The organism is Kitasatospora sp. NPDC002040, assembly GCF_040296785.1.
Lineage (GTDB): Bacteria > Actinomycetota > Actinomycetes > Streptomycetales > Streptomycetaceae > Kitasatospora.
Genome location: NZ_JBEOXV010000002.1, coordinates 400,497 through 458,167, shown reverse-complemented (window position 1 = coordinate 458,167; position 57,671 = coordinate 400,497). Strand labels below are relative to the sequence as shown.

Sequence of the window (57,671 nt, the reverse complement as noted above, 5' to 3'; positions counted from 1 at the left end):
CGTCCTCGACGGCGGGCGCGGAACCGCCGCGCACTTCGGCCTGGTCGACCAGGTCGACCTGATCACCGTGACCTTCAGCAAGTCGCTCGCCTCGCTCGGCGGCGCCGTGGTCGGCAGCGAGGAGGTGATCCACTACCTCAAGCACCATGCCCGCAGCCTGATCTTCAGCGCCTCCGCCACCCCGGCCAGTGCCGCGGCCGCGCTGGCGGCACTGCGGATCCTGCGGGCCGAACCCTGGCGGGCGGAGAAGGCGCAGGAGAACGCCGCCTACGTCCGGCGCGGTCTGGCCCGACTGGGCGTCAGCTCCGGTGCCAGCAGCACGCCGGTCGTCCCGCTGCGCACCAGGGGAGTGGTGGAGACGCTGCTGCTCTGGCGCCGGCTGGTCGACCGGGGCGTCTACACCAACCCGGTGCTGCCGCCCGCCGCCTCGCCCCGGCTGCGGCTCAGCTTCATGGCCACCCACACCACCGACCACCTGGACCGGGTGCTGGAGGCGCTGGCGGCCGAGACCGACATGTTCCTCGGCCCGGACGAGCCCGACGGCCCGGGCCAGGACACCGACCCGGGCGAGGCCGCCGGGCTGGCCGAACTGGCGGCCGCGGCCCGGACCCGGCCGTGACCGTCATTCCACCGCCGGCCGGCCGGTGGCCGGGCCCGCTGGTCGCGGCCGCCTGCGCGGGTGCGGTGCTCGGCGCCGGGGCCACGCCGTCCCGGCCCGGCGCACCGGACTGGCTCTGGTGCGCGGCGGCGCTGCTCGGCCTGGTGCTCGCGCTCGGCCTGCTGCTGGTCGGCGTGGTCGGCCGTACCGACCCCCGGGTCGGTACGGCCGGGCTGCTGCTGCTCGGCGGGGCCGTCCCCGCCGCAACCACCCTGGACAGTCCGCTGCTCGCGGGCGCCGCCACCACCCTGGCGGTGCTCAGCGGGGCGGCCGCGGGTGCCCGGCCGGCCCGCTGGGCCGTCCTCGGCGGCGCGGTGGTCGGTGCGGTGGCGGGAGCCGCGGCGCCCGCGGTGGCGACCGCCGCCGCCGGGACGGTGGCCAGCACGTACGGGCTGCTGCTGCTTGCGGCGGCCGCCTGCGCGACCGACCTCACCGACGCCCGACCCTGATCCGCACCACCCGTCCCTACTCTCCGTCATGCCATTTCGCTGTCACGCCATTTCCGTGCCATCGCCCCGACCTGAGCCAAGGAGCCAGCCATGAGTCGCATCGGACTCGCCGCCCGCGCCCTGCGTCTGACCATCAGCCGCACGCACGCGGACCCCACCGCCGACTACGACGCCGCGAGCCCAAGCTATGACACCTACTTCAGCCCGGTGATGGGTGTCCACTCGCTCGCCGCGCTGGACGAGGTGCTGATCCGACCCGGCGACGATGTGCTCGAACTCGCCTGCGGGACCGGCCACCTGACCCAGGAGATCGTCCGGCGCCTGGGCGGCCGGGGCTCGGTCCGGGCGGTCGACAAGTCCCCCGGCATGCTGGCCGTCGCCCGGGCCAAGGTCGAACCGGAGGTGGAGCTCTCGCCGGGGATCGAACTCTCGCTGGAGGAAGGGGACATGGAGGAGTTCCTGCTGGCCCGGCCGACCGGCAGCGCGGACCTCGTGGTGATCGGCTGGGCGATCTGCTACAGCAAGCCGGCCCGGCTGCTGGAGCAGGTCAGGCGGGTGCTCAGGCCGGGCGGCCGGGTGGTGGTGATCGAGACCAGGGGCGATGCCCTGAAGACCCTGATCACCCAGCTGGAGAAGGTGTTCGCCGCCGACCCCTCGCTGCTGACCGGCCTGATCCGGGTCAGCCTGCCGAAGGACGCCGCCACCGTGGCCCGCTGGTTCGGCAAGGCCGGGCTGACCGTCGACGTCCAGCGGGACGGGCACCAGCTGCTGCCCGCCGAGACCCCCGAGGCGGCGCTGGAGTGGGTCCAGCGCTCCGGCGCCGCAGCCGGCTTCAAGGACGCCGTCGACCAGAGCCGGGAGCAGTACGCACTGGACCTGATCCGGGACGGGCTGGCCCGACAGGTCGCCCAGCACGGCCCGCTGGAGCTGCGGCACACCTTCGTGGTGGTCACCGGCCGCAGCCCCGGCGGCCCGGCAGACGGCAGCCCGGTCGGTGGCGGCTCGGCCGACGCGCACCGCAAGGAGGTCGGCAGCGCATGACCGGCACCATCGCCCCGTCCCCGCCGGACGCCGCCCACGGCGCGGCGCAGCCCCGGCTGCTGCGGACGGCCCGGCTGCTCACCGCCCGCCCGAAGACCGTGCTGGCGGTCTGGGTCCTGCTCATCGCGGTCTGCTTCCCGTTCGCCTCCCAGCTCAACGACGTGCTGACCAAGCAGGGTGCGTCCAAGCTCGTCCCCGGCACCAGCAGTGCCCGGGCCGACCAGCTGGTCGAGCGGTCGTTCCCGCACCGCTCGCAGCGCGAGTCCATCGTGGTGATCGCGGCGCCGGATGTCCGGTCAGCCGAACTACGGTCCCTGCTGGCCGAGTTGGACAGCAGGATCGCGGACCGGGTGCGCACCGGCGACGTCCGCCAGTCCTCCTCGGCCTACACCCTGTACCGCGACCTGACCGCCGACTTCCTGCGCGGACTGCGGGTCGAACTGGACCGGCAGGGCGTACCGGCCGACCCGGCCGCGCGGCGGTCCGCGCTGGACGCCGCGGTGGCGGCCGGTCGGGTGCCGGCCGGACTGGCCGCCCTGGCGGGCACCTCCCTGACCGCGGACGACCGGCAACTGACCGCCCTGGCAGCCGACTTCGCCCGGCGCGCGGACTGGCGCAACTTCCCGCTGCCGGTGCCGCCGGAGGCGGTCGGACGGCTGGTCGCCGAGGACGGCCGGGCCGCCCTGGTCTCGGTCAGCTTCACCGGCGGCGCCGGACACGACCCGGACGTGGACTGGCTGCGCGCCGCCGTCCGGGACGCCACCGGGGCGGCCGCCCCGGGCCCCGGGGTGGAGTCGCACGTCACCGGTGAGCTGGCCCTGATCCACGACACCTACAAGAAGGCCGAGGACGACAACGCGCTGATGGAGACGGTCGCCTACGCGATCATCCTGGTCGTCCTGCTGCTGTTCTTCCGCGCCGTGGTGCCCGCCGTGCTGACGGTGCTGGCGATCGGCCTGGCCACCACGGTCTCGCAGGCGGCGCTGTTCGCCCTCGGCCACGGGGTGACGCTCACCCAGTTCACCATCACCATCATGAACTTCGTGATGCTGGGTGCCGGGGTGGACTACAGCATGCTGCTCTCCTCCCGGTACCGGCAGGAGCGCCTGGCCGGCCGATCGCCGAAGGAGGCGGCGGTGCACGCCACCGCGCACGCGGGGGAGAGCATGCTGCTCGCGGCGGTCGCGGTGGTGCTGGCCTTCGGCGCCACCCTGCTCTCCCCGGTGGACTGGATCCCGCCGCTCGGCTACGGCGGTCTGATCGGCATCCCGATCGTGCTGCTGGCCGCGCTCACCCTGACGCCCAGTCTGCTGATGCTGCTCGGGGACCGGTTCTTCGCGCTCGGGCGCAGCCCGCTGGCCGACCTGGAGCACGGGAGCGCGCTCGGCCGCCACCTGGCCCGGGCCGCCGACCTGGCCCGCCGGCGGCGGGTGGCGATCGTGCTGGTGTTCGCCGTCGTGACGATCCCGTTCGCCGTGCTCACGGCCCAACACCGCTCCACCGCCGACCCGGTGGCGCTCAGCCCGGCCACCGACTCGCGGGCCGGCTTCGAGCTGGTGAACCGGGAGTGGGGCAGCGCGGCCGTGCTGCCCACGCTGATCCTGGCCCACCCGGCCGCCGGAGTGGTGGCCGGACAGCAGCTGACCGACCAGGGGCGGCAGGCGGTCGGCGCCCTCACCGAACGGCTCGCCGCCGACCCGGGCGTCTCCCGGGTGGACGCGGTGACCAGGCCGTTCGGCGCCCCGCTCCCGGCCGACCAGGTCGCGGCGCTGCCCGCCGAGCTTCGCCGCGACTACCTGGCCGACGACGGCAGCCTGCGGATCGTGGTGGAACTCGCCGACCCGCCCTACTCGGAGGCCGCCGTCCGCACGGTGGACCGGCTCCAGGCGGTGGCCGCGGCGGCGACCGACGTCGGCCGGCAGGAGGTCGGCGGCGCGACCCAGGTGGACCGGCAGTACGGGGCCGCGCTCACCTCCAGCTTCTGGCAGATGATCGGCCTGGTCTCGGTCGGTGTCTTCGTGATGCTGGTGATCGCACTGCGGTCGCTGCTGATACCGGTCCGGCTGATCCTCACCATCATGATGAGCAATGTCTGGGCGATCGGTCTGACGGTGCTGATCTTCCACTTCTGGCTCGACCGGGCGATCATCGACGACCTGCCGATCTTCCTGACCGTGCTGATGATGGGCCTCGGCATGGACTACGAGATCTTCCTGGTCACCCGGGTCCGCGACCTGGTGCGCGGCGGTGCCGACCAGGAGGCGGCCACCATCGGCGCGGTGGTGGACACCGGCCGGGTGATCAACGCGGCCGGGCTGGTGATGGCCGGCAGCCTCGGCACCATGGCGCTCTCCTCGACGGTGATGCTGCAGGAGTACGGCGTCGGCCTCGGCCTGGCCGTGCTGCTGGACGCCACGCTGATCCGGATGCTGTTCGTCCCGGCCACGCTGCTGCTGTTCCGGCGCTACAACTGGTGGCTGCCCTCGCTGCGGCGGCGGACACCGGCGAAGGCCGGGTGAGCCCGCGATGCCGCCGCCGCTGAGCACCCGTCAGCGGACGGTGCACCGGCTGCGGGAGCACCACCGCGCGGTGCCGGTGACCTCCGCCGTGCGGCTGTACGGGGTGCTGGCCGTGGTCCGGATCGGCGGGGCCTTCACCCTGCCGCTGATGGTGCTCTCGGTCGGGCTGAGCGCGCTGGCACTGCTGCTGCTGGACCGGAAGGACCGGGCGGAGGCGGGTGTCCGCGGGTTCCGGCCCTGGCCGGCCGTGGCGGGCACCGCCCTGGTGGTGCTGGCGTACGCCGACACGATGGCGGCCGCCCGGACGGCCTTCGGGCGGGGTGCGGACAACTGGACCGTCCTGGTGCCGGAGCTGTTCCGGCAGTTGGCCCCGGGCGCACCGGTGCTGGGCGCGGTGGCGATGGTGCTCTGCATGGGTGTCCTGGTGCCGCTGGTGGAGGAGGTCTGCTACCGGGGCGTGCTCTACCGCGCGGTGGAGCACGCCCGGGGCGGAGTGGTGGCGATCGCCACCACCTCGGCGGCCTGGGCGCTGGTGCACCTCGGCGACTACGGCCTCCAGCCGTTGAACGCCCGGGTGATCTGCGGGGTGCTGCCCTCGGTCTTTGTGATGGGCCTGGCGCTGGGGATCTGCCGGGCCTGGACCGGCTCCGCGCTGGCCTGCGCGGTGGCCCAGGGCACCGCCAATCTAGTGATGCTCGGCTGGGTGCTGTGGTTCCTCTGACGGACCGTCCGGAGTTCTCGACACATTCTCGAAGTGAGGGGCCATGGTGCGCATCACCGTCACCGGACCGATCGTGATCGACCAGCTGATGACCTATCCCGGGCAGTTCACGCATCTGCTGCTGCCGGACCAACTCGCCCACCTGTCCCTGTCGTTCCTGGTGGACGACCTCGGGGTGCACGAGGGCGGGGTGGCGGCCGACGTCGCGTACGGCCTGGCGGGTCTGGGCCACCGGCCGGTGCTGCTGGGCGCGGCCGGACGGGACTTCGGCACCTACCGGGCCAGGCTGGAGCGGGCCGGGGTGGACACCTCAGGGGTCCGGGTCTCGGAGCGGTCCGCCACCGCGCGGTTCACCAGCACCACCGACGCGGACCGGAACCGGATCTCCTCCTTCCACCCTGGTGCGTCGGGGGAGGAGGCCGGGGCGGACCCGGAGGGGTGGGCGGACGGCAGCGAACTGGTCTTCCTCGGCCCGGCCGGGCCCGGGCTGATGGCGGCCCGGGCCGGCGACTGCCGGCGGCTGGGGCTGCCGTTCGTGGTCGACCCGGCCGGGCGGAGCGCCGAGGTGGCCCGGTACGGCGCCGAGGCGGTCCTGGACGGGGCCGGCCACCTGGTCACCAACCGCCGCGAACGGGCCCAGCTGCTGGAGCACACCGGCCGGTCGGCCGAGGAGGTGCTCCGGCTGGTCGGCTGCTGGGTGACCACCCTCGGCCTGGACGGGGTCTGGATCGACTACGCCGACCGGCCCTCGGTGGCGGTCCCGGCGGTGCCGGCCGGGCCGAGGGCCGGGGGGACGAGCGGCGCGGGCGGTGCGTTCCGGGCCGGATTCCTGGCCGGGCTGGCCGAGGGGCTGGACGACGAGGCGGCCGCGCGGGCGGGCTGCCTGCTGGCGGTCTGCGCCCTGGAGTCGACGGGCAGTCAGGGGTACCGCCGCACGGCGGAGGAGCACCGCCGCCTGCTGGCCGGGGCGTACCCGGGGCCGGTGGAGCCGGACCCGGGTCCGCCGGTCAGGCGCCGGCCCGCCCGGTCCGCCGGAAGGTGAAGGCGAGCAGGGCGATGGTGAGCAGCAGCAGGATGCCGGACTCGACCAGCTGGATCGGCACCAGGTCCCCGGCCGGGTGGTAGTCGCCCCACCTGGCCACCGTGCCGGAGCAGTCCACGCCGCCGCCGCCGTAGCAGTCGAGGTCGGGGACCCGGGTGCCGTCGGCCAGTACCTGACCGCTGTTCACCAGCCAGGCGTTGGTGGGCTGGGCGAAGGTGGAGATCATCTGGTCGACCGGCTGGACGCCGCTGGTCACCGGGTAGAGGTGGGGGCGGGCCAGCCGCATCAGGGCCAGGCTGATCCCAGCCAGGGCACCGGTCACCAGCACGGCGGTGACCGTGCGGCGCAGCACCAGGCCGACCGCGAGGCCGAGCGCGAACGCGAACAGCGACCAGGCGACCGGGGCCGTACCGATGGCCGGGTAGGTGAACGCCCCGAACGGCGGGTCGAACGCGACGGGGGAGTGGACCACGTCGGTCCACCACACCCAGCTGGACAGGACGGCCAGGACACCGGTGGCCAGCAGCACGGCCAGGCCGGGCAGCCCGATCCGGGCCCGCAGCCAGCGGGCCGGAGTGACCGACTGCGCCCACACCAGCCGGTGGGTGCCGCGCTCGAACTCCTGGGCCAGCAGCGGAGCGCCGAGGAACATCCCGATCAGGACCGGCAGCAGGGTGATGACCGGCTGGAGGTACTGGGAGAAGATCCCGGTCAGGTGCTCGGCCCGGGTGACCAGCGCGAAGCACCCGTTCTCGGACCAGCTGCCCGGGGTGCGGCAGCCGGTCCGCTCCATGGTCGCCACGGTGGCCGAGGCCGAGAAGTGCACGAAGAGCAGCGTGGCGGCCAGCGCGAGCAGCCCGGTCGCGAGCACTGCGATCCCGGCCCGGCTCTGCCGCCAGGCGAGCCAGCGCATCCGGCCCGGACGGGTGGCGGCCGGTGCGGTGCGGCGGGCGGGCCGCTCGGTGTGGAGAGTCGTGCTCATGCGGCGGCCTCGCGGTCCGTGGCGGTGTCGGTCTGCGGTGAGCGGAGGTAGGACAGCAGCAGGTCCTCCAGGGTCGGGCGGCTGCTCTCCCAGGAGCCGTCCACCGGGGCGTCGGTGCGCACCAGCGCGGTGGTGGTGCGCCCGGTGGAGCGGCGCTCCACCACGGTGTGCGGCGCGAGCCGGCTGCCGTCGCCGCCGGTCAGCAGGCGGTGGGCGTCCAGGATCTGCTCCAGGTCGCCCGCCAGCCGGATCCGTCCGGACTGGACCAGCAGCAGGTGGTCGATCACCCCCTCCAGCTCGGTGAGGATGTGCGAGGAGAGCACGATGGTGGTGCCGCGCTCGGCGGCCTCGGCCATCAGGATGCCCATCAGCTGGTGCCGGGCGAGCGGGTCGAGATCGGCCATCGGCTCGTCCAGCAGCAGGAGTTCGGGGCCCTTGCCGAGGGCGAGTGCCAGGGCGACCCGGGTGCGCTGGCCGCCGGAGAGCGAACCTATTCGGGCCTTCGGGTCCAACTGGCCCTGGTCCAGCACCCGTTGGGCGGTCCGGTGGTCCCAGTCCGGGTTCAGCTCGCGGCCCAGCCGCAGCGTCTCGGCGACCGTGAGCCGGGGGTAGAGCGGCTTGTCCTGGGCCACGAAGCCGACCCGGCGGCGCAGGTCGGGGGTGTTCCCGGCCTCGCCGAGCACCCGCAGCTCGCCCTCGGTCGGGGCGAGCAGCCGGGCGCCGAGCGCGAGCAGGGTGCTCTTGCCCGCGCCGTTGGGGCCCACCACGCCGCAGATCCGGCCGGCCGGCAGGCTGAAGTCGCAGTTGCGCAGTGCCCAGCCGCCCCGGTAGCGCCGGCCCAGGCCGACCGCCTCCAGGGCCGGCTGACCGTCCGTCGGGTTGTTCATCCGGTACCCCCGTTGTCCTCGTTCGTCGCCCCGGCCGGGGTGACCCCGGTGTCGAAGCGCTGCTCCAGTACGGAGGCCATCAGTGCGGCGATGTCCTCCCGTTCCAGCCCGGCGGCCCGGGCCTCGTCCACCCACCCCACCAGCCCCGCCCGCAACGGTCCGTCGGCGGCCGCCTCCGGCCGGGCGAGCGAACGCCGGACGAAGGTGCCGAGCCCCGGCCGGGGCTCCACCAGCCCCTCGCGTTCGAGCTCGCGGTAGGCCTTGAGCACGGTGTTGGGGTTGATCGCGGTGAGCTCGACCACCTCGCGGGCGGTCGGCAGCTTGTCCCCGGGCTGCAACTGGCCGAGCCGCAGGGCCTGTTTGGTCTGCTGCACGATCTGCTGGTAGGTGGAGACGCCGCTGCGCCGCTCGATGCGGTACTCGATCAAGCGCCAACCAGCCTTTCACTAGTGAAGTAGTGGAATGGTGGCGCACTGCACCGCCGTGGTCAAGTCAGGGGTGGGGGTGTGTTCAGGGGCGTTGCAGCAGGACCAGCCCGTCGCGGTCCACCAGCCGCCGGTAGCCCTGCTGTTCGTACCGCACCAGCATCCGGGCGGTGTCGGTGATCGCGCACGGGGACTTGACGCTCGGGTCGGTCAGGTCGACGGCCACCCACTCCGGCGGCGGCGCGTCGTCCCGGCAGACCAGGCTCACCGTCGTACGGTGCGTCAGCTGGGCGGCCAGCCGGTTGGAGGCGGCCACCTCGGCGCCGTCGGGTATCCACTCCAGCATCGAGCGGGTCGCGACCAGCCGGGGCGGGGTGCGCCAGCCCTCCGGCATCACCACCTCGTGCAGCGGGTAGAGCGGCAGCGTGACGGCGGCGACCAGCGCGCTCACCGCCAGGGCGCGGCGGGCGCGGTGCGGGGCGGCCCGGCCCAGGGCGTCCGTCAGGGCGGCGAACAGCAGCGGCATCAGGACGGCGCTGTAGTGGTACCCCACGCCCCAGTAGTGCGGGTTGTCGGCGAGCAGGCGCCAGCCGAGGGTGGGCAGGCAGAGCAGGGCCAGCGGCGAGCGCAGGCCCAGGAAGCCGGCGGTGGCGGTGAGCAGCGACAGCAGCAGCCATTTGACGGGTGGCCAGCCGAGCTGGAGGGCGGGCTGCCAGAGCGGGCGGTCGGGTCCGCCGGCGTCGAGCTGGTGCCAGTAGTCGAAGCCGCCCTGCGGGTTGAAGGCGGGCAGCAGCACCAGCACGGTGAGCAGGGTGCCGGCGACCCCGGCGGCGGCCAGGGCGAGGCCGGGCCCGGGGCCCCGCCCGTCCCGCCGGGCCTGCCAGGCGATCAGGCCGCCGAAGGCCGCGACCGTCAGCCCGAGGTCCTCCTTCACCAGCAGCAGTGGCAGCGACCAGAGGGCGGCGGCGAGCGGCCTGCGCTGTCCGAGGGCGGTCGCGGCGAACGCCAGCAGCGGTACCGCGAAGGCGATTTCGTGGAAGTCGTCGGCGGCCGCGCTGACGATCCCCCAGGACGCGCCCACTCCGCAGCCCACCACCAGCGCGGCCCCGGGGCCGGCCGAGCGATGGGCCCAGCGGGTGAGCGGCACCACGGCCAGTGCCAGCAGCACCGCCTGCGCGACCAGCAGCGTCACGGGCGTGGGGAAGGCCCGGTAGGCCGGTGCGAGCAGCATCAGCAGTGGGTGGAAGTGGTCGCCGAGCAGGTGGTAGCCGGGCCCCTTGAGCGGGACGATCGGCGCCGAGCCGTGGGCGTACGCGCGGACGGCCTGTTCGAAGATGCCCAGGTCGTAGGACTGGGTCAGGCCGCGGCGGTGCCGGTTGACGGCCACGCAGGAGTACGCGGCGGCGAACGCCGCGGCCAGCGTCCAGGCGAGCGCGGCGGGACGGCGGATCAGGGAGGACGGGTGCACCTAGTAGTACCCTTTCACTAATTGAGTAGTGAAAGGGTGGTGGAACCGGTGAGTGATCGTCAAGCCACCGCCGGGCCCGGCCGATTCAGCAGGCCTGACGGTCCGTGCTGTCGTCGGTGCGCCGGCCGGGCGGGAGGCCGAGCGGCTGGAGCGGCGCGGCCGGTGGCAGGGCGGGCTCGGTGTGCCGGGCCGGGACGGCGTGGGCCTCGCGGATCCAGCGGGCCAGGGCGTGGACGAAGTCGGGGCCGATCGCGGCGGCGTTCTGCAACTGCTCCAGGTCGCCCGCGCGGAGCGGGATGCCGGCCTCGGCGAGGGCGTGCAGCAGCGGGTGCACCAGCGTCCAGTCGGTACGCGGGGCGGGCAGCGAGCCGGTATGCGCGGGGTCTGTCACACCACCCCCAACCACGGCCCGGGCGGCTTGGTCACGGCCGGTCGGGGAAGTCTCCCCGACCGGATCGGCCGATGACCCGTCAGGCGGAGACCGCCGCCCGCAGCCGGGCCACCACCACGGCGGTGGCCTCCCGGGTCACTGGGTCGGGGTCATCGAGCCGCTCGGCGAGCAGCTCGACCGCCGCCGTCACCACGGCCGCCGGGAGCACCACGTCCCGCAGCCCCAGCATCTGGGCGGCCGCCCGCTGACCGGCGCTGACGCTCCCCTGGGACGGGAAGACGGCCGAAACGCCCCTGGAACCACGCTCGCTGCTCACTGCCGATGAACCTCCGTGCACAATCGCCGCGCGGCCCCGGTGCCCGCACTCCGTACCAGGACAACCGATCCCCGGGCCACGGGTTACGCCGGGCAGTCGGGTCGGTGCCCGGCGGGGTTTCGCGGAACCGGGTGTACGCGGGCGCCGGACGGACGATCCTGTCGGTATGACCACCTACATCGTCGCCCCGCAGAGCTACCTGCCCGCCCCCGGCGGCCCGGCGGCAGTGTTCCTGGCGGGCGGCATCAGCGGCTGCGCCGACTGGCAGGCCGAGGCCGCCGCGGCGCTGCTCGCGGCGGGCCTGGTGGTGATCAACCCGCGCCGGCCCGAGGGGCTGGCCGTGGACGACCCGGAGCGGGCACCGGCGCAGATCGCCTGGGAGCACCACCACCTGCACCAGCAGGGCGTGTTCACGCTGTTCTGGTTCCCCGGGAGCGGCAGCGTCCAGCCGATCGCGCTGTTCGAACTGGGGGTCGCACTGGGGGAGGGGCGGCCGCTCGCGGTCGGCGTCGACCCCGGCTACCTGCGGCGGCTCGACGTGCATGAGCAGCTCCGGCACGCCCGCCCCGGTCTGGTGGTGCACCCGACCCTGGCGGAGGTGGTGGCCCAGGTGATCGCCGAGGCCCGACCGGCCTGACCGCCCGTCAGGAGCAGGGCGGTCAGGCCGGTCCGGAGACCTGACGGGACCGCCCCGGTCGGGGCGGTCCCGGGCCGGGCGGTTAGCCGGTGGTGAGGGTGAAGCTGGTGCCCGGCTGGCGGACGATGTCGCCGTCGGCGGAGTTGGTGACCCGCACGTTGGTGAGGACGGCGCTGCCGCGCGCCCCGGACATCGCCAGCACGCCGGCCCCGTTGTTGGACTTGTCGATCGTCACGTTGGTGATCTTGACGTCGGGGATGGTGCCCCCGCCGGTCTTGAACTGGATCCCGTCGTAGGTGCTGTCGTGGATCTCGGTGTCCCGGATCACGACCCCCGGGATGTCCTGGTTGGCGGCGAACAGGGTGAGTGCGCCGAACTCCTGGGCCTCGTTCCAGAACGCCCCGCCGCTGCGGTAGATGGCGTTGTTGGCGATCAGCGTCTGCCCGGAGAAGGGCAGCGGATCGTGGTCGGTGGCGAGCATGATGCCCGGGTAGTTGGCGGTGTCGTAGACCAGGTTGTTCTCGATCTTGTTGCCGTAGCCGCCGTAGACGGCGATGCCGGTGGCCCGCCAGGGCAGCTGGATGGTGTTGTTGGTGAAGCTGTTGTCGTGGCCGATGTCGACCGAGGTGTTCTTGACGTACTTGTTGGCCCAGACGGCCAGCGCGTCGTCACCCGTGGTGCGGAAGGTGGAGTTGAACACCTTGGAGTTGCGGGTGCCGTTGGAGAAGTTGATCCCGTCGGCGTAGGTGTCGCGGACCCGCATGCCGGTGAACTGGAGCCCGTCGGCCGGGTTCCACAGGTCCGGGATGTTGTCGTAGTCGCGACCGACCCAGACGCCGACGTTGGAGTGCTCGATCCAGACGTTGCTGATCTTCGTGTTCTTGCCGAACCGGCCGTTCAGCGCGACGCCGCCCTCGGAGCCGTCGGAGGCGCCGCGGATCCGGCCGGAGCCGAAGATGGCGATGTCCGAGATCTGGGTGTTGTCGTCGATGTCGAAGCCGAAGTTGCCCTCGTGCGGGTGGTTGATGGAGCCCGTGGCGTTCTGCGGCTCGATCAGCGAGTAGAGCTGGGAGTGCCACATCCCGGCGCCCCGGATGGTGACGTCCCGGATGCCGACCTGGTTGTACATGCCGCGGTTGAGCGGGTCGTCGGTGAGGATCTTCTTCTCCTGGCGCCACTGGCCGGCCGGTATCCAGACGCAGGAGATGGTGCCGTTCTGATCGGCCGTCACGGCGGCCTGGAGCGCGGCGGTGTCGTCCAGCCCGTCGTTCGGGACGGCGCCGAAGTCGGTGATCGAGGTGCACTCGGCGGGCTTGGCGGTCGGCGGTGCGACCTGCTCCAGGTCGACCAGGTCGACGGCGTAGAAGGCGGCGGTGTCCCCGGCGTCGCGCTGGAGCCGGAACTTCGTGCCCACCGGGTAGCTCTGCGGGAGCAGTGCGTGCGCCTCGTCGAACAGCCTGCGGGCGTCGGCCTGCGGGGTGTTGGTGAGGCCCTCCGGCTGGTCGGTGGTGCCGTAGAGCCAGCTGTGCTTGGAGGACAGGTTGAGCTTCTGCACGAACGTGCCGTTCGCGTACAGGCTGAGCGTCGCGTCGGCGCCGCCACCGCCCGGCGCGTCCGGGATCGAGTTGCGGACCACGATCGAGTTGGTCGGGACGGTGGAGGTGATCTCGACGTACTGGCCGGTGCTGTTCAGCCGGACGGACTTCCGGCCGGAGGACTCGGACGCGAAGTTGGTGTGCCCGAACGTGCGGGTGGCGTCGGCCTGGAGCAGCTCGCCCTGGTAACTGCCGTCCTCGGCCTCGTAGGAGGTGTAGGGAGCGGCGGCGCCCCGGCCGACCACGATCGGCTTGCTGAGCACGTTGTTGTTCTCGTTGGTCTCCTGCGCGGTGCCGGTCGCGTCGGCGGTGACCGTGACGGTCGCGCCGCCGGCCACGGCGGTCCAGGTGCCGGTGACCGGGAGGGTGACGGTCTGGCCGGCCGCCACCGCCGGGGTGGCGGTGTTCAGTGTGGCCGAGCCGACGGTGAGGCGGGTGACTCCGGCGGGGGCCGGGTCGATGCCCCGGTTGCGCAGCTGGACCGTGAACGAGGTGGCCGCGCCGGCCGCCGGGCTGGCCGGGTTCGGGGTGACGTCGAGCACCTCCAGGTCAGGACCCGGCGCCTGGGTGACGGTCAGTGGAGTGGCCGCCGCCAGCAGGTTGTTGTCCTCGTTCCGCTCCCGGACCGAGTTGTCGGCGTCCACCCGGGCGCTCGGCAGGTAGCTGCCCTGCGGGCGGGTACCGATGTTCTTCGTCACCGTCGCCGACTCGCCGGCCGCGAGGGCGGGCACCGCGACGCTGTCGGCCAGTGCGCCGCCGAGCAGGAAGTCGACCGTGTCGGCGGGGGAGGGGAGGGTGCCGATGTTCTTCACCGTGGCGCGCAGGGTGATCGCGGTGACCTCGTTCGGCGTGGCCGGGGTCCACGACACGTCGGTCACGGTCAGGTCGGGGTTGGGCGCCGGGGTGCCGATGACCTGGAGCTCGGCCACCTGGCCCGCCGGTGCGCCGGTGTTGGAGGCGATCCTGAGCTGGAGGTCGGCGACCCGGGAGGTGACCGGGATGGTCACGGTGTTCGCCCCGGAGGCCGGGTCGAACCGGTAGTCGGCGGCGGCCTTCAGCGTGCTGAAGCCGGTGGCGCCGTCCTCCCGCCCGAGCACCTGGATGTTCTGCGTCCGGGCGCCCCAGGCCTGGTCCGGGTTGAGCTTCACCACCACCCGCTGCAGGTCGGCGTTCGAACCCAGCTTGACCGTCAGGGTGTTGGGCAGCGCACCGGCGTTGCCCTCCCAGTAGGTGGCCAGGTTGTTGTCGTTGGCGTTGGCCGGCGCGAAGGTCCAGGCCTGCCCGGACGCCTCGATCGGCTTGCCCGAGGCGAGGTTCGTACCGGGGGTGCCGGGGTCGCCCGGCCGGGTGACGGCGGCGCTCGGGTCGGACTGGTTGCCCGCCGCGTCCTTGGCCCGGACGGTGTAGGTGACCGTCGCCGAGGCGGGCTGGCTGTCGGTCCAGGTGCGGACGTTGCCCGCCACGCTCGCCTTCAACTGCCCGTCGGCGTAGACGTCGTAGCCGGTGACGCCGACGTTGTCGGTGGCCGCGTCCCAGCTCAGCCTGATCTGCCCGGCGGCCGGCTCGGTGTAGCCGAGGTTGCCCGGCGCGGTCGGCCGGACGGTGTCGCCCGGGTTCTCGCCGGGCCGGGTCACCGGTGCGCTCGGGTTGGACTGGTTGCCCGCCGCGTCCTTGGCCCGGACGGTGTAGGTGACGGTCTCGGTGGCCGGGCGGGTGTCGGTCCAGGTCAGCACGTCCCCGGCCACACCGGCCAGCAACTGGCCGTCGGCGTAGACGTCGTAGCCGGTCACCTTCACGTTGTCGGTGGCGGCACCCCAGCTCAGCCTGATCTTCCCGGGCTCCGGCTGACCGTAGGTCAGGTTCACCGGGGCGGTCGGCGCCTGGGTGTCCCCGCCGGTCGGCCCGTACGCCTCGAACTCCGACAGCTGGGCGGCCGGCCAGACCGAGTTGGCGCTGAACACCAGCCGGAGGTGGCGGGTGGCGGTGGTGGGCAGCGAGACCGTGACGGTGTTCCCCGCCGCCGGGTCGAAGCTGTACGCGGCGGCGGCCACCAGGTCGGTGAACGTGCTGCCGTCGGTGGAGCCCTGCACCTTGACGGTCTGGCTGCGCTGCTCCCAGCCGCTCGGCAGCCTGAGCACCACCCGGTTGACCTGCACCGTCGAGCCCAGGTCGCCCTGGATCCACTGCGGGAAGGCGCTGTTGGCGCTCTCCCAGTAGCTCGCCTGGTTGCCGTCCCCGGCGTTGCCCGCCTGGTAGCCGCCGCCGGAGCTGCCGGCGGTGAGGGTGCGGCCCTGCAGCAGGTTGGCCGAGGCGGCGCTGGTCCCGTACACCTCGAACTCGGAGAACTGGGCGGCCGGCCAGGCGCTGTTGGCCGCCACCTGGATCCGGACGTAACGGGCGGTGGCGGCCGGGAAGTTGATCCGGACGGTGTTGCCGGCGGCCTGGTCGAAGGCGTAGGCGGCCGAGCCGACCACGGTGGCGAAGTTCGTTCCGTCGGTGGAGCCGAGCACGGTCAGGGTCTCGGTCCGGTTGCCCCAGCCGGTCGGCAGCTTCAACGCCACCTGGTCGATCGCGGCCGCACTGCCCAGGTCGACCTGGACCCACTGCGGGAGCGCGTTGTTGCCGCTCTCCCAGTAGCTCGCCTGGTTGCCGTCGTTGACGTTGCCGACCAGGTACTGCCCGTTGGTGCTGCTCGCGGTCACCGGTTTCCCGGCCGCCAGGTTGGGCCCGCCCGCGGCGTGCACCGGCAGCACCGGGCCCGCGAGCAGGAGCATTCCCACCGTGACCGACGTCGCCGTCAGCCGCGGGAGTATGCGCTTCGATCTCATGACGTCCCTCTGTCTCTGAATGGGTGGGGGGAGGTGGGAGTCGAGAAAATGACAGACATCTGTCTGTTTTTTGCGTGGGAGCACCCAAGAGTTACAGGGCCATGACGAACGTGTCAACGGATCCGGGGCTGGAAGGTGTGACCGTGGGTGATGGTCGGCGCACCCAACGGGCAGTGGCCGCAGTGTGGTTGCTGCTCGGCGCGGCAGTTGGCGGCGGGCCGGGGCGACGGGCGGGGGCGCGGTGGAGCTGACAGAGTGTCAAGGCTGTGGCCGGGCCGGGCCGAAGCCGTGTTGCGCGCAGGGCTTCCGAGGGTGGTTCGGACCGGTCACCATGGAGGTCCGTCGGCGATCCGAGGGGGATCATGAGCGAGGACGAAGGCGTTCCGAACGGGCGACAGAACCATCAGGGCGTCGTCAGGATCGGACCGGTGCGGGTGCTGGCCTGCCTGGCCGGGCTGGTCCTGGGCGGCCTGGTGCTGGTCGGTTTCACCGACGAGGCGCGGGCGGCACTGTGGGGCAAGCCCGGGACCGTGACCGACGTCAAATGCCGGGCGTACAGCAACCCCAGCACCTCAGGGGGAGAGTCGACGTACTGCTCGGGCTCCTTCACCCCGGATGGCAGCAGCTCGTCGTTCGAGGTCGACGTCGAGGAGAAGGACGTCAGCATCTACCCGCTGCACGCGTGGCTGGCGGGCGGCACGTCCGGCACCGCGTACGTCTCCCCGTCGGTGTGGACGGGGGTGCTCCCAGTGGGGTTCGCCCTCCTGGCAGGCGGACTCCCGCTGGCGGCGCTGGTGGGCCGCGCGCGCTCGGTTCGCGCACAACGCGCCGGAGGGCGCCTTCGAGGGCCGGATCCGGAGCAGGACTGAGCCGACGGCGACGGCTGCTCGAACGGAAACCCACCGAGCAGTGCCGGCACCACATGGCCTGCGCACGCTGCGACTTCTGCACCCCGAAGGCCTCCGGCAAGGGCCGGCTCGAGCCGCCGTCGACGACGGCCAGGAGGCGTCATACCGCACTGCGCGGCGCGCTGCGGCTGTGTGCGGCACAATCGTGGCTCATGGCCGACTCCCATGATCCCGCTGCTCTGTATCCCGACATTGCGACCGAAGGCAGCCTCGCTGCGGCGCTCCAGGCGGTGGCGGTCCGAGACGGCCTTTCCGTTGCGTTCGAGGCCTCGGAATCCGCCGCGCTGCAGCAGGCCTCGGTCGCGAGCGGAATCCCTCATCGGACGGTTCTGTCCATCAGCGCCTGGGCGGTCGAGCGCCGTTGGTCGATCCGCGGCTGTGAGTCGTTCCAGGGCTTGGTGCTTGTCGATGGAAGCACGGGCGACCTCGTCCAACTCGCCCGAGCCGCGCAAGCCTGGCAGGACGGGGAGGAGCTGGCCGACATTCACAGCGTCGCACCGTTCGTGGATCTCTCGGGACGCTTCGAGGTGCCCGATGGCGATCCGGTGCGACTGATCGAATCCGAATGGCAGCACCTGCTCACGGAAGCCGACGCGGCGAACTGGCCCGAGTACCGCGCGCTCATCAAGGCGGCGCACGCCGAGCCGGTGCTGCGGGGGCTGTACCCCTTCACCAGCCACTGGACACTGCGGTTCTCGACCAGCATTCGCCCGCACCTCACCGATGTTCCCCTGTGCCTGGACGCCCATCGGCAGAAGCCGTACACCGTCAGCACCCGCTACCTGGGCGAGATCCTCGCCGCAGCGCCGACGGCCGAGGAGATCGTGTCGATCGCGATCCGACACCTGTCCTCCGATCTCGGCACTGCTACGTCAGGAACCGACTGAACAAGCCTGGTTCGGGCGCGGCAGGAAACCTCGCGGCCGACGGCGCGGCAGGCTCGGGAAGCTTCATCAGCGCCTTGCTGGCGATCCGGATCATTGGACGTCGTCGCGGTCGTGGGTTTTCGCGGCGACCACGTGAAGCGTCGCCGACCGGAACGGCCAACTCCCACCGACCTTGCGCACAGTCACCTGCAACAACGTGTGCCACAGCTGGCGACGGCCACTGACCGGTCTCGGCGAAGGCTGACGGAACCGGTTTCGTATCAGCGAAGGTTGGGTGAGCAGGCCCGGCTTCGTCCGGCGCCTCGGAAGGGGGAGCGCGATGGACGTCCGACCGGAGAACAGTGACTCTGTCGAGGCGGAGTGGGAGTTCCAGGCACGCGCGGCCGCAGACTGGGACGAACGCTCCCGGAACTCCGCCACGACATGGGTACCTCCCATTCTGGCTGCTCTCGTTGACCGGGCGCGGAGGAGCTCACTGAACCGCTACTTCCCGTTCACCAGCCACGCCGTGCTCCGCTTCAGCACTGGTCCGCGCCACTGGCTCGGTGAAGGAGCGATTCTCCCGGTAGCCATCGCTCTCGTCCCCGAGGGGCTGTACCTCGTGGGCACCAGGGCGGACGGCTGGGTGCTTGAAACGGCCAGTGCCGACGAAGCAGTGACCGCCGCAGAGCGGTTGGTCGGCGACCGGTACGACGGCCGGCGGTCGGATCAAGCCGCCTCAGAGTCCTATGACGGTGGCCAGCCGTACAACGACGTCCCCGGGTGAGACTCCTGCAGAAGCGACGGGCGGGCTTCGGGGTGAGATCCATTCAGTCCTGGTTGGGACAGGACGCCCGCAGAAGGTTTTTGACTGATGATCAGCTTGGGGTTACTGTCACCAAAACGTGACTTTCCTGTTTCCGCCGGGGGAGGAAGTGAGCGACCGGATCGTCCTTGACCTGCGAACTTACGCTGTTCGGAGCTTGGTTGAGGACGGGCTCAGGTGCCACTCGTCGCCCGGCACCCTCGGTGAAGCAGTTCGGAGATGAAGACATGAGCACGCATTTCGACCTCGTCGTCCTCGGTGCCGGCCCCGGCGGCTATGTGGCCGCGATCCGCGCGGCCCAGCTCGGGCTCAATGTGGGCGTGGTGGAGGAGAAGTACTGGGGCGGGGTCTGCCTGAACGTGGGCTGCATCCCGTCCAAGGCGCTGCTGCGCAACGCCGAGCTGGCGCACATCTTCCAGCAGGAGGCCGACACCTTCGGGATCAAGGTCGAGGGCACGGTCAGCTTCGACTACGGGGTCGCGCACCGGCGCAGCCGCAAGGTGGCCGACGGCAGGGCGGCCGGGGTGCACTACCTGATGAAGAAGAACGGCATCACCGAGCTCGACGGCCGGGGCACCTTCGTCGACGACCGCACCCTCTCGGTGGCGCTCACCGCGGGCGGCACCGAGACGGTGACCTTCGACCACTGCGTGATCGCGGTCGGGGCCACCACCCGGCTGCTGCCCGGGACTTCGCTGAGCGAGCGGGTGGTGACCTACGAGGAGCAGATCCTCACCGAGACGCTGCCGGAGAGCATCATCATCGCGGGCGCCGGTGCGATCGGCGTCGAGTTCGCGTACGTGCTGCACAACTACGGCGTCAAGGTGACCGTGGTCGAGTTCCAGGACCGGCCGGTGCCGCTGGAGGACGTCGAGGTCTCCGCCGAGCTGGCCCGGCGCTACCGCCGGCTGGGGATCGAGATCCTCACCTCCACCCGGGTGGACGGGATCGACGACAGCGACCCGGCCGGGAAGGTCAGGGTCACCGTCACCCGCAAGGGGCAGCAGGAGGTGCTGGAGGCCGACAAGGTGCTCCAGGCGATCGGCTTCGCGCCCCGGGTGGACGGTTACGGCCTGGAGCGCACCGGCGTCGCGCTGACCGAGCGCGGCGCGATCGACGTGGACGCGCGCGGCCGGACCAGCGTGCCGCACATCTTCGCGATCGGTGACGTGACGGCGAAGCTGATGCTGGCTCACGCGGCCGAGGCGATGGGTGTGGTGGCGGCCGAGACCATCGCCGACGTGGAGACCATGGAGCTCGACTTCGTGATGATCCCGCGCGCCACCTTCTGCCAGCCGCAGATCGCCAGCTTCGGCTGGACGGAGGCGCAGGCGCGCGAGCGCGGCTTCGACGTCAAGGTGGCGAAGTTCCCGTTCACCGCGAACGGCAAGGCGCACGGCCTGGGCGAGGCGGTCGGCTTCGTGAAGGTGATCAGCGACGGCACGCACGGCGAGCTGCTCGGTGCCCACCTGATCGGCCCCGAGGTGACCGAGCTGCTGCCGCAGCTGACGCTGGCCCAGCAGTGGGACCTGACCGTGACCGAGCTGGCCCGCAACGTGCACGCCCACCCGACCTTGGGCGAGGCGGTCAAGGAGGCCGTGCACGGCCTGGCCGGGCACATGATCAACTTCTGACGCGCCCGAGAGTGGGGTCCGGCCCATTGCGGCCGGACCCCCGGACGGCGTAACCGTCACATGATCGACTCGTTGGACGCTGTGGCGGTTCCGGTCCGCGGCCGCCGTCCCGGCGAGAGGTCCTGATGGTGCGACAGGTGCTCGGTACGTCGTCCCGGCACGAGGCCGCACTGGTCCGGCACTACCCGAGGCTGGTCGGGATCGCCTATCTGACCCTGCCGGTGGACCGGAAGCGGCACAGCAGGGTGCTGGCCGCCCACGCCGCCGTCCAACGGGCGCTGCCCACCGTCCTGCCCGGGCCCAGGACCCGGGCCGGCATCGGCGGGGGGACGGCGGAGCAGGCCTACCAGGACCTGCGGCTGCGGGTGCTCCGGGCCGCGCTGGCACCGGCCCGGGCCCGGCGGCCCCGGTTCGGACCGCTGGTCTGGGGGCTGCGGCTGTTCACCCCGAGCGGGGACCAGGACGAGCTGGCGCTGGACCGCGAGCTGGCGGGGCTGGCCCCGGCCGCCCGGGCCGCGTTCGCGCTGCGCACGGTGGAGCAGCTGACGGCCGCTCAGACGGTCGAGCTGCTCGGCCGGGCCGAGGTGGCGGACCCGGCGGCGGCCCTGCTCGCGGCCGGACCGGTGCTCGCGCTCGCCGCCGGGGACGGTACGGGTGAGGCGGCCGGGCTGCGGCCCGCCTTCGACGCCTGCCACGTCCGGGTCCAGCCCACCGACCTGCTGCGGCGCCGCCGGACCAGGGCGGGCGTGCTGGTGCTGGCCGGGGCGGGGGTGGCGGCCCTGCTCACCCCCGCCCTGGCGGCCCGCCCGGTCGCCCCGGCCCCGGTCGCGGCCCCGGCCAGCGCGGCGGCGGCCGAGCAGCCCGGGCTGCGCACCGAGGCCCCCGACCGCTGGCGCAGCACCGCCCGGGTCGACTTCACCGCCTGGCCCGCGCGCGGCGACCGCCTGGCCGACGGTGCGCTGCTCGGCCGGGCGCTGACCGCCTGGACCCAGGCCGGTCCCGGCACCGCCGTCGAACCGGGCACCGCCGCCCGGCCGCCGATCGAGCCGCCCCGGCTGCTGTTCGCCGGCTCGGTGGACGGCACCCCGGTGGTCCTGCTGCACGACGGGATGCGGATCGCCCGGTACACCGACGGCCCGGACGGCGGCCTGCTGCTCGGCGGCGCCGAGGACTCGGACGTGACCAGCGCCGCGGCCGTGGTGCTGCGCCGCTCCGGCGGGACGGCCCGCTACCTGCTCGCCCCCTGGATCGACACCGCCGGGACACGTCGGCTGGACCAGCCCGACACGGCCGCAAAGCCGTTGGCGCGCACGGACGGTGTGACCGACCCCGTCCCGGTCGGCGGCGGCCCGGGCTGCCCCGGGGACGTGCTGCTGGAGCTGCGGTCCACCCCGGTGGTGGCGGAGAAGCACGCCTTCGTGCTGGCCGATGTCGGCGGCCTGCGGCCGGCCCGGCTGAGCTGGACCCCGCCGCCCGAGCAGGGCCAGGCCCGTTCGCCCCGGGAGGCGGTGAGCCCGGAGGCGCTCCGCGCCTGGGCCCGGTCGGCCTGCACCGTGCCCGATGCCTCGCCGGGCGTGCGACAGCTCAACCTCTGGGACTTCGCCACCCAGCAACTCCCGGGCGGGGCGGGCCCGGCGAGCTGGCTCTGCCTGCGCAGCGACCGCTGGGGCGGGGAGGGCAGCGCCGCCACGGCCGTCCTGCTGCCGACCTTCCGGGGCGCCGTGCGGACCGGCCGCGCCGACGGCCGGGCCTGCAGCCGGTACGAGCAGGACACCGTGGCCTGGACCTGGTGGCGCTCCCCGCAGGGCGGCGAGTACCTGCTGGCGGCGGTCAGCCGCCGGGTCGCCCGGCTCCAACTGCACGGCCAGGGATGGGCGGTGGACCAGGCGGTGCCGAACCGTACGCTCGCGGTGCCGCGGCCGGCCCGGGACCAGGTCGCGGTCGAGGCGGTGCAGGAGAACGGAACCAGGCTCCAACCCTTGGTCAACCCCTTGGGCTGACCAGGGAGGTTGGGTACGGTATGGCCGTGCCGTTCACCTTCAGTCACCCCGCTGCCGTCCTGCCCCTGCTGTCCCAGGGGCGAGGCCGAGGTCGGCTGATCGCCTCCGCCATGGTGGCCGGGTCGGTCGCTCCCGACCTGCCCTACTTCGTGGCCTCGCTGCTGCCGGGCCTGTACGACTTCGGGGTGCAGACCCACGCCTGGTGGGGCGTGCCGACCGTGGACGTGCTGCTGGCCTCGCTGCTGGTGCTGCTCTGGCACGGCCTGCTGCGGGCCCCGCTGGTGGCGCTGCTGCCGGTGCGCTGGGCCTGGGCGGCCGACCGGCTCACCGCCGCGCAGCGCCCCCGGGCCGAACTGCCGCGGCAGACTGGCTGGTTGCTGCTGTCGGCGGGGATCGGCGCGGCCACCCACGTGGGCTGGGACGCGTTCACCCACCACGGGCGTGCGGGCGTGCAGCTGCTCCCGTTCCTGGCGGAGTGGCACCTGTTCGGGCAGCCGCTGTTCACGGTGCTGCAGTACGGCTCCTCGCTGGTCGCGCTGGCCGCGCTGCTCTGGTACCTGCAGCGCGAGCTGCGGCTGATCGACGCCGAGCGGGTGGCCCCGCTGCCCGCGCCCGCGTACAGCAGGGCCACCCGGCTGGCGGTGCTCGGCGTGGTGGTCGCGGGCGCCGCGATCGGGGCGGCGCTGCGGATCGAGCGCTGGAGCGCGGCCTACCCGGGCGCCTCCCGTTGGGAGTTGGTCCCGACCACCGCCTTCGGGGTGGTGGCCGGGATCGGAGCCGCGCTGGTGGCGCACGCCCTGGTGGCGCGGGCCGTCGCGGCCCGGGTGCGGACCTGGTAGCCGGGGTCAGGGGCGGTCGGTGAGGTAGCCGCCCATCGCGGTGAAGTACTCGGTGGCGCCCAGCTCCCGGCCGTCCTCGGTGCGGACCCGGGTGATCGCCAGGCCGTGGTTGCGGCCGGTCCGGGCGTCGGCCCCGGCGACGATCACCACGCCCTCGCCCTCGCGGTAGAAGATCCGGCCGGGCGTGCCGCCGTAGCGCTGCTCGGAGACCTGGGCGGCGAGGACCTCCAACCGCCGGCCCCGGTGGTAGGTGAAGGCGCTCGGGTAGGGCGCGCACTGGGCCCGGACCAGCCGGTCCAGGTCCGCGGCGGGCCAGCGCCAGTCGATCCTGATGTCCTCCTCGGCCCGCTTGTGGAAGAAGCTGGCCTCGCTGCGGTCCTGCTTGGTGAAGTCGGTGCGCCCGGAGGCGATCTCGGCCAGGCCGTCGACGGTGATCGGGCCGAACAGCTCCAGCGTCTTGCGGAACAGGTCGGCCGTGGTGTCCCGGGGGCCGACCGGCACCGCGCGCTGCAGCACGATGTCCCCGGCGTCCAGCTCGGCGTCCATCAGGTGTGCGGTGACGCCGACTTCGGGCTCGTTGTTGATCAGCGCCCAGATCAGCGGGGAGAAGCCGGCGTACTTGGGCAGCAGTGAGTCGTGCACGTTGAGGGTGCCGTACCGGGGCAGCTCGAAGATCCGCGGCGGGATCAGGGTGCGCCAGTTGGTGGCCACGATGAAGTCCGGGTCGGCCTCCTTGAGGCGCTCGAACAGCTCCTCGTCGTCCGGCCGGTTGCGGATCACCACGGGGACGCCGTGCGCCTCGGCCAGTTCGGCGACCGAGTCGCTCCAGATCTTCTCGTAGGCGCCCTCGCCGGCGGGGTGGGTCACCACCAGCACGACGTCGTGCTCGGAGTCCAGGAGCGCCTGCAGGGTGCGGTGGCCCCAGGTCTGATAACCGAACATGACGACCCGCATGGGCGTGCCTCCTTGGAGAGTCTGCTGGAAGACCGACAGTAAAGCAAGGCTTACCTAAGTAATGCAACCAGCTCGCCGTGAGGGGCAGTTGTCGCACCGTCATTCGACCGATGTCCGGTTTGCTCGCGTGACACGACTTGAAGATTAGGTTAGCGTTACCTAAGTTAAGCGTCTGACCCGCACGAATGGGAGCGACATGTCACGGGCTGTTCCTGACGACACCTCACCGATCCACGACCTGTTGGGGATCGGCTTCGGGCCGTCCAACGTGGCGATGGCGATAGCTCTCCGCGAGCACAACGCGGGCGCCGGAGGGCAGCCGGTGACGGCGCACTTCCTGGAGCGGCAGGCCCGCTTCGGCTGGCACCGGGGCATGCTGATCGACGATGCCACCATGCAGGTCTCCTTCCTCAAGGACCTGGTGACCCTGCGCAATCCGGCCAGCCGGTACAGCTTCCTCTGCTACCTGCAGAGCACCGGGCGCCTGATCGACTTCGTCAACCACAAGAGCCTGTTCCCGCTCCGGATCGAGTTCCACGACTACTTCGAGTGGGCCGCCGCCCAGGTCGCGGACCAGGTGAGCTACGGCCACGAGGTGCTCTCGGTCCGGCCGGTGCAGACCGAAGGGGTGGTGCGCCACCTGGAGGTGACGTCCCGCTCGGCCGCCGACGGCGGGCTGGTGGTGCACCGGGCCCGCAACCTGGTGGTCGGCACCGGCCTGCGGCCCAAGCTGCCCGAGGGCATCGAGCGCAGCGAGCGGATCTGGCACACCAGCGACCTGCTCACCCGGGTGGAGGGGATGGCCGACGCCGCCCCGGGCCGCTTCGTGGTGGTCGGCGCCGGGCAGAGCGCGGCCGAGGCGGTCGCCCTGCTGCACCGCAGGTTCCCGGGCGCCGAGGTCTGCGCGGTGTTCTCGCGCTACGGCTACAGCCCGGCGGACGACAGCGCCTTCGCCAACCAGATCTTCAACCCGGCCGCCGTGGACGAGTACTTCACCGCGCCCGAGGAGATCAAGCGCAAGCTGATGGGTTACCACGGCAACACCAACTACGCCGTGGTGGACATCGAGTTGATCGACGACCTGTACCACCGGGCGTACCAGGAGAAGGTGCTCGGCACCGAACGGCTGCGGATGCTCAACGTGTCCCGGCTGACCGAGGTGATCGAGACCCCGGACCGGATCCGCACCACGGTCGAGTCGCTGGTGACCGGCGAGCGCACGCCGCTCGACGCCGACGTGGTCGTCTACGCCACCGGCTACCACCAGGCCGACGGCCTCGGCCTGCTCGGCGAGGTGGCCGACTACTGCCACCGCGACGACCAGGGCCGGCCGCAGGTCGGCCGGGACTACCGGGTCGCCGCCGAGCCCGAACTGGACTGCGGCATCTACCTCCAGGGCGGCACCGAGCACAGCCACGGGATCACCTCCTCGCTGCTGTCCAACACCGCGATCCGGGTCGGCGAGATCCTCGACTCGGTCCTCGCCCACCGGGCCGCCGGGCCCGCCGTGCGCCCGCTGCGCGCCGTCGCGGGCTGACTCGACCCCCCATCGACTCCCGTGCCCCACGGGCCGGTTCGCCATGCCCGGAGGCACAAAGCCTCCCCCTTGAAAGGAACGTACGTGTTCAACGGTTCCCGCCCCGCCCTGACCAGACAGCTTCCCCGGACGGTGCTGGCCGCCGCCGCGGCGCTGGCGCTCGCCGCCTGCGGCAGCTCGGCGAAGCCCGCCTCCGAGAGCAAGCCCGCGGAGGCCGCCGCCGGTGGGGCGTTCCCGGTCACGGTCGCGCACAAGTACGGCAGCACCGAGATCAAGGCGCAGCCGAAGAAGGTCGTCACGCTCGGCCTGTCCGACCAGGACGCGGTGCTCGCGCTCGGCATCAAGCCGGTCGGCGCGGTGGACTGGTTCAAGGAGACGCCGTACGGCAAGTGGCCCTGGACCAAGGACCTCTGGGGCTCGGACCGGCCGCAGGTGGTCGGCGAGCGCGACGAGTACAACATGGAGAAGATCGCCGCGCTCAAGCCGGATCTGATCATCGCCCAGTACTCGGGCATGAAGAAGGAGCAGTACGACACCCTGAGCAAGATCGCTCCGGTGGTCGCCCAGCCCAAGGACCTGCCGGACTACGCCGCCTCCTGGCAGGTGATGACCCAGCAGATCGGCAAGGCGCTCGGGAAGTCGAAGGAGACCGAGCAGAAGATCGCGGACATCTCCGCGCGCTTCAAGGTGGTCAAGGACAAGCACCCCGAGTGGGCCACCCAGACGCTGAGCGTCGCCGACAGCTTCGAGGCCGGCAAGTACTCGGCCTTCACGAAGACCGACCCGAAGTCGATCTTCTTCAACGAGCTGGGCTTCAAGCTCAAGCCGGAGATCGACACGCTGGCCAAGCCGGGCTGGAACGTGGCCGAGCTGAGCGCCGAGAAGCTGGACGTGCTGGACACCGACCGGCTGGTCTGGGTCACCTCCAGCACCGCGGCGAACGACCGGATCAAGGCCGAGCCGTTCTACCAGAAGCTCAAGGTGCAGCAGGAGAAGCGGGACCTCTTCGTCCCCTACACCGACCCCGACGTCGGCGCGGCGTTCTCCTTCAACACGGTGCTGTCGATCCCGTACGCGATCGACCAGATCGAGCCGTTGCTGACCGCGAAGAAGTAACCGTTCCACCGCTCACGTCTCACGTATGACCAGGGAAAGGCGATCGACCATGTTTGATGCCGAGTCCGACCGGACCACGGCTGCCGGCCAGCAACTGACCGGACTGCCCATGACCGGCGCACAGACCGGCATCTGGCTGGCGCAACAGATCGAGCCCGACAGCTCGGCCTTCCACGTCGCCTACTTCCTGGAACTGCGGGGCGGGTTCGACCTCGACCGCCTGACCGCCTCGGTGCGGCAGGCGGTCGGGGAGGCGGAGTGCCTGCACGTGCGGTTCGAGCCGGGACCGGTCCAACTGGCCGACCCCCGGCCGGTCGAGGTCACGGTGCTCGACCTGCGCGGGCACGCCGACCCGGCGGCCGAGGCGGACCGCTGGACGGCGGCCGAGCGGCTGCGGCCGATCGACCTGGCGGCCGGCCCGCTGCACGCCCAGGTGCTGATCCGGCTCGCCGACGACCGGATCCGGTGGTACCAGCGCTACCACCACATCCTGGTGGACGGCAGCGGGGTGGCGCTGATCACCCGCCGCGCCGCCGCCCTCTACGACGACCCGTCCGCCGCCCCGGTGGACTGGCGGGCCGAGCGGCTGACCGGGGCCGAGCAGGCCTACCGCGGCTCGGCCGGGTACGGGCAGGACCGGGAGTACTGGCAGGCCCGGCTGGCGGGGCGGCCCGAGCCGGTCCGGCTGACCGAGGACGCGAGCGGCCTGGCCGCCGAACTGCCCCGGCTCACCCGCACGGTGCTGCTCGGCGCCGAGCGCACCGCCGCGCTGAAGGCGGCGGCCCGCGCCCTGGGCACCCGGACCTCGCGACTGCTGGTCGCGGCGGTCGCCGCCTACCTGCACCGGCACAGCGGCGAGCGGGACCTGCTGATCGGCCTGCCGGTCGCCGCCCGCTCGGACGCCGCCTCGGCGCAGGTGCCGGGCATGCTCTCCAACATCCTGCCGCTGCGGGTCGCCGTGCAGGGCGGCACCACCCTGGCCGAGCTGGTCGCCGAGGTGGCGGCGGGCATCACCGGCGTGGTGGAGCACGGGCGGTACCGGGCCGAGGAGTTGGCCCGGGAGCTGGGCGGCGGCGCCGGAGTGGCGGCGCTGGCCGGACCGACCGTCAACATCCTCCCGGTCGGGGTCGGTCTGGGCTTCACCGGCCTGGCGCCGGACTTCCACCCGCTCTGGCTCGGCCCGGCGGCCGATGTGGCGATCACCTTCGGCGAGACGCTGAGCGGGGACGACCTCCGGCTGGAGCTGGCCGTCGACCAGGGCCGGTGCGACGCCGGCGCGCTGGCCGGGCACGAGCGGCGGCTGCTGCGGGTGCTGGACGCCCTGAGCGGCGACAGCGCCCGGACCGTGGCGCAGATCGAGCTGCTGGACCAGGACGAACTCGAAGTGCTGCTGGGTGAGTTCGGGGTCTCCCCGGTCGACAGTCCGGAGCTGACCTGGCCCGCCGCGTTCGAGCTGCAGGCCCGGCGGGCACCCGATGCGGTGGCGCTGGTCTGCGAGGACCGGCAGCTCAGCTATGCCGAACTGGACGCTGCCGCGAACCGGTTGGCCCAGCTGCTGCTGGCCCGCGGGGTGGGCCGGGAGGAGCCGGTCGGACTGGCGCTGCCGCGCTCGATCGAGCTGGTGGTGGCGCTGCTCGCGGTGCTCAAGGCCGGCGCCGCGTACCTGCCGCTGGACGCCGACCACCCGCGCGAGCGGATCGCCTACATGCTGGACGACGCGGGGGCCCGGACGGTGCTGAGCACCGAGGCGCTGGCCGCCGAACTCCCGGCCGGGGTCACCGTGCTGACGCTGGACTCGGCCGAGGTGCAGCAGGAGCTGGCCGCGGCTCCGGCGGAGTCGCCCGGGGTGGAGATCACCCTGGACCAGGCCGCGTACGTGATCTACACCTCCGGCTCCACCGGCCGCCCCAAGGGCGTGCTGGTCCCGCACGACGGGATCGGGAGCCTGATCGCCACCGCGACCGAGCGGATCGGGATCGGCCCGGACAGCCGGGTGGTCCAGTTCGCCTCGGTGGGCTTCGACGTGACGGTCTGGGACCTGGTGATGTCGCTCTGCGTCGGCGGCCGGGCGATCCTGGTGCCGAGCGAGCGCCGGGTGGCCGGTGCCGCCCTGACCGACTACATCGCCGAGCACGGCGCCACCCACATGATCCTGCCGCCCTCGCTGGTCTCCGCCCTGCCCGCCGAGTGCGAACTCCCGGACGGCGGCGTGCTGGTGGTCGGCACCGAGGCGGTGCCGAACGAGCTGATCGCCCGCTGGGCCGGCCGCCTCCGGGTGGTGGTGGCCTACGGGCTGACCGAGGCGAGCGTCAACTCCACCCTGTGGACCGCCGAGGCGGGCCGGACCGGCGCGGTGCCGATCGGCCGCCCCGACCCCAACACCCGCTGCTACGTGCTGGATTCGGCCCTGCGACCGGTTGCGGTCGGGGTCGAGGGCGAGCTCTACGTGGCCGGGCGCGGGCTGGCCCGGGGCTACCTGGGGCGTCCCGGACTGACCTCGGAGCGCTTCGTCGCCGACCCGTTCGGCGGGCCGGGGGAGCGGATGTACCGCACCGGCGACCGGGTCCGCTGGGGCGGCGACGGGAACCTGGAGTTCCTCGGCCGGGCCGACGGCCAGGTCAAGATCCGGGGCCACCGGATCGAACCGGGCGAGATCGAGAGCGCCTTCATGGCCTGCCCCGGCATCGCCCAGGCCGCCGTGCTGATCCGGGAGGACCACCGGGGCGCCAAGCGCCTGGTCGGCTACCTGGTCGGCACCCCGGCGGACGTCGCGGCGGCCCGGGCCAGGGTGGCGGGCGAGCTGCCCGAGCACATGGTGCCGACCGCCGTGGTGGTCCGGGAGCTGCCGCTGCCGCTGACCCCGAACGGCAAGCTGGACGCGCGCGCCCTGCCGGACCCGGACTGGACGGCCGGCGCCACCGCCGAGGAGCCGCGCACCCCGGTCGAGGCGGTGCTGGCCGCGCTGTTCGGCGAGGTGCTGGCGCTGCCCCCGGTGGGTGTGCACGACAGCTTCTTCGAGCTGGGCGGCGACAGCATCGTGGCCATCCGGCTGGTCAACTCGGCCCGCGAGGCCGGGATCTCGATCACCCCGAAGGACGTCTTCCGGCTCCGTACGGTGGCCGCGCTGGCCGCCGCCGCAGGTGGGCCCGCGGCCGCGCCCGTCGCGGCGGTGGAGCTGGACCCGGAGGCGCTGCCGGTCTCGCCACTGCAGGAAGGATTCTTCTTCCTCGCGCAGGCCGGCCAGGACCGGTACGTGGTGCAGGAGCTGCTGGAACTGGCGGGCGAGGTGGACGCCGAGCGGCTGCGCCGCGCCGTCCAGTCCCTGCTCGACCGGCACCCGCTGCTGCGGGCCGGATTCCGGCAGCTGCCCGACGGCCGGGTGGTGCAGCGGCTCGCCGAGCGGGCCGAACTGCCCTGGCGCGAGACCGCGGTGGGGGCGGAAGGGATCGAGCCGGTGCTGGCCGCGGACCGGGCGACCGGCTTCGACCTGGCCGTGCCCCCGCTGCTGCGGGCCACCCTGCTCCGGGAGAGCGGCCGGACCAGGCTGCTGCTGACGCTGCACCACATCGTCGCCGACGGCTGGTCGGTGTCGCTGCTGCTGCGGGACCTGGTGGCCGCCTACCGGGGCACCGCCCTGCCGCCCGCCGCCGCCCCCGAGGCGTACCTGGCCTGGCTGGCCGGCCGGGACCGGGAGGGCGCCCGGGCGGCCTGGCGCGAGGCGCTGGCCGGTCTGGAGCCGACCCTGCTGGTGCCCGCCCCGACCGGCGACGGCGACGGCGCCCCGGGCAACGTGGACGTCCGGTTGCCGGCTGCGCTGACCGCCGAGCTGGCGGCGTTCGCCCGGGCCCGGGGGCTCACCCTGAGCACCGTGCTGCACGGCGCCTGGGCGGTGCTGCTCGGCGCGCTGACCAACCGGGACGACGTGGCCTTCGGCAGCACCGTCTCCGGCCGCACCACCGAGGTGGCCGGGAGCGCCGACACGGTCGGACTCTTCATCAACACCGTCCCGGCCCGGGTCGGGCTGCGCCCGGACGAGTCGCTCGGCGCCCTGCTGGCCCGGCTCCAGCACGAGCAGGCCGGGCTGCTGGAGCACCAGCACCTGGGCCTGGCGGAGATCCAGCGGCTGGCCGGCGGCGGTGAACTCTTCGACACCCTGCTGGTGTTCGAGAACTACCCGAGCGAGGGCCTGCCCGCCGCGCCCGGCGACCCGCTGCGGATCACCGGCGCCGAGGTGCGGGACACCGTGCACTACCCGCTGGCCCTGATCGTCCAGCCGGGGGAGCAGCTGGAGCTCCGGTTCAAGCACGACGGCGAGCGGATCACCCAGGCCGACACCGCCGTGCTGGCGGCCCGCTTCACCGCGCTGCTGGAGACGCTCGCCACCGACCCCGAGCGCCCGCTCGCCGGGCTCGCCCTGCTCTCGCTCCGCGAGCGGGAGCAGCTGGCCGTCCTCAACTCCACCGAGCAGCCCGTGCCCGCGCGCACCCTGGTCGAGGCGATCGCCGCGCAGACCGCGCGCACCCCGGACGCCACCGCCGTGGTGGCCCCGGACGGAACCCTGAGCTACGCCGAACTCGACCGGAGAGCCGAGGAGTTGGCCGACCGGCTGCGGAGCAGGGGCGCGGGCCCGGAGCGCTATGTCGCGGTCGCGGTACCGCGCTCGGCCGAGCTGATGGTCGCGCTGCTGGGTGTGCTCAAGTCCGGCGCCGCGTACCAGCCGATCGACCCGGACCACCCGGCCGAGCGGATCGCCGGGATGCTCGCTGACTCCGGCGCCCGCACCGTGGTGACCACCGGCGCGGCCGCCGGGGCGCTGCCCGTACCCGAAGGGGTGGAGCAGCTGCTGGTGGAGCGCACCGAGCAGCTCCCGCCGCAGCCCGGCCCCGCCGCCGGGCCCGACCACCCGGCCTACCTGATCCACACCTCCGGCTCCACCGGCCGCCCCAAGGGCGTGGTGGTCACCCACCGGGCGATCGCCAACCGGCTGGCCTGGATGCAGGACCAGTACGGACTGACCGACCGGGACCGGGTGCTGCAGAAGACCCCTGCCTCCTTCGACGTCTCGGTCTGGGAGTTCTTCTGGGCGCTGTGCGAGGGCGCGACCGTGGTGCTGGCCCGGCCCGAGGGCCACAAGGACCCGCTCTACCTGGCCGAGTTGATCCGGACCGAGCGGATCACCACGCTGCACTTCGTCCCCTCGATGCTGGCCGCCTTCACCGGCGCCGTGCGCGGCACCGACTGGGCCGCCAGCCTGGTGCGGGCCTTCGCCAGCGGCGAGGCGCTCAGCGGTGAGGCCGCGCGCGGCTGGGAGCAGGTCTCCGGCGGAGTGCCGCTGTTCAACCTGTACGGCCCGACCGAGGCGGCCGTCGACGTCACCCACCACCGGGCCGGGGCCGGCCCGGGTGCGGTGCCGATCGGCCACCCGGTCTGGAACACCCGCCTGCACGTGCTGGACACCTTCCTGCGGCAGGTCCCCGACGGAGTGCCCGGCGAGCTGTACCTGGCCGGCGTCCAGCTGGCCCGGGGCTACCTGGGCCGGGCCGGGCTGACCGCCGAGCGCTTCGTCGCCGACCCGTTCGGCGGCCCGGGGGAGCGGATGTACCGCACCGGCGACCTGGTCCGGCGCCGCCCCGACGGTGCGCTCGAGTACCTGGGCCGGACGGACCGCCAGGTCAAGATCCGGGGCCACCGGATCGAGCTCGGCGAGATCGAGGCCGCGCTCGGCGCCCTGCCCGGCGTGGCCAGGGCCGCCGTGATCGCCCGGGGCGGGGCACTGCTCGGCTACGCCGTCCCCGCCACCCTGGACGGCGCCGCACTGCGCACCGCCCTGGCCGGGGTGCTGCCCGCCCAGCTGGTGCCCAACGCCGTGCTGACGCTGCCCGAGCTGCCCCTGACGCTCAGTGGGAAGCTCGACCAGAACGCCCTGCCCGGCCCCGCCCAGCAGGCCGCCACCGCCACCCGCGAGCCCGCTGACGACCGCGAGCGCGGCCTGTGCCGGATCTTCGCCACCGTCCTCGGCCTGCCCGGAGTCGGGCCGGACGACGACTTCTTCGTGCTCGGCGGCGACAGCATCAGCTCGATCGCGGTCGCCACCCGGGCCCGCGAGCTCGGCCTGGCGATCGGCCCGCGCGAGGTCTTCACCGCCCGTACGCCCGCCGCCCTCGCGGCGCTGGCCCCCGAACCGGAGCACCTCCCCACCGTGAGCGAACCCACCCACGTCACCGTCGCCGCCGACGAGGCCGGCCAGGCGGCCGCCGCACTCCAGGCCCTGCTGGCCCGACAGGGCAGCGCCGACCCGGCGTTGCAGGCGCTGCTGGCCAAACTCACCGCCGCCGCCCCGGCGCCGCCCGCCCCGCTGCTGGAGCTGACCGGCGCGGAGCGGGACCGGGTCGAGCAGACCGCGGGCCGGGCCCTGGCCGAGGTGTGGCCGCTCTCGCCGCTCCAGGAGGGCATGTACTTCCACGCCACCTACGACAGCGGCGACGCCCTCGACGTCTACCTCTCCCAGGAGACGCTGCAGCTGGACCACCGGCTGGACGCCGACCGGCTGCGCGCCGCCTGCCGCACCCTGCTGGAGCGCAACCCCAGCCTGCGGGCCGGCTTCACCGCCGACGGCGTGCCGGGACCGGTGCAGTTCGTGGTCGAGGGCGCCGAGATCCCGCTCACGGTGGCCGAGTTGGACGGGGACGCGGAGGAGGAGCGGATCGCCGAGCTGCTGGCCGCCGACCGCCGCCGCCGGTTCGACCTGACCGCCCCGCCGCTGTGCCGGCTGCTGCTGGTCCGCCGGGCCGACGGGCGGGACCTGCTGGTGGTCACCCACCACCTGATCGTCTGGGACGGCTGGTCCGCCTGGCTGTTCCTGGAGGAGCTGTTCACCCTCTACGAGCGCTCCGGCGACGCCACCGGCCTCCCGCCCGCGGGCTCCTACCGGGACTACCTGAGCTGGCTGGCCGGGCAGGACGGCGACCGCGCGCTCGGCGCCTGGCGGCAGGCGCTGGCCGGCCTGGACGAGCCCACCCTGACCGCCCCCGGCGGCCGGGACGCGGGCCCGGTGATCCCGGTCGACCTGGACGCGGTGCTCCCGCTGGAGACCAGCGACCGGCTGCGCACCGCGATGCGCGGCCACGGCCTGACCCTCAACACCCTGCTCAACGCCGCCTGGGGCCTGGTGCTCTCGGCCACCACCGGCCGCTCCGACGTGGTGTTCGGCACCGCCGTGGCCGGCCGCCCGGCCGAGGTGCCCGAAGTGGCCGGAATCATCGGCATGTTCCTCAACACGGTGCCCACCCGGATCGCCTTCGCCCCCGGCGAGCCGGTGCTCGACCTGCTCCGCCGGATCCAGGCCGAGCGGGCCGAGGTGATGCCGTACGAGTACGTCGGCCTCGGCGCGATCCAGCAGGAGACCGGCCACCGCCGCCTGTTCGACACCCTCTTCGTGCTCCGCTCGGCGGACGGCGAGGACCGGGCCGCCGAACTGCGCAGCCGGCACGGCATCACCGGCGTCACCAACGTGGACGGCACGCACTTCCCGCTCACCCTGATCGTCACCCCCGAGGCCCGGCTGCGGATCACCCTGGCCGCCCGCCCCGACCTGTTCGACCCGGCGGCGGCCGCCACCGTGCTGGCCCGTTTCACCGCCGTGCTGGAGCGCCTGGCCGAGGACCTGGCCGCCCCGACCGCCTCGGTCGGCCTGCTGCTGCCCGCCGAGCACACCGACTGGTCCGGCTCCCGGGAGCCGCTGCCGGACGAGACGGTGGCCGATCTGCTGGCCGCCCGGGCCGCCGCCGATCCGGCCGCCACCGCGCTGGTGTTCGGCGAACGCAGGCTCAGCTACGCCGAGTTGGACGGCGAGATCAACCGGCTGGCCCGGCTGCTGCTGGCCCAGGGGGCCGGCCCCGAGCAGGTGGTCGCGCTCGCCCTGCCGCGCTCGGTGGAGATGGTGGTGGCCCTGTTCGCGGTCCTGCGCACCGGCGCCGCCTACCTGCCGCTGGACCTGGACCACCCGGCCGAGCGGCTGCGCCTGATGATCGAGGACACCGGCCCGCTCTGCCTGCTCTCCACCACCGCCGTCGCACCCGGCCTGCCCGGCGCCCGGGCCGAACTCCTGCTGGACGACCCGGTGGTGACCGCCGCCCTGGCCGCGCTGCCGGACGGACCGGTCACCGACGCCGAGCGCCCCGCCTTCGCGCACGGCCTGCCCGGCCGCTTGGAGCACCCGGCATACGTCATCTACACCTCGGGCTCCACCGGCCGTCCCAAGGGCGTGGTCACCCCCTACCGGGGCCTGACCAACATGCAGCTCAACCACCAGCGCGAGGTGTTCGACCCCGCCATCGCCGCGGCCGGCGGCCGGCGGCTGCGGATCGCGCACACCGTCTCGTTCGCCTTCGACATGTCCTGGGAGGAGCTGCTCTGGCTGGTCGAGGGCCACGAGGTGCACATCTGCGACGAGGAGCTGCGCCGGGACGCCGAGGCGCTGGTCGCCTACTGCGACGCGCACGCGGTGGACGTGGTCAACGTGACCCCCACCTACGCCGAACTGCTGGTCGAGCACGGCCTGTTGGACGGGCACCGGCCCGCGCTGGTGCTGCTCGGCGGCGAGGCGGTGCCGGACCGGCTCTGGCACCTGCTGCGGGAGACCGACGGCACCTACGGCTACAACCTGTACGGCCCGACCGAGTACACCATCAACACCCTCGGCGGCTCGACCGCCGAGAGCCCGGACTCCACCGTCGGCCGGGCGATCCGCAACACCCGCGCGTACCTGCTGGACGCCATGCTGCGCCCGGTGCCGCCCGGCACGCCCGGTGAGCTGTACATCGCCGGCACCGGTCTGGCCCGGGGGTACCACGACCGGCCCGGCCTGACCGCGAGCCGCTTCGTCGCGGACCCGTTCGGCGCGCCGGGGGAGCGGATGTACCGCACCGGCGACCTGGTCCGGCAGCGGCCCGACGGCCTGCTGGACTTCCTCGGCCGGACCGACGACCAGGTGAAGATCCGCGGCTACCGGATCGAACCGGCCGAGATCGCCTCGGTGTTGGGCACCCACCCGGGCGTCGCCCACGCCGCCGTGGTGGTGGCCGAGGGCAAGCGGCTGGTCGGCTACGCGGTGCCGACCGGCGCCGTGCCCACCGTGGAGCAGCTGCGCGAGCACCTCAAGGCCGCGCTGCCGGACTACATGGTGCCCAGCGCCCTGGTGCTGATCGACGCCCTACCGCTGACCGTCAACGGCAAGCTGGACGTCCGCGCCCTGCCCGCGCCCGACCTGTCCGGCCCGGCGGCCGGCCGGGCCCCGCGCACCCCGCAGGAGGAGGCGCTGTGCGCGCTGTTCGCCGAGGTGCTCGGCCGGCCCGAGGGCAGTGTCGGCATCGACGCCGACTTCTTCGAGCTCGGCGGCCACTCGCTGCTGGCCACCCGGCTGATCGGCCGGGCCAGGACGGTGCTCTCCGCCGGGCTGGCGATCCGCGACCTGTTCGAGGCGCCCACCGTGGCCGAACTGGTGCACCGGGCCACCGGCGGCAGCGCCCGCCCGGCCCTGGTGGCGGCGGACCGCCCGGCCGAACTGCCGCTCTCCTACGCCCAGCAGCGCCTGTGGGTGATCCAGCAGCTGGAGGGGACCTCGGCCGCCTACAACTTCCCGCTGGTGCTGCGGCTGCGCGGCTCGTTCGACCTGGCCGCCTGGGCAGCCGCGCTGGCCGATGTGACGGACCGGCACGAGGCGCTGCGCACCGTCTTCACCGAACGCGAGGGCACGGTGCTCCAGCAGGTGCGGCCGGCCGGGCAGGCCCGGCCGGAGGTGGCGGTGCTCGCCGTCACCGAGGCGGAGCTCACCGACGCGGTGGCCGCCGCGGTCGGCCGCCCGTTCGACCTGGCCCGTGAACTCCCGCTCCGCACGACGGTGCTGGAGCTCGGACCGGAGGACCACGTGGTGGTCCTGCTGCTGCACCACATCACCACCGACGAGTGGTCGGACCGCCCGTTCCTGCGCGACCTGGCCACCGCCTACGCGGCCCGCCGGGCCGACACCGCCCCGGCCTGGGAGCCGCTGCCGGTGCAGTACGCCGACTACGCGCTCTGGCAGCAGCGCCTGCTCGGCGACCCGGCCGACCCGGCCAGCCCGGTGAACGCCCAACTCGCCTACTGGAAGCAGACCCTGGCGGGCGCACCGGAGGAGCTGGAGCTGCCCACCGACCGGGCCCGCCCGGCCCGCCCGAGCTTCGCCGGGGCCGACCTGGACCTCCGCTTCGACGCCGGGGCCCACCAGGGCCTGCGGGCGCTGGCCAAGGAGCACGGCGCCAGCATGTTCATGGTGCTGCACGCGGCCGTGGCCGCCCTGCTGCACCGGCTCGGGGCCGGCACCGACCTGCCGCTCGGCTCGCCGATCGCGGGCCGGGACGAGGAGGCGCTGGACGAGCTGGTCGGCTTCTTCGTCAACACCCTGGTGCTGCGCACCGACCTCTCCGGCGACCCGGGCTTCACCGAGCTGCTGGCCCGGGTCAGGGCCACCGACCTGGCCGCCTTCTCGCACGCCGACGTGCCGTTCGAGCAGGTGGTGGAGGCGCTCAACCCGACCCGCTCGCTGGCCCGCAACCCGCTGTTCCAGGTGATGGTCGGCTACCACGCCCGCACCGAGGGGCAGTGGACCCTGGACGGCCTGGTGCCCGAGTACCTGGCGCACGAGACCCGCACCGCCAAGTTCGACCTGGTGTTCAGCTTCACCGAGCAGCTCGGCGCGGACGAGTCGCTGCACTGCCGGCTCGAGTACGCCACCGAGCTGTTCGACCGGGAGACCGTCGAGGGGCTGGCCGAGCGGCTGCGGCTGCTGGTCGCCGCCGTGCTCGCCGACCCGGCCGCCCCGATCTCCCGGGCCGACGTGCTCGCCGAGGGCGAACGGGAGCTGGTGCTGCACGCGTTCAACGACACCGCCCGCGCGGTGGACGAGCTGACCTTCCCCGCCCTGTTCGCCGCCCGCCTGGCCGAACGGCCGGACGCGGTCGCGGTGGTGGAGCGCTCCCGGTCCGTCAGCTACGCCCAGCTGGACGCCAGGGCGGACCGGATCGCCCACCTGCTGGCGGCCCGGGGTGTACGGGCCGAGAGCGTGGTCGGCGTGGCGGTGCCCCGCTCGGTCGACATGGTCGCCACCGTGCTGGCCGTGCTCAGGCTCGGCGCCGCCTTCCTGCCGCTCGACCTGGTGCACCCGGCCGACCGGCTGGCCTACATGATCGAGGACTCCGGCGCGGTCCTGGTGGTCGGCACCGAGCCGGTGGCCGGGAAGATCCCGCCGACCGCCCCGGTGCTGCTGCTGGACGACCCGGCCGGCGCGGCCGAACTGGCCGCCGCCCCGACCGGGAGGGCCCCGGTGGAGATCGCCCTGGACCAGGCCGCCTACGTCATCTACACCTCGGGCTCCACCGGCCGCCCCAAGGGCGTGCTGCTCCCGCACGAGGGCATCGCCAGCCTGGTCGCCACCGCCGTGGACCGGATGGGCCTGGGCCGGGACAGCCGGGTGCTCCAGTTCGCCTCGATCGGCTTCGACGTGTTCGCGTTCGAGCTGGCGATGGCGCTCTGCCACGGCGGCCGACTGGTGCTGATCCCGGACGAGGCCCGGGTGGCGGGCCCCGCGCTGACCGACTTCCTCGGCGCGCAGCGGATCTCGCACATGATCCTGCCGCCCTCGCTGGTCTCCGCCCTGCCGCCCGGCTGCGAACTCCCCGAGGGCTCGACCATCCTGGTCGGCACCGAGACCGTGCCGCCGGACCTGATCGACCGCTGGTCCGCCACGGTCGACCTGATCGCCGCGTACGGACTCACCGAAGCCACCGTCAACTCCACCCTCTGGCCCACCCGGGAGGCGGCCGGCCGCCGGACCGGCCTGGTGCCGATCGGCGCACCCGACCCCAACACCCGCTGCTACGTGCTGGACGACGGCCTGCGCCCGGTCCCGCCCGGCGTGGCCGGCGAGCTGTACGTGGCCGGGCGCGGGCTGGCCCGGGGCTACCTCGGCAAGCCGGGGATGACCGCGAGCCGCTTCGTCGCCGACCCGTTCAGCGACCGGCCCGGGGCCAGGATGTACCGCACCGGCGACCGGGCCCGCTGGCGCCGGGACGGCAACCTGGACTTCCTCGGCCGGGTCGACACCCAGGTCAAGATCCGCGGCTTCCGGATCGAACTCGGCGAGATCGAGGCCGCGTTGGCCACCCACCCGACGGTGGCCCAGGCCGCCGTCCTGCCCGACCGCCGGGGCGACATCGTCCGCCTGATCGGCTACGCGGTGCCCGCCGACGGCCGGGTGCCCGAGGGCGAGGAGCTGCGCGCCCACGTGGCTGCGGTGCTGCCCGAGTACATGGTCCCGGCCGGGCTGGTGGTGCTGGACGGACCGCTGCCGCTCACCCCGAACGGCAAGCTCGACCGCGCCGCGCTGCCGGTGCCCGACTGGTCCGCACTGACCGGCGACGACCGGCCGGCCACGCCGGTCCAGCAGCAGGTGGCCGAACTGTTCTGCCAGATCCTGGAGCTGCCCAAGGTAGGGGTGCACGACAACTTCTTCGCGCTCGGCGGGCACTCGATGGCCTCGATGCGGCTGATCGGCCGGCTGCGGGCCGAATTCGGGGTCGAGCTGAGCATCCGGGACGTCTTCGACGCCCTGACCGTCGCCGGGGTCGCCGCCAAGCTGGACGGTGCCGCCACGGCCCGCCCGGCGCTGCGGCCCACCGGCTCCGACGGGCCGGTGCCGCTGGCACCCGTCCAGCAGTGGCACCGCGCCGAGCACCGGAACCACGGCGGCTGGGACCACGCCCTGGTACTGCGCTCGCCCGGCGGGCTCGACCCGCTGGCACTGGCCGCCGCGCTCGGGGACGTGGCCGAGCGGCACGAGCCGCTGCGCACCGTACTCACCGACATCCACCAACTCCCGGGCGAGCCCGGCCTGCTGGCGGTCGAGACCTGCACCGATCTGGACGGCCGGCTGGCCGAACTGGCCGCCGGGACGGTCGACCTGGCCGTCCGGCCGCCGCTGGCGGCCCGGCTGCTGACCGGACCCGACGGGGCGCAGGCGGTACTGCTGACGATGCACTACCTCGGCGTCGACGAGTGGTCCGTGGTCCCGCTGTTCCGCGACCTCACCAGCGCCTACACCGCCCGCCTCGGCGGTGCGGCCCCCGACTGGGCGCCGCTGCCGGTGCGGTACCGCGACTACACCCGCTGGGCGCACGAACTGCTCGGCGACCCGGCCGACCCGGAGAGCCGGGCGCACGCCCAACTCGCCTACTGGCGGCAGGCGCTGCGCGACGTACCGGCCCGGCTGGCGCTGCCCGCCGACCGCCCCCGCCCGCCGGCGCCGAGCCGCCGGGGCGACTACGTGGGCTTCACCCTGGACCGGCGCCTGCACACGGCCGTGGACCGGCTGGCCCGGGAGACCGGCACCAGCATGTTCATGGTGCTGCACTCGGCCCTGGCCGCGCTGCTCACCGCCCACGGCGCGGGCACCGACCTGCCGATCGGCACCCTGGTGGCCGGGCGCACCGACGACCAACTGGCCGATCTGGTGGGCTGCTTCTTCAACACCGTGGTGCTGCGCACCGACACCGGCGGGGACCCGGGCTTCGCCGAGCTGCTCGGCCGGGTCCGGGAGACCACGCTGGCGGCGCTGGACCGCCAGGAGGTCCCGTTCGCCGAGGTGGCCCGCGCCACCGACCTGGGCGGCCGGGCCCCTCAGGTGATGGTGATCCACCACGAGCAGGCCCGGCTGGACCGGCTGGAGGGCGGGGTGGGGTCCCTGGACGCCGTCCCGACCGGCTGGACCGGCGCCGAACTGACGCTCAGCTTCTACGAGCCGCGCGACGGCGGCGAGGTGCACTGCGGCCTGATCCACGCCACCGACCTGCTCGGCCGGGCCAAGGCCGAGCAGCTGGCCCGGGAGCTGCAGAACCTGCTCTGCGCCGCCGTCGCCAACCCCGAGCTGCCGCTCACCGTACTCGCCGCCCTGATGACCACCGACACCTGCAACTGACCCACGAGGAGCCACCCCTGATGAGCACCAACCCGTTCGAGGACCCGCAGGCCGCCTTCCAGGTCCTGGTCAACCACGAGCACCAGCACTCCCTCTGGCCCACCTTCACCCCGCCGCCGGCGGGCTGGACCCCGGCCTTCGGCCCGGCCGACCGGGACGCCTGCCTGGAGTACGTCGAGACCCACTGGACCGACCTCCGCCCGGCCGGCCTGCGCTGACCGGCTGATCCGACCCGTCGGCCCCCACCGTCCGAACTGCGACGGCGGGGGCCGACGCCGCTCCGGGGAACGGCAGTTGAACGCCGGACACCGAACCGGTGCAGGGCGGGCGCGGACGGCCCGGTCGCGCGCTGACGGCCCGTAGCATCCGGCCGTGGGGAACTCGGTGAATTCATGGGGGCGGACGGCCGCCTGCGCAATCCTGCTGTACGCGGCGGCGGCCTGTGCCGCGCCGGCGCCGCTGATCGACCCGGCCGAGCAACAGGCGGCCCCGGCTCAGACGGCCCCGGCCGTCCCGCCGGCTGCCGCGCCCGCCGCCGCGCCGGCCCAGGCGGTGCCGAGCAGCGCCGCCGCCCCGGCCTCGGCGCAGCCCCAGGCGCGCAGCACCACCCCGCCCCGGCGCTGCACCGCCGCCGACCTGTCGGCGTTGGGCCTGGCCGGCGGACGGGGGGCTCCCGGTGCCTGGGAGGACTTCACCGTCACGGTCAGCCTGCACAACAACTCGCCGTCGAGCTGCCGACTGCGGGGCTGGCCGGGGATCAGCACGTACGGCGACACCACGGTGAACACGTGCGCCAAGGGGGACCTGACCCCGGGCTGCGGGATGATGGTGAGCACGACCGTTCCGCGCACCATGACGGTCGAGCCCCCCGATCCGGCCACGGTGACGGACGTCGACCTCGTGCCGGGCGGGAACACGGTCTTCGGCCTGCACTACCGCAACCCCTTCGGCCCCCGCTGCGAGGGCGGGCGGCTGTGGACGGCACCGTACGGCGGCGAGATCCGGATTCCCGGTGACCCGAAGACCGTGCCGCTGCTGCCGTTCCCGAACACCCAGGCCTGCGACGGCCTGTTCCGGGTCACCGCGTTCGGCGTGCCGGGCTGAGAGACAGCGCCGCCCGCCCGGTGAGTACCGGGCGGGCGGCGCTGTTGCTGCTCAGCCGGTGGTGACGCGGCTGTCGGCCCAGGCCGACCAGAGCTCGGCGTAGCGGCCCCCGGCGGCGACCAGCTCCTGGTGGCTGCCGGTCTCCACCACCCGGCCCCGGTCCAGCACCACGATCCGGTCGGCGCTCGCGGCCTGGGTCAGCCGGTGCGCCACCACCAGTCCGGTCCGGCCGGCCAGCGCGCCGGCGGCGGCGGCCTCCAGCTCCCGGGCGCCCGCGCTGCCGGCGTCGGCGGTGGCCTCGTCCAGGATCGCCACCGGGGGGTCGGTCAGCACCAGCCGGGCCAGCGCCAGGTGCTGCGCCTGAGCCACCGTCAGGCGGTGCCCGCCCTCGCCGACCACGGTGTCCAGGCCCTCGGGCAGTGCGGCCACCCAGTCCTGGGCGCCGACCCGCTCCAGCGCCGCGCGCAGCTCGGCGTCGTCGGCCTCCGGCCGGGCCAGCCGCAGGTCGTCCGCCAGCGGACCGGCGAAGACGTGCACCTCCTGGCTGATCAGCGCGACCGTCCGCCGGGTGCCCGCCGGGCCGAGCGCCGCGGTGTCCGCGCCGCCGAGCCGGACGGTGCCCTCGGCCGCCCGGTGCACCCCGGAGACCAGCTTGGCCAGCGTGGTCTTGCCCGCGCCGCTGGCACCGACCAGGGCGACCCGCTCGCCGTCCCGGACCGTCAGCGAGACGTCGTGCAGCACCGGGTGGCCCGGCCGGTAGGCGTGGCCGAGCCCGGCCACCTCGACCGAGCCGTCCAGCGCGGTGGCGGGCTCGGCCGGCTCCGCCTCGACCGGGAGCGCGCTCAGGCCGACCAGCCGGGCCAGGCTGGCCCCGGCCGACTGGGCGTCGTCGATCAGCACCAGGGCGGCGTTGATCGGGTTGAACAGGCTGTGGAAGTACAGCGCGGCGGCGGTCGCGGTGCCGATGCTCACCGAGCCGTCGTCGACCAGCAGGAAGCCGACCACCAGCACCGAGGAGAGGCCGATGAACTCGGCCAGGTTGAGCCGGGAGAAGAAGCCGGTCACCAGCCGGATGCCGCGCAGCGAGAGGTCCACCGCGGCCTGCGAGCGCTGCTCCACCAGGCCGACGTGGCGGTCCGTCAGCCGGAAGGCGCGCACCGTACGGGCGCCGCCGACACTGTCCAGCAGCTGCTGCTGGAGCGCGCCGGTGGCCACCCGCTGCTCCGCGTACACCGGGATCGCCCGGCCCAGGTACCAGCGCAGGGTGAACACGTGCACCGGCGCCGCCACCAGCACGGCGGCGGCGAACCGCCAGTCCAGCACGGCCAGGGCGCCCAGGGTCAGCACGATGGTGAGGGCCGAGCGGGCGAACTCGGGCAGTGCCTGCCGGACGGTGCGGGCGATCAGCGCGACGTCCCCGGTGACCCGGGAGGTGAGGTCGCCGACCCCGGCCGCCTCGACCCGCTCCAGCGGGAGCCGCAGCGCCCGCTCGACGAACTGCTCGCGGATCGAGGCCAGCAGGGTCTCGCCGAGCCGGGCCACCAGGGCGCTGCCGATCGCGGTGGCGCCCCCGCGTCCGAGGGCGACCAGGACCAGCAGGACCAGCGGCAGGGTCAGCGCGCCCGTCCCGGCCTTCCGGTCGACCAGGTCGACCAGGTGGCCCAGCAGCGGGGCGGTGAGCAGGCCGATGCCGGTGCCGAGCAGCAGCACCGTCAGGGCGGCTGCGGTCAGGCCGCGCTGACGGCGCAGCAGGCCGCGCAGCACGGCCAGCGTCTCGGCGCCGGTGGCGGTGGGCAGCAGCTCGCGCTCGGTGGCGGGCATCGGGGTGTCCTCATCGATGGTGGCGGCGGTGGAGGCGGTCATGCGAGCACGACCGAGCGGTACGAGGCGTCGGCGGCGAGCTCGTGGTGCGGGCCGTCGGCGGTGACCACGCCCTGTTCCAGCACCACCACCCGGTCGGCCAGTGCCAGCAGGGCGGGGCTGGTGGTGACCAGCACGGTGGTGCGGCCCCGGCGGGCGGTTCGCAGGCGCTCGGCGATCCGGGACTCGGTCACGGTGTCGACGGCGGTGGTCGGGTCGTGCACCACCAGCACCGGCGGTTCGGCCGCCAATGCCCGGGCCAGGGCGACGCGTTGGCGCTGGCCGCCGGAGAGCGAGCTGCCGCCGGCGTCTAGTGCGGTGTCCAGGCCCTGCGGCAGTGCCTCGGCCACCTCGTCGACCGCGGCGGCGGTGATCGCGGCCGCCTGCGCGGCGGGGGAGGCGGCGGGCACGTTCTCCCGCAGGGTGCCCTCGAACAGGTCGGCGTCGTGGTGGGCGACCAGCACCGCCGCCCGGAGCTCGGTCGGGTCGAGCGCGGTCAGGTCGGTGCCGTCGAGTTCGACCGTGCCCCGCTCGGGGTCGGTCTCGCGGCCCAGGCAGAGCAGCAGGTCGGCGGCGGCCGCCGGGTCCCTGGCGACCACGCCGACCAGCGAACCGGCCGCGATCTCCAGGTCGAGCCCGCGCAGCGCACCGTGGTGCACGCCGCGCAGCCGCAGGGCGCCGAGCGGGTCGGCGACGCTGCCGGTGCCGGTCGCCACGGCGGCCGGCGCGGCCAGCACCGAGGCGATCCGTCCGGCCGAGGCCCGGCCCTGGGCGAACTCGCCGTTGACGTAGGTGAGCAGTTGGAACGGGCCGAGCAGGAACTGGGCCAGCCCGACCGCCGCGACCAGCTCGCCGACGCTGATCGAGCCGTTCATCGCCAGCACCGCGCCGACCAGCGCGATCAGCACGATGAAGACGCCGGTCAGGGCGAGGATCGCACCGTCGTGCCAGGACCGGCTGCGGGCGGCCCGCAGGGCGGCGGCCAGCGAGTCCTGACTGGTCGTCCGGTAGCGGGCGACGGCGGCGGACTCGGCGCCGATGCCCTTGAGCACCCGCAGGCCGGCCACCAGGTCCGCGGCGATGCCGCCGGCCTGCGCGGCCCGCTCCTGCTCGACGCCGCTGCGCCGCTCCAGCGGCATGCTGATCCTGTGGCCGAGCCAGAGCAGTGGCGGGATGCCGAGCAGCACCAGCAGGCCGAGCGGGACCGAGATGCGCAGCAGCAGCACGGCGCTGACGGTCAGTCCGGCCACCGCCGCGACGCCGTACGGGAGCACGGTGGCGACCCCGCCGACCCGCTTGGCGTCCCCGGTGGCGATACCGGCCAGGGCGCCGGCCAGCCGGCCGGTGTCGGCGCCGCCGCGCGGGTCGAGCACCCGGGTGGCGAGCTCCGACCGCAGCCGGTGGGCGGCCTGTTCGCCCGCGCGTTCGCCGACCCGGGCGCCGGTGCGGTAGCAGGTGGAGAGCACCAGGAAGAGCACCGCGAGCACGAGCAGCCAGCGCAGCAGGGCCGAGCCGTCGCCGGTGGCCACCGCGCGGTCGATCACCACGCCGATCACCACGGGTACCAGGGCCTCGCAGGCCTGATGGGTCATGCCGAGCAGAGCGGCGCCGGTGACGAGCCGGCGTTGGCCGCCGATCGCCCGGCGGAGGACGTCGCCCCCCGTAGGTCCTCCTGTGCGCATGCGGTGTCCCTTCACGGAGGTGTCCTGGATTGAGTTAGGTAAGGCTACTCTTACTCTGCAAGAGCGCGCCGGGCCGGTCGCGGTGACGGATCGTCAGTGGATCGGTCCGGGTGTTGACCTCTCGCGAATAGCTAGGTTAGCCTTACCTAACTATGAATGTCGAACCATTGGCCCCGCGGACCGCAGGGCCGCGCGGACGGGTGCTCGGGCTGGCCGTGGTGCTCGCCGTCCTGGTCCTGCTCTCGCTGCTGAGCGTCTGGGTCGGCACCCGGGACATCCCGTTCAGCGCCACCTGGCGGGTGCTCTGGCACCCCGACGGCTCCAACGCCTCGGTGGTGATCCACGACTACCGCATCCCCCGCACCCTGCTCGCCCTGCTGGTCGGCGCCGCGCTCGGCCTCTCCGGCGCCCTGATGCAGGCCCTCACCCGCAACCCGCTGGCCGACCCCGGGCTGCTCGGCGTCAGCCTCGGCGCCTCCACCGGCGTGGTGGTGGCGATCGGCTTCCTCGGGGTCGGCACCGTGCTCGGCTACGTCTGGTTCGCCTTCCTCGGCGCCGCCGCCGCCTCGGTCGCGGTCTACCTGCTCGGCTCCTCCGGCCGCCGGCTCGCCACCCCGGAACGGCTGGTGGTCGCGGGAGCCGCGCTGACCGCGGTGCTCTACGCCTTCGACTCGGCCGTCCTGCTGCTCGATCCGGAGACCTTCGACGAGTTCCGGTTCTGGACCGTCGGCTCGCTGGCCGGTCGCAACTACGACGTGCTCCGGGTGGTCCTGCCGTTCATCCTGACCGGCACCGTGCTCGCCCTCGCCCTGGCCCGTTCGCTGAACGCCCTCGGCATGGGCGACCAGGTCGGCCGGGCCCTCGGGGTCGACGTCGGCCGCACCCGGGTGCTCGGCGCCGTCGCCGTGATGCTGCTGTGCGGCGCCGCCACCGCCGCTGCCGGCCCGATCGCCTTCCTGGGCCTGGCGGTTCCGCACGTCGCCCGCTTCGTGGCCGGCCCCGACCAGCGCTGGGTGCTGGCCTACTCCGCCCTGCTCGCCCCGACCCTGCTGGTCGGCTCCGACGTGGCCGGCCGGGTCCTCGGCGCCCCCGGCGAGGTCCAGGTCGGCATCGTCACCGCCGTCCTCGGCGGCCCGCTCTTCCTGGCCCTGTGCCGCCGTCGAAAGCTGGTGATGCTGTGAAGGTGGTCAGCGGGGTCGTGCTGCGCGCGGGCTCCTGGTCGGTCCGGGTGTCGCCCCGGGCAGCCGGGCTGAGCGGGGTGCTGGTGCTGCTGCTGGTCGTGGTGAGCGGGCTCGCGCTGGCGGTCGGGGAGGTGCGGTTGACGGTCGGTGAGGTGGTCGGCGCACTGACCGGCGAGGGCGGTGGGGCGGACTTCATCGTCAACACGCTGCGGCTGCCCAGGCTGCTGCTGGCGCTGCTGGTCGGGGCGGCGCTCGCGGTCAGCGGCGGGATCCTGCAGAGCCTGACCGGCAACGCGCTCGGCAGCCCCGACATCATCGGCCTGACCAACGGCGCCGCGACCGGGGCGCTGCTGGCCATCATCGTCCTGCACGGCAGCATGACCCAGATCGCCGTCGGCGCCCTGGTCGGCGGCCTGGCCACCGCGCTGCTGGTCTACCTGCTGGCGTTCGGACGCGGCCTCGGCGGCTTCCGGCTGGTGGTGATCGGGATCGGGGTGAGCGCGATCCTGCTCGCCGTCAACTCCTACCTGATCACCCGGGCCACCCTCCAGGAGGCGCTGGCCGCACAGACCTGGCTGATCGGCAGCCTGAACAACCGGGGCTGGCCGCAGGTGGGTTCGGTGGCCGTGGCGCTGGCCGTGCTGCTCCCGCTCGCGTTCTGGTACGGCCGGCGGCTCGGGATGCTGGAGCTCGGCGACGACACCGCCAGGGCGCTCGGCCTGCCGGTCGGCGGCACCCGGCTGGTCCTGCTGGTGCTGAGCGTCGGCCTGGCCGCCGTCGGCACCGCCGCCACCGGGCCGATCTGGTTCGTCGCGCTGGCCGCACCCCAGCTGTCCCGGCGGCTGCTGCGCAGCGCCGGTGCGGGCCTGCTGCCCGCTGCCCTGACGGGCGCCGTCCTGCTGGCCGTGAGCGACTTCGCGGTGCAGCGGATCTTCTCGCCCGCACTGCTCCCGGTCGGCGTCGCGACCGGCACCATCGGCGGGCTGTACCTGAGCTGGCTGCTGGTCAGCGAATCGCGAAAGAGCCGCGCATGACTGTCACTTCAGAGATCTCAGAGGCACCGCCGACCACGGGGCCGGCCCGGCTCCGGGCCGAGGGCCTCACCCTCTCCTACGACCGGCGGACGGTGGCCGAGTCGCTCGGCCTGACCATCCCCGACCACTCCTTCACCGTGATCATCGGCCCGAACGCCTGCGGCAAGTCCACCCTGCTCAAGGCGCTGGCCCGGATGATCCGCCCGACCGCGGGGACGGTCTACCTGGACGGAGCCGCGATCGCCTCCTACCGCTCGCGCGAGGTGGCCCGGCGGCTCGGCCTGCTGCCGCAGTCCTCCAGCGCGCCGAACGGCATCACCGTCGGCGACCTGGTGGCCCGGGGCCGCTACCCGCACCAGCGCTTCCTGCGGCAGTGGTCCACCGAGGACGAGCAGGCGGTCGCCGAGGCGATGCGGCAGACCGGCGTGCTGGAGCTGGCCGACCGCCCGGTGGACGACCTGTCGGGCGGGCAGCGCCAACGGGTCTGGCTGGCCATGGTGCTGGCCCAGCAGACCTCGATCCTGCTGCTGGACGAACCGACCACCTTCCTGGACATCTCGCACCAGTTCGACGTGCTCGACCTCTGCGCCGATCTGCACGAGCAGCGCGGCCACACCGTGGTCGCCGTCCTGCACGACCTCAACCAGGCCTGCCGGTACGCCACCCACCTGGTGGTGATGCGGGCCGGCGGCGAGATCGTGGCCGAGGGCGCCCCGGCCGCGGTGGTCACGGCCGAACTGGTCGAGGACGTCTTCGGCCTGGCCTGCCGGGTGGTCGAGGACCCGGAGTCCGGCACCCCGATGGTGGTCCGCGCCGCCCGGCGTCCGGGCGGGCGGTCGACCGGATGACCCGGCTGCTCGGTCTGACGACCTATCTGATGTCCAGCACCGGCCGCACCGCCCGGGCCAGCCTGGCGGCCAGCGTGGCGCGGCGTGGCCTGCGGCTGTGGCACGTGGCCGTGCTGGAGGCCCTGGTCGCCGCCGGCTCGCTCTCCAAGGGCGAACTGGCCGCCCGGCTGGACATCAACCCGAGCGACATCGTCAAGGTGGTCGAGGACCTCGGCGGCGAGGGCTACCTCGCCTGCACCCGGTCGGCCCGGGACCGCCGCCGGATAGACGTCTCGGTGACCCCGGCCGGGCGGGCCCTGCTGGCCGAGCTGGCCGAGGAGCTGACCGCCGTGGAGGAGGACGTGCTGGCCCCGCTCACCGACGACGAACGGGTCCAACTGGCCAGCCTGCTCGGCCGGTTGTCCTGACAGTTCGGCCAGGGCGCCCCGCTCTCAGCGGAAGCTGGAGCTGCGGACCGGCCCGGCCGAGCGGATCCGGTCCCGGGCGCCGGTGAGCCAACTGCCGTCCACCCGGCGGGCGAAGGCGGTCAGCGCCTGCTCCGGGTCGGCCGGGGTCTCGCCGTCGCCCTGGTCCGGCTCGGCCCCGGCGGCCAGGATCGCGTCGGCCAGCTGCTCGGCCGAGCGCCGGTCGCCCGACGCCTGGTCCGGCTCCCCGTCCTCGGCCACGTGCACCCCCGACTCCCAAGGAGCGACCGCCACTTGGGCCAGCAGGGTGCAGATGTCGGCGGAGACGGCCGGGGTGTCGGTCCAGCAGGTGGCGTGCTCGAACAGGATCTCGCCGTCCGCGCGCTCCAGGAGCTGCGCCACCAGCTCGGGCTCGCACGCGTTCAGGTCGTACGCCACCACGAGCACGTCCGGCGTCCCGGCCCGGTACGGCGCGGCGGGCAGGCCGAGCAGCCGGGCCGCCGCCAGGCCGAGCGCCTGGCTGCCCCGGTCCGGCAGCAGGGCGACCGAGGCGGGCTTGCGGTCGGTGGCGGCCAGCACCGCCCGCAGCCGCTCCAGCCCGTACCGGCAGGAGTCGAAGCTGTCGTGCAGGTAGGCCCAGCGGCCGGTCATCCCGGCCCGGAAGCCGTACGGCGACAGCGTGGTGAGCAGGCCGCCGGTCAGGGTGTAGTGCCAGCCGCGCAGGTCCTCGGTGTCGGCGGGGACGGCGTCGGCGGCCCGGGCCAGCGTGCGGCGGATCCGGTCGGCGGGCTCGCGCCAGTCCTGGTCGGGCTCGCCGAGGCCGTCGAAGACCTGGCGGGCCAGGTCGAGCCGGCCGTCCATCACGGCGTTGTGGACCAGCAGGTAGCGGTCCGGCCAGTCCGCCATCAGCCGGTCGTGCTGCTGGAGCACGGTGACCGCCTCCGCGTGCTGCTGCCCGTCCTCCAGGGCGACGGCCAGCTCCAGCAGGACCTGCCGGGGGGTCGGCACGGAGCTGCGGCGGCTGAACAGCCGTCGGCGCGGCGGCGCGTCCAGGCTCAGCGCCAGCGCCTGCCGCAGCGCGGGAACGGCGAGCTGGGAGGCCCCGCGGTCGATGCAGGCGTACGCGTACTCGTACAGCTCACCGATCCCGTCGGGGCCGGAGGCCAGCTGCGCCGCCGCCTCGGCCAGGTCGTCGAACCCGACCGTCCGGGCGAGCCGCTCCACCAGCGGTGCGAGCTCGGTGGCGGGCAGGCCGTCGGCCACGGTCCGCAGCACGCGCATCGCACCCTGCGGATCGCCGGAGTCCACCAGGCTTCGGGCCTCGGCCAGTTCGGGGTTCACGCAGCTCCTCCTGGGGGCGGGTCGGGTGCCACGGCCCGGGGCGTCCGCCGGCACCTCCGACGGTCGTGGTCAGGCTCGATCATCGCCACCGTCCCGCTCGCAGGCAAACGGATTGCGGCCGGTCGGGGGGAACGCCGAGGACGTCCTCTCTGTCGGGTTCCGAGGTCCGTAGTACCCGGTCCGCAGGCACGCGCGCGGGGCGGGTATGGGAAAGTCTTTACCAATCATTGACTTTTGATCCGAGGAGGGGCCCGCCATGACCGGTCCGCGGTTGCGTTCCACCCCACTGCCCGGGATCGGGGTGCAGTACGACCTGACGACCCGTGAGCACCGCCAGCTCTCGGTGATCGCCCACCGGGACGGCTCGCGCAGCCTGAACGCCTACCGGGCCGACGACCCGGACGCCTGCGCACTCGCGCTCCACCTGACCGGCCCGGAGGCGGCCGCCGTCGCGGACGCGCTGATGCCCGCGCACCACAACCCCGGCCTGCTGCACACCACCGACCTCGGCCTGGTGGCCGAGCGCATCCCGCTCGGGGCGGCCTCCCGGTGGAACGGCAGGCTGCTGGGCGAGACCCGGCTGCGGACGGCCACCGGCGCATCGATCGTCGCGGTGCTGCGCCGGACCGACGCGATCCCCTCGCCGACGCCGGACTTCCGGCTGGCCGGGGGCGACACGCTGATCGTGATCGGCACCCGCGAGGGCGTCGACACCGCCGCCGCGATCCTGGAAAGGGAGTGAGCGCCGGTGCACACGGCCACCACCTTCATCGAACTCGGCGGCATCATCCTGGTGCTGGGCCTGCTCGGCCGGCTGGCCGGCCGCTACCAGCAGTCCCCGATACCGCTCTACCTGCTCGGCGGGCTGGCCTTCGGGCACGGCGGCCTGCTGCCGCTGAGCCACAGTGAGGAGTTCGTCGCCACCGGCGCCGAGATCGGCGTGATCCTGCTGCTGCTGATGCTCGGCCTGGAGTACACCGCGACCGACCTGGTCACCAACCTGAAGACCCAGTACCCCGCCGGGATCGTGGACTTCGCGCTGAACGCGCTCCCCGGCGCGGGCATGGCGCTGCTGCTCGGCTGGGGACCGGTGGCCGCCGTGGTGCTGGCGGGTGTCACCTGGATCTCCTCGTCCGGGGTGATCGCCAAGGTGCTGGGCGACCTCGGGCGCCTCGGCAACCGGGAGACGCCGGTGATCCTCAGCATCCTGGTGCTGGAGGACCTGGCGATGGCGGTCTACCTGCCCATCCTGACCGCCCTGCTGGCGGGCGTCGGCCTGGTCGCCGGGAGCATCACGCTGGCGGTGGCGCTCGCCACGGCGGGCGCGGTGCTGTTCGTCGCGCTCCGGTACGGGCGGCTGATCTCACGCTTCGTCAGCCACGACGACCCGGAGAAGCTGCTGCTGGTCGTCCTCGGCCTGACCCTGCTGGTGGCCGGCCTCGCTCAGCAGCTCCAGGTCTCGGCGGCGGTGGGCGCGTTCCTGGTCGGCATCGCCCTCTCGGGCGAGGCGGCGGAGGGGGCGCACACGCTGCTCAGCCCGCTGCGGGACCTGTTCGCGGCGGTGTTCTTCGTCTTCTTCGGGCTGAACACCGACCCGGCGAGCATTCCGCCGGTGCTGCTCCCGGCGGCCGCGCTGGCCGTGGTGACGATGCTGACCAAGGTGGCCACCGGTTACTGGGCGGCCCGCCGGGCCGGGATCGGGGCCCGGGGCCGCTGGCGGGCCGGTGGCGCGCTGGTGGCCCGGGGCGAGTTCTCGATCGTCATCGCGGGCCTCGCGGTCACGGCCGGGATCGAACCCGAGCTCGGCCCGCTGGCGACCGCCTACGTTCTCCTGCTCGTCATCCTCGGGCCGCTCGCGGCCCGTTGGATGGAGCCGATCGCGAGTCGGCTGACCCGGCGACAGGTCGTCGCGCTGCCGCAGCAGGCGGCCGGCGAGGCGGAGTTGCCCGCAGTGGTGACGGCTCGCACCACAGACAGGTAAGGTAAGCCTTACCTGATCGACTCCGGTCGGTCCACGTCGGGTTTTGGGGGAGCTTTGAGCAGTCGCGCTGGTCTGCTGGAGGCGCTGCCGTCACTGGAGCGCCTCCGCGGCCGCACCGTGGTGGTCAAGTTCGGCGGAAACGCCATGGTGGACCAGGAGTTGAAGGCCGCCTTCGCCGCCGACGTGGTCCTGCTCCGGCAGGCCGGCCTGCATCCGGTGGTGGTGCACGGCGGTGGCCCGCAGATCAGCGCGCAGCTGGGCCGGCTCGGCCTGGAGTCCTCCTTCACGGCCGGTCTGCGGGTCACCACGCCGGAGACCATGGACGTGGTCCGGATGGTGCTGGCGGGCCAGGTCCAGCGCGAGCTGGTCGGGTTGGTCAACGAGCACGGCCCGTGGGCGGTCGGGATGACCGGCGAGGACGCGCACACCATGACGGCGGTGAAGCGGTACGCGGTGGTGGACGGCGAGCAGGTCGACATCGGCCTGGTCGGCGACATCGTCAACGTCGAGGCGGGCGCGGTCAAGGCGCTGATCGCGGACGGCCGGATCCCGGTCGTCTCCTCGATCGCGCGCGGCACCGACGGCCACGTCTACAACGTCAACGCGGACACCGCCGCCGCCGCGCTTGCGGTCGCGCTGGGGGCCGCCCAGCTGGTGGTGCTGACGGACGTCGAGGGCCTGTACGCCGACTGGCCCGACCCCGCCTCGGTGATCGACCGGCTGACGGCCAGCGAACTCGACTGCCTGCTCCCCGAGTTGGCCACCGGCATGCTCCCCAAGATGGAAGCCTGCCTGCGCGCCGTCCGAGCGGGTGTCGGCACGGCCAGGGTGCTGGACGGCCGGATCCGGCACAGCCTGCTCCAGGCCTTCACCGCCGACTGCACCGGCACCCTGGTCGTCCCGGACCCGGCGCAGGCCCCGGCCGTACGGGTCGGCAGCAGGTAGCCGGTCCGGCCTCCGGGCCGAGCGCCGCGGCCCGCGCCGACGCCCCGGGTCGGTGAGCCGGCCGCCCGGCGGGTGGCGCCGGGTCCGGCCCCACCCCCGTGGGTCGGCGGACGGCGTGCCGGGCGGCCGGTGGTGTGCCGCTACCCCCGGACGGAGGCCAGGGCGGCCGACCAGGACTCCAACTGGTCCAGCACTCGGACGAGTTCGTCCTTGCGGGTGGAGGTCGGGGAGAAGGCCGGGTACTCGGGGAAGTCGACCCCGATGGGCAGTGCCAACTGGGCCTGGACGGTGGCGAGCTGGAGCTCGGAGGCGATCTGGCGGAGGTGCTCCACGGCGCGCACGCCGCCGGTCCCGCCGAAGCTGACGAAGGCCGCCGCCTTGTTGTTCCATTCGCCGTAGATGAAGTCGAGCGCGTTCTTCAGGGCAGCGGGGATGCTGTGGTTGTACTCCGGCGTGACGAAGACGAACCCGTCGAACTCGGCGATCTTCGCCGCCCATTGGACGGTGTGGCTGCCCTGGTACTGCTTGAGCTGGGGCGGCGTGGCCTCGTCGTAGGCGGGAAGCGGGTGGTCGGCGAGGTCGACCAGCTCGTACTCGGCGTTCGGCCGGCCGGCCGCGCTCTCGGTGACCCACTCGGCGACGGCCCGGGTGACCCGGCCGGGGCGGACGCTTCCGGCGATGACGGCGATCTTGGGCATGGTTCCCCCTGTGATGCATCGGGTTGATGTGTCACCCCAGAATGTGCTCGCGCGGGTTGATACGTCAACCGGCGACGAGAGCCAGAGCCGCTCCGGGGCGATTGTTCATCGGGCGCAACACAGCGATGTCCTGACGTGACGTCAGGACATCTGGGGGAAAGGAGCGGACGGGCTAGGCCTCGCAGTCGTACCCGGTGTCCGGGCCGTCCGTGCGCAGCGCGGCGAGCATCGTCGCGGAGATCTGCCCGAGCGCGTCGAGCTGGCCGTCGTCCAGCGGGCCGGTGAGCCAGCGGCGGATGTGCTCGGCCCGGCGGGGGATCGCCTCGGTGATGGCGGCCCGCCCCTGCGGGCTCAGGGTGACCACGGCGCCCCGGGAGGTGTCGGGGCAGGCGTCACGGGTGACCAGGCCGCGCCCGACCATGCGGGTCAGCTGATGGTGCAAGCGGCTCTTCTCGAACTGGATCACACCGCTCAGCTCGAACGGGCGGAGTCGGCCTTCGGGGGCCTTCGCGAGGGCGGTCAGGATGGCGAAGTCCGGCTCCGAGAGACCGGTCTCCTGCTGGAGCTGGTGGGTGAGCCGCCGCCAGAACAGCACCTGCATGTCGAAGAAGGTGCGCCAGACCTCGTCCTCGCGCTCGTCCAGCCACCCGGCGTCACCGTCCATGCCGCCGATCCTACCGAGCGGTGTCCCGGGGCCGGTCCTGGCCTGGTCAGCAGGGGGGCACCGACCGGTCGGCCGTCGATCACCCGAGCCCGGCCGCGCGGTGGTACTCGGGGAGCCGGTCGCCGAGCAGCAGGACCAACTCGGCCCGGAGCGCCGCCTGTTCGGCCTCGGGAGCGGCGAGCGGGGGGTGCTGCCCGGACGCGATGCCCAGCCACTGCTCCAGCACGTCCCCGACCTGGGGCGGTTCCTCGCCCGGGGCCTGGAAGGCCCACGGGGCGGTCGGTGGTGCCGGGGGCAGGGCCAGGCGCACCGACCACCGCTCGGGCGGCCCGAGGGGGGTGGCACTGTGGACCGTGACGCCGTCCCGGTCGGCCAGGCGGCGGAGTTTCTCGGAGTGGCGGAACATGCCTCCAGGGTGGCACCGTCCGCCCGGGGGCGGGTGCCTGTCCGACCGTCAGTCGGTCGGAGTGGGCCGGTGGCGGAGCAGCACCACCTCGCCGTCCAGGACCCGGGACTCGACCAGTTCGAGGCCGATCCGGTGCTGCTGCGGACGGAAGGCCGGCTTGCCGCCGCCCAGCGCCACCGGGTGGACGAAGACCCGGTACTCGTCGATCAGCCCGTGCTCGGTGAGGTACCCGGCGAGTTCGGAGCCGCCGAACAGCAGCAGGGTGAGGCCGGAGTCCTTGAGCGCGGTGAGCTCCGCCACCACGTTCTCGCCGATCACCCGGGTGTTCCAGTCCGCCCGCTCCAGCGTGCGGGAGACGACCACCTTGGGGGCGGCCCGCCAGACCGGGGCGAAGGCCAGGTCGTGCTCGTGCGTCGAGTGCTGCTCGGCCTGCGGCCAGTAGCCCGCCATCATGTCCCAGACCACCCGCCCGTACAGGAACACCTTGTCGCCGCCGGTCAGTTCCTGCGAGTACGCGGAGAGCTCCGGGCCCATCCGGGGCCAGTCGAACTCGCCCTTCGGCCCCTCGATGAAGCCGTCCAGCGACTGGTGCACAAAGTGGATCAGCTTGCCCATGGCGATGCTCCGTTCCGGATCCCGCGCACCCCGTCGGTGCGCCGTCACCCCTAGGTCGAACCGCCCGGCGGCGGATCGACACCGCCGGCCGGGCCTCTCATAGGCCGAACCGGCGGGTGGCCTCCTGTTCCTGGGCCAGCCGGCGGAGGCTGAGCAGCACGGGTTCGAACAGGACGGCCGAGACGATGGCGGACTCCACCTGTTCGACGGGGGTGGTGTGGCGCTCCATCCGGTCGAGGTCGTGCGCGGCGGTCTGCTCCATCTGCTCGGCGTACGGGGTGAGGTCGTCCGCGTCCAGGGGGTAGCCGAGCCGGTTGAGGGTGGCCACCGAGGTGATCAACTCGCGGTAGATGGGTGAGAGTTCACCGATCTCGGCGGCGTCGTTCCAGCCGATCCGGGCCAGCGTCAGGTCGACCTCGCGGCGGGCGGCGAGCACGGCCGGGTCCTCGGGCTCCGGCTCGGCCGGCCGGGGGAGGGCCCAGAGCGCGGCGCCCAGGCGGATGGTGCGGCTCAGCGACTCGTCGTCCACCTGGGTCAGCACCTCGCGGACGGTGGCCACCGGGATCCGTCCGACCTGGACCATCGCCCGGACCAGGCGCAGCCGGCGCAGGTGCGACTCGTCGTAGTCGGCCTGGGTGGTGTTCACCAAGTGGCCCGGCGGCAGCAGTCCTTCGCGCAGGTAGTACTTGATCGTGGCGATCGAGACCTGGCTCTGCTCGCTCAGGTCGGACAGTCGCATCCCTTGTGCCCCTCATTGAATAGTGCCACTATCCCATCTGTTGAATAGCCAGGCTATCCAATCATGGGCGGGCGCAGCGGCGCACTGCCCGATCACAGGGGGTGCCGTGTTCACGAAGCCGAATCCCGGCCGTACCACCGCTGCTGCCGAGGGCGAGGTCGTCCTCTTCCTGCTCGGCATGCGGATCAACCACTTCTGGGCGCCGCACCACTGGCTGCCCGTCGCCCTGTCCATGCCGGGGATGCTGCGCGAGCTCTCCAAGGACCCGGACAGCGGACTGATGGGCGGTCAGCTGCTCACGGGCTCGCCGCGCACCTACTACCTGGTCCAGTACTGGGAGTCGATGGACAAGCTGATGGCGTACGCCGCCGCACCGGACCGGCGGCACCGCCGGGCCTGGGCGCTGATCAACCGCTTCGAGAAGAACTCCGGTCAGCACGTCGGCCTCTGGCACGAGACCTACATCGTGCAGCCCGGCTCGTACGAGTCGATCTACGGGGACATGCCGCCGTACGGCCTGGCGGCCGCGACCGGCGTGCTGCCGATCGAGCGGCGCGGCGCCAGCGCCCGGGAGCGGCTGGCCCGGGGAGGGGAGAGGGGGAAGCGGCCGGGGGAGCAGGGGTGAGCCCTACTGCCCGACCCGGCCGTCGACGCACTCGCGCAGCAGGTCGGCGTGCCCGCAGTGGCGGGCGTACTCCTCGACCCGGTGGACCAGCAGCTCGCGGATGGAGATGTCGTCCTTCCCCACCCGCTCGCCCAGGTCCGGGTACCGGTCCAGCAGTGCGTCCGTCGCGGCCTGTTCGCGTGCCAGGTCGGTGAACGCGCCCGCCACCACCGCCGGTTCGGCGACGGCTCCGTCGAAGTCGCCGTCCCGGACGCCGTACAGCTTCGGCTCCGGCACGTCCGGCAGCACCCAGGTGCGCCAGTCCCGCTCCACCTCGGCGAGGTGGCGGACCAGGCCCAGCAGGGACATGGTCGACGGGGGCACCGACCGGGTGGCGAGCTGCTCCGGGGTCAGGCCCTCGCACTTCATCCGCAGGGTGTGCCGGTAGTTGGTCAGGTAGTCCTGGAGGGTGGCGAGCTCGCCCTCCGGGACCACCCCGTTGTCGCGCGGGTCGTCGTCCGGGTCCGCCCACATGTCGGGGTAGACGCTGGCCTGGGTCCATCGCTGGGGTTCGTCGGTCACGTGGGCATGATCCTCAGCGGTGGCCCGACTGGCAAACCATTAACGGAGCCGATCGGCGGAGCGGGTCAGGTGCGCAGGTAGACCCGGGAGTTGCGGGCCGGGTCGAGGCCGGCGGCCCAGCCGGGCGGGGCCAGCCGGGCCGGGATCTCGGTGAAGCCGTAGTGGTGGAAGAGCCGGGCGGAGCCGGTGGTGGCGGTGTAGAGCGGACGGCCGTCGGCGCGGTGGAGCAGGGCGTCGAGGAGTGCGGAGCCCAGGCCGGTGCCCTGGCGGGCGCCGTGCACGCAGAAGTTGTAGAGCACGGCGGCCCCGTCCGGCAGCCCGCCGAGCGCGACGCAG

Annotated in this window: 44 protein-coding genes (2 of these 44 cut by a window edge); 26 read left to right on the top strand and 18 right to left on the bottom strand. The window is 73.7% G+C overall.

The features are described from left to right. From ABT118_RS07375 to ABT118_RS07350, 6 genes are all read left to right on the top strand, one after another. Window positions 1-619, top strand: the 3' end of a protein-coding gene (locus ABT118_RS07375; RefSeq protein WP_350645622.1) for an aminotransferase class I/II-fold pyridoxal phosphate-dependent enzyme. The gene continues 620 nt to the left of window position 1, outside the view; only the last 619 of its 1,239 coding nucleotides appear in the window; the start codon falls outside the window, past its left edge; its stop codon occupies window positions 617-619. Then, the gene (locus tag ABT118_RS07370) at window positions 616-1,107 is read left to right on the top strand and encodes a hypothetical protein (protein ID WP_350645621.1); all 492 of its coding nucleotides are present in this window, start codon (window positions 616-618) and stop codon (window positions 1,105-1,107) included. The genes ABT118_RS07375 and ABT118_RS07370 overlap by 4 nt, the downstream gene beginning before the upstream one ends. Before the next feature lie 90 nt (window positions 1,108-1,197). Next, window positions 1,198-2,148, top strand: coding sequence for a class I SAM-dependent methyltransferase (locus tag ABT118_RS07365; RefSeq protein WP_350645620.1), 951 nt, complete (start codon window positions 1,198-1,200; stop codon window positions 2,146-2,148). After that, on the top strand, window positions 2,145-4,667 hold the full coding sequence (locus ABT118_RS07360; RefSeq protein WP_350645618.1) for an MMPL family transporter: 2,523 nt from the start codon (window positions 2,145-2,147) through the stop codon (window positions 4,665-4,667). The genes ABT118_RS07365 and ABT118_RS07360 overlap by 4 nt, the downstream gene beginning before the upstream one ends. Window positions 4,668-4,674: 7 nt before the next feature. After that, complete coding sequence (locus ABT118_RS07355) at window positions 4,675-5,388, top strand: CPBP family intramembrane glutamic endopeptidase (RefSeq protein WP_350645617.1); 714 nt, start codon at window positions 4,675-4,677, stop codon at window positions 5,386-5,388. Between the two features lie 43 nt (window positions 5,389-5,431). Continuing rightward, on the top strand, window positions 5,432-6,430 hold the full coding sequence (locus ABT118_RS07350) for a PfkB family carbohydrate kinase (protein WP_350645616.1): 999 nt from the start codon (window positions 5,432-5,434) through the stop codon (window positions 6,428-6,430). Here the strand turns inward: ABT118_RS07350 and ABT118_RS07345 are convergent. From ABT118_RS07345 to ABT118_RS07320, 6 genes are all read right to left on the bottom strand, one after another. Beyond that, window positions 6,396-7,412, bottom strand: coding sequence for an ABC-2 membrane transporter-related protein (locus ABT118_RS07345; RefSeq protein WP_350645614.1), 1,017 nt, complete (start codon window positions 7,410-7,412; stop codon window positions 6,396-6,398). The genes ABT118_RS07350 and ABT118_RS07345 overlap by 35 nt on opposite strands. Continuing rightward, window positions 7,409-8,299 carry an ABC transporter ATP-binding protein gene (locus ABT118_RS07340; protein WP_350645612.1) on the bottom strand — a complete coding sequence of 297 codons (891 nt, stop codon included), beginning with the start codon at window positions 8,297-8,299 and terminating at the stop codon, window positions 7,409-7,411. Before ABT118_RS07340 ends, ABT118_RS07345 begins: the two co-directional genes overlap by 4 nt. After that, on the bottom strand, window positions 8,296-8,727 hold the full coding sequence (locus ABT118_RS07335) for a GntR family transcriptional regulator (RefSeq protein WP_350645610.1): 432 nt from the start codon (window positions 8,725-8,727) through the stop codon (window positions 8,296-8,298). Before ABT118_RS07335 ends, ABT118_RS07340 begins: the two co-directional genes overlap by 4 nt. 82 nt (window positions 8,728-8,809) lie before the next feature. Further along, window positions 8,810-10,192: a DUF2079 domain-containing protein gene (locus ABT118_RS07330; protein WP_350645608.1), complete on the bottom strand. Its 1,383-nt coding sequence runs from the start codon at window positions 10,190-10,192 to the stop codon at window positions 8,810-8,812. A gap of 85 nt (window positions 10,193-10,277) precedes the next feature. Then, window positions 10,278-10,583: a hypothetical protein gene (locus ABT118_RS07325; RefSeq protein ID WP_350645606.1), complete on the bottom strand. Its 306-nt coding sequence runs from the start codon at window positions 10,581-10,583 to the stop codon at window positions 10,278-10,280. 79 nt (window positions 10,584-10,662) lie between these two features. Further along, a complete protein-coding gene (locus ABT118_RS07320; RefSeq protein ID WP_350645604.1) occupies window positions 10,663-10,899 on the bottom strand; it encodes a hypothetical protein in 237 nt (78 codons plus the stop codon). A 166-nt stretch (window positions 10,900-11,065) separates the two neighbouring features. On the opposite strand from ABT118_RS07320, the gene ABT118_RS07315 reads away from it, so the two are divergent. Next, window positions 11,066-11,536: a nucleoside 2-deoxyribosyltransferase domain-containing protein gene (locus ABT118_RS07315; RefSeq protein ID WP_350645602.1), complete on the top strand. Its 471-nt coding sequence runs from the start codon at window positions 11,066-11,068 to the stop codon at window positions 11,534-11,536. A gap of 82 nt (window positions 11,537-11,618) precedes the next feature. Here the strand turns inward: ABT118_RS07315 and ABT118_RS07310 are convergent, their stop codons facing one another. Continuing rightward, the gene (locus tag ABT118_RS07310) at window positions 11,619-15,905 is read right to left on the bottom strand and encodes a galactose-binding domain-containing protein (RefSeq protein ID WP_350645600.1); all 4,287 of its coding nucleotides are present in this window, start codon (window positions 15,903-15,905) and stop codon (window positions 11,619-11,621) included. 416 nt (window positions 15,906-16,321) lie between these two features. On the opposite strand from ABT118_RS07310, the gene ABT118_RS07305 reads away from it, so the two are divergent. The 6 genes from ABT118_RS07305 to ABT118_RS07280 all read left to right on the top strand — a co-directional run bounded on the left by ABT118_RS07305 (window position 16,322) and on the right by ABT118_RS07280 (window position 23,032). Further along, entirely contained in the window at window positions 16,322-16,828 is a 507-nt protein-coding gene (locus ABT118_RS07305) for a hypothetical protein (protein ID WP_350645598.1), read from the top strand. Between the two features lie 191 nt (window positions 16,829-17,019). Beyond that, entirely contained in the window at window positions 17,020-17,754 is a 735-nt protein-coding gene (locus tag ABT118_RS07300) for a DUF6193 family natural product biosynthesis protein (RefSeq protein ID WP_350645596.1), read from the top strand. A 319-nt stretch (window positions 17,755-18,073) separates the two neighbouring features. Continuing rightward, complete coding sequence (locus tag ABT118_RS07295) at window positions 18,074-18,520, top strand: DUF6193 family natural product biosynthesis protein (RefSeq protein WP_350645594.1); 447 nt, start codon at window positions 18,074-18,076, stop codon at window positions 18,518-18,520. 266 nt (window positions 18,521-18,786) lie between these two features. Next, complete coding sequence (lpdA, locus tag ABT118_RS07290; protein WP_350645592.1) at window positions 18,787-20,193, top strand: dihydrolipoyl dehydrogenase; 1,407 nt, start codon at window positions 18,787-18,789, stop codon at window positions 20,191-20,193. Between the two features lie 125 nt (window positions 20,194-20,318). Next, complete coding sequence (locus ABT118_RS07285) at window positions 20,319-22,193, top strand: hypothetical protein (protein ID WP_350645591.1); 1,875 nt, start codon at window positions 20,319-20,321, stop codon at window positions 22,191-22,193. 26 nt (window positions 22,194-22,219) lie between these two features. Then, window positions 22,220-23,032 carry a DUF4184 family protein gene (locus ABT118_RS07280; RefSeq protein WP_350645589.1) on the top strand — a complete coding sequence of 271 codons (813 nt, stop codon included), beginning with the start codon at window positions 22,220-22,222 and terminating at the stop codon, window positions 23,030-23,032. A 6-nt stretch (window positions 23,033-23,038) separates the two neighbouring features. On the opposite strand, the gene ABT118_RS07275 is transcribed toward ABT118_RS07280, so the two are convergent. Beyond that, a complete protein-coding gene (locus tag ABT118_RS07275) occupies window positions 23,039-23,986 on the bottom strand; it encodes a methionyl-tRNA formyltransferase (RefSeq protein WP_350645588.1) in 948 nt (315 codons plus the stop codon). Between the two features lie 196 nt (window positions 23,987-24,182). Here ABT118_RS07275 and ABT118_RS07270 point away from each other — a divergent pair, with 196 nt between their 5' ends. The 5 genes from ABT118_RS07270 (at window position 24,183) to ABT118_RS07250 (ending at window position 41,751) form a co-directional block, all read left to right on the top strand. Then, window positions 24,183-25,523, top strand: a complete 1,341-nt coding sequence (locus ABT118_RS07270) for a lysine N(6)-hydroxylase/L-ornithine N(5)-oxygenase family protein (protein ID WP_350645587.1) — start codon at window positions 24,183-24,185, stop codon at window positions 25,521-25,523. Between the two features lie 84 nt (window positions 25,524-25,607). Then, on the top strand, window positions 25,608-26,639 hold the full coding sequence (locus ABT118_RS07265) for an iron-siderophore ABC transporter substrate-binding protein (RefSeq protein ID WP_350645586.1): 1,032 nt from the start codon (window positions 25,608-25,610) through the stop codon (window positions 26,637-26,639). A 49-nt stretch (window positions 26,640-26,688) separates the two neighbouring features. Further along, window positions 26,689-40,647, top strand: a complete 13,959-nt coding sequence (locus ABT118_RS07260) for a non-ribosomal peptide synthetase (RefSeq protein WP_350645584.1) — start codon at window positions 26,689-26,691, stop codon at window positions 40,645-40,647. A 20-nt stretch (window positions 40,648-40,667) separates the two neighbouring features. Further along, complete coding sequence (locus ABT118_RS07255; RefSeq protein ID WP_350645583.1) at window positions 40,668-40,865, top strand: MbtH family protein; 198 nt, start codon at window positions 40,668-40,670, stop codon at window positions 40,863-40,865. A 166-nt stretch (window positions 40,866-41,031) separates the two neighbouring features. After that, window positions 41,032-41,751 (top strand): DUF4232 domain-containing protein, encoded by a 720-nt coding sequence (locus tag ABT118_RS07250; RefSeq protein WP_350645582.1) that lies wholly within the window; start codon window positions 41,032-41,034, stop codon window positions 41,749-41,751. 51 nt (window positions 41,752-41,802) lie between these two features. Here the strand turns inward: ABT118_RS07250 and ABT118_RS07245 are convergent, their stop codons facing one another. After that, the gene (locus tag ABT118_RS07245; protein WP_350645581.1) at window positions 41,803-43,614 is read right to left on the bottom strand and encodes an ABC transporter ATP-binding protein; all 1,812 of its coding nucleotides are present in this window, start codon (window positions 43,612-43,614) and stop codon (window positions 41,803-41,805) included. Next, window positions 43,611-45,293, bottom strand: coding sequence for an ABC transporter transmembrane domain-containing protein (locus ABT118_RS07240; protein WP_350645580.1), 1,683 nt, complete (start codon window positions 45,291-45,293; stop codon window positions 43,611-43,613). The genes ABT118_RS07245 and ABT118_RS07240 overlap by 4 nt, the downstream gene beginning before the upstream one ends. A gap of 152 nt (window positions 45,294-45,445) precedes the next feature. Here ABT118_RS07240 and ABT118_RS07235 point away from each other — a divergent pair, with 152 nt between their 5' ends. The 4 genes from ABT118_RS07235 to ABT118_RS07220 are packed head-to-tail and all read left to right on the top strand — an operon-like array spanning window position 45,446 to window position 48,763. Next, window positions 45,446-46,474, top strand: a complete 1,029-nt coding sequence (locus ABT118_RS07235) for a FecCD family ABC transporter permease (protein WP_350645579.1) — start codon at window positions 45,446-45,448, stop codon at window positions 46,472-46,474. Window positions 46,475-46,476: 2 nt separating this feature from the next. Continuing rightward, window positions 46,477-47,508: a FecCD family ABC transporter permease gene (locus ABT118_RS07230; RefSeq protein WP_350645577.1), complete on the top strand. Its 1,032-nt coding sequence runs from the start codon at window positions 46,477-46,479 to the stop codon at window positions 47,506-47,508. Next, complete coding sequence (locus tag ABT118_RS07225) at window positions 47,505-48,356, top strand: ABC transporter ATP-binding protein (protein WP_350645575.1); 852 nt, start codon at window positions 47,505-47,507, stop codon at window positions 48,354-48,356. Before ABT118_RS07230 ends, ABT118_RS07225 begins: the two co-directional genes overlap by 4 nt. Next, window positions 48,353-48,763 (top strand): MarR family winged helix-turn-helix transcriptional regulator, encoded by a 411-nt coding sequence (locus tag ABT118_RS07220; RefSeq protein WP_350645573.1) that lies wholly within the window; start codon window positions 48,353-48,355, stop codon window positions 48,761-48,763. The genes ABT118_RS07225 and ABT118_RS07220 overlap by 4 nt, the downstream gene beginning before the upstream one ends. Before the next feature lie 24 nt (window positions 48,764-48,787). Here the strand turns inward: ABT118_RS07220 and ABT118_RS07215 are convergent, their stop codons facing one another. Further along, entirely contained in the window at window positions 48,788-50,101 is a 1,314-nt protein-coding gene (locus tag ABT118_RS07215) for a tetratricopeptide repeat protein (protein WP_350645571.1), read from the bottom strand. Between the two features lie 256 nt (window positions 50,102-50,357). Between ABT118_RS07215 and ABT118_RS07210 the strand changes: the two genes are divergently transcribed. Genes ABT118_RS07210 through argB form a run of 3 tightly spaced genes read left to right on the top strand, consistent with a single transcriptional unit; the run spans window position 50,358 to window position 53,027 of the window. Then, a complete protein-coding gene (locus ABT118_RS07210) occupies window positions 50,358-50,843 on the top strand; it encodes a cation:proton antiporter regulatory subunit (protein ID WP_350645569.1) in 486 nt (161 codons plus the stop codon). Window positions 50,844-50,849: 6 nt separating this feature from the next. Next, entirely contained in the window at window positions 50,850-52,082 is a 1,233-nt protein-coding gene (locus ABT118_RS07205; RefSeq protein WP_350645567.1) for a cation:proton antiporter, read from the top strand. 54 nt (window positions 52,083-52,136) lie between these two features. Beyond that, window positions 52,137-53,027, top strand: coding sequence for an acetylglutamate kinase (gene argB, locus ABT118_RS07200; protein WP_350645565.1), 891 nt, complete (start codon window positions 52,137-52,139; stop codon window positions 53,025-53,027). Between the two features lie 140 nt (window positions 53,028-53,167). Here the strand turns inward: argB and ABT118_RS07195 are convergent, their stop codons facing one another. The 5 genes from ABT118_RS07195 to ABT118_RS07175 all read right to left on the bottom strand — a co-directional run bounded on the left by ABT118_RS07195 (window position 53,168) and on the right by ABT118_RS07175 (window position 56,149). Continuing rightward, window positions 53,168-53,725 carry an NADPH-dependent FMN reductase gene (locus tag ABT118_RS07195; RefSeq protein WP_350645563.1) on the bottom strand — a complete coding sequence of 186 codons (558 nt, stop codon included), beginning with the start codon at window positions 53,723-53,725 and terminating at the stop codon, window positions 53,168-53,170. 172 nt (window positions 53,726-53,897) lie between these two features. Then, window positions 53,898-54,389, bottom strand: a complete 492-nt coding sequence (locus ABT118_RS07190) for a MarR family winged helix-turn-helix transcriptional regulator (protein WP_350645562.1) — start codon at window positions 54,387-54,389, stop codon at window positions 53,898-53,900. Window positions 54,390-54,468: 79 nt separating this feature from the next. Then, window positions 54,469-54,795 (bottom strand): hypothetical protein, encoded by a 327-nt coding sequence (locus tag ABT118_RS07185; protein WP_350645561.1) that lies wholly within the window; start codon window positions 54,793-54,795, stop codon window positions 54,469-54,471. 48 nt (window positions 54,796-54,843) lie between these two features. Then, window positions 54,844-55,410 carry a dihydrofolate reductase family protein gene (locus tag ABT118_RS07180; protein ID WP_350645560.1) on the bottom strand — a complete coding sequence of 189 codons (567 nt, stop codon included), beginning with the start codon at window positions 55,408-55,410 and terminating at the stop codon, window positions 54,844-54,846. Window positions 55,411-55,507: 97 nt separating this feature from the next. Continuing rightward, window positions 55,508-56,149 carry a MerR family transcriptional regulator gene (locus ABT118_RS07175; RefSeq protein ID WP_350645559.1) on the bottom strand — a complete coding sequence of 214 codons (642 nt, stop codon included), beginning with the start codon at window positions 56,147-56,149 and terminating at the stop codon, window positions 55,508-55,510. 106 nt (window positions 56,150-56,255) lie between these two features. Here ABT118_RS07175 and ABT118_RS07170 point away from each other — a divergent pair, with 106 nt between their 5' ends. Further along, window positions 56,256-56,774 (top strand): DUF4188 domain-containing protein, encoded by a 519-nt coding sequence (locus tag ABT118_RS07170; RefSeq protein WP_350645558.1) that lies wholly within the window; start codon window positions 56,256-56,258, stop codon window positions 56,772-56,774. Window positions 56,775-56,777: 3 nt separating this feature from the next. On the opposite strand, the gene ABT118_RS07165 is transcribed toward ABT118_RS07170, so the two are convergent. Both ABT118_RS07165 and ABT118_RS07160 read right to left on the bottom strand, forming a co-directional pair. Next, complete coding sequence (locus ABT118_RS07165) at window positions 56,778-57,335, bottom strand: DinB family protein (RefSeq protein ID WP_350645557.1); 558 nt, start codon at window positions 57,333-57,335, stop codon at window positions 56,778-56,780. A gap of 65 nt (window positions 57,336-57,400) precedes the next feature. Next, window positions 57,401-57,671, bottom strand: partial view of a GNAT family N-acetyltransferase gene (locus ABT118_RS07160; RefSeq protein WP_350645555.1) — the 3' portion only. 194 nt of this gene lie beyond the right edge of the window; the window shows 271 of its 465 coding nt (coding positions 195-465); its start codon lies beyond the right edge, outside the window; the stop codon is at window positions 57,401-57,403.

Bases quoted from the DNA above. Each gene is read 5' to 3' on its own strand.
- ABT118_RS07350 (WP_350645616.1), top strand. From the start codon at position 5,432: ATGGTGCGCATCACCGTCACCGGACCGATCGTGATCGACCAGCTGATG.
- ABT118_RS07360 (WP_350645618.1), top strand. From the start codon at position 2,145: ATGACCGGCACCATCGCCCCGTCCCCGCCGGACGCCGCCCACGGCGCG.
- ABT118_RS07255 (WP_350645583.1), top strand. From the start codon at position 40,668: ATGAGCACCAACCCGTTCGAGGACCCGCAGGCCGCCTTCCAGGTCCTG.
- ABT118_RS07285 (WP_350645591.1), top strand. From the start codon at position 20,319: ATGGTGCGACAGGTGCTCGGTACGTCGTCCCGGCACGAGGCCGCACTG.
- ABT118_RS07300 (WP_350645596.1), top strand. From the start codon at position 17,020: ATGGCCGACTCCCATGATCCCGCTGCTCTGTATCCCGACATTGCGACC.
- ABT118_RS07345 (WP_350645614.1), bottom strand. From the start codon at position 7,412: ATGAGCACGACTCTCCACACCGAGCGGCCCGCCCGCCGCACCGCACCG.
- ABT118_RS07190 (WP_350645562.1), bottom strand. From the start codon at position 54,389: ATGGACGGTGACGCCGGGTGGCTGGACGAGCGCGAGGACGAGGTCTGG.
- ABT118_RS07245 (WP_350645581.1), bottom strand. From the start codon at position 43,614: ATGACCGCCTCCACCGCCGCCACCATCGATGAGGACACCCCGATGCCC.
- ABT118_RS07180 (WP_350645560.1), bottom strand. From the start codon at position 55,410: ATGGGCAAGCTGATCCACTTTGTGCACCAGTCGCTGGACGGCTTCATC.
- ABT118_RS07195 (WP_350645563.1), bottom strand. From the start codon at position 53,725: ATGCCCAAGATCGCCGTCATCGCCGGAAGCGTCCGCCCCGGCCGGGTC.
- ABT118_RS07240 (WP_350645580.1), bottom strand. From the start codon at position 45,293: ATGCGCACAGGAGGACCTACGGGGGGCGACGTCCTCCGCCGGGCGATC.
- ABT118_RS07175 (WP_350645559.1), bottom strand. From the start codon at position 56,149: ATGCGACTGTCCGACCTGAGCGAGCAGAGCCAGGTCTCGATCGCCACG.
- ABT118_RS07275 (WP_350645588.1), bottom strand. From the start codon at position 23,986: ATGCGGGTCGTCATGTTCGGTTATCAGACCTGGGGCCACCGCACCCTG.
- ABT118_RS07340 (WP_350645612.1), bottom strand. From the start codon at position 8,299: ATGAACAACCCGACGGACGGTCAGCCGGCCCTGGAGGCGGTCGGCCTG.
- lpdA (WP_350645592.1), top strand. From the start codon at position 18,787: ATGAGCACGCATTTCGACCTCGTCGTCCTCGGTGCCGGCCCCGGCGGC.
- ABT118_RS07315 (WP_350645602.1), top strand. From the start codon at position 11,066: ATGACCACCTACATCGTCGCCCCGCAGAGCTACCTGCCCGCCCCCGGC.
- ABT118_RS07220 (WP_350645573.1), top strand. From the start codon at position 48,353: ATGACCCGGCTGCTCGGTCTGACGACCTATCTGATGTCCAGCACCGGC.
- ABT118_RS07310 (WP_350645600.1), bottom strand. From the start codon at position 15,905: ATGCTCCTGCTCGCGGGCCCGGTGCTGCCGGTGCACGCCGCGGGCGGG.
- ABT118_RS07235 (WP_350645579.1), top strand. From the start codon at position 45,446: ATGAATGTCGAACCATTGGCCCCGCGGACCGCAGGGCCGCGCGGACGG.
- ABT118_RS07355 (WP_350645617.1), top strand. From the start codon at position 4,675: ATGCCGCCGCCGCTGAGCACCCGTCAGCGGACGGTGCACCGGCTGCGG.
- ABT118_RS07260 (WP_350645584.1), top strand. From the start codon at position 26,689: ATGTTTGATGCCGAGTCCGACCGGACCACGGCTGCCGGCCAGCAACTG.
- ABT118_RS07225 (WP_350645575.1), top strand. From the start codon at position 47,505: ATGACTGTCACTTCAGAGATCTCAGAGGCACCGCCGACCACGGGGCCG.
- ABT118_RS07270 (WP_350645587.1), top strand. From the start codon at position 24,183: ATGTCACGGGCTGTTCCTGACGACACCTCACCGATCCACGACCTGTTG.
- ABT118_RS07305 (WP_350645598.1), top strand. From the start codon at position 16,322: ATGAGCGAGGACGAAGGCGTTCCGAACGGGCGACAGAACCATCAGGGC.
- ABT118_RS07365 (WP_350645620.1), top strand. From the start codon at position 1,198: ATGAGTCGCATCGGACTCGCCGCCCGCGCCCTGCGTCTGACCATCAGC.
- ABT118_RS07185 (WP_350645561.1), bottom strand. From the start codon at position 54,795: ATGTTCCGCCACTCCGAGAAACTCCGCCGCCTGGCCGACCGGGACGGC.
- ABT118_RS07295 (WP_350645594.1), top strand. From the start codon at position 18,074: ATGGACGTCCGACCGGAGAACAGTGACTCTGTCGAGGCGGAGTGGGAG.
- ABT118_RS07210 (WP_350645569.1), top strand. From the start codon at position 50,358: ATGACCGGTCCGCGGTTGCGTTCCACCCCACTGCCCGGGATCGGGGTG.